Below are 43,983 nucleotides of genomic sequence, written 5' to 3'. Positions count from 1 at the left end.
AGGTCAGTCAGCAGCAATGCTGAATGTGCCGGCCCCTTCGTGAGCAAGCCCACTCCCACCCTTGATCGCGGCCAGCCCCCCAAATCCTTCATCCACCACAGTCCCCTGTGGCAGCGGGCTTGCTCGCGAAAGCGTCAGGTCAGTCAACAGCAGTGCTGAATGTGCCGGCCCCTTCGTGAGCAAGCCCACTCCCATCCTTGATCGCAACCAGCCACAAACCTGCCATCCATCGCCGATCCCACAGGTGAATGGTGTGATCCCTGGAACACGCGCAATAAAAAAGGCCTCGCATCTGCGAGGCCTTTCATTTTGGCTTCAATCGGTTCAACTCTGTGGCCTCATCCCTTGAGAAAGTCCGAACATGAACAGCAACAAATCATGGTCAGGTTTAGTGGCCACGGCGGCTTTCGCCACCCGTGGTACTGCGCAGTGAGCATCGCCTGTGGTAGCACCGATCACCTGCATGCGGGGCTGCTCCCAGGCCGCCACCGCCAATGAAGCAACTGCCAAGGCTCCAACCAAAAACAAACCTCGTGCAATTTCGAGTTTCATCGCTATAAACCTTTGATAGCGCTGCCAAACGCCGTCTCATAAAAGTAGACGAGTTTTTTCCAGTCCGTGTCGCTGAACGACGAATGGCGACGCAATTGCTTCATGTCATGGGAGGCCGCGCGATAAGCGGTCAGACGCTGACGGCATTTCTCCAGATCGATCAATGCCACTTCGACCTGAGCCGAATCACCTTCGCCGGTCACCCGTACAAAAACGTGTTTGATGTAGATACAGCTGTGCTGCCAACGGCCCTTGTGCATGCGCGCGAGGTTTTCGGCCAGGTCTTTGAGGACGCGCTCGTAAACCGCTTCGCCATATTGGGCACGGCCACCGGCGGCTTCCCACTTCTCGAGTTCGTCGAAACCGTCCAGCGACTTGGTCACCAGCAGCGCACGCCACTTGTGTTGCGGATCGGGCTGCGCACCGCAGAAGACGATTTGCGGGACGCGTACGCCGAGGCGGCTGACACCGGTCAGGGCATCCAGCTCTCGCAAGACTGTCGGCCGGCCGAAAGGATGCAGCCAACTGCGATAGATATGTCCGGTCTGGCGCTTGGCATACAGTAACTGGCCGTCACGGCCCACGACTCGTTGCACACCACTTTCCCCGCCACGGCGCACGTTGGGTTCTTCCACCCATTCACCGCGCTGGTTCCAGTAGTAGTCGAAGCGATCCTGGGGAGCGACTTCCGTTTCTGCTGCTGTTTGCACCGCCATCCTGTTACCTCTTGCGTAATACGTAAACCCGCCACATGGCATAGAGCGGAATGAAGTCCAGTTGTTCCTGAATGCGAAAACCTGCGTCTTCGAACTCTTTTTCTACTGTCACAGCCGGTAACACAAACCGGTTTTGGTAACCTTCCTGCCCACGGCGCTGTTCAGCGCGTTTGCGTTTCCAGGCCTTGAAATTACCGTCCACCCACAACGAAATGATTACGCTGTCACGGGTGACACGCTCGAATTCGCGCAAAATCGTCCGCCGATGTTCGGCTTCACCGATGTGATGCAGCAAACGCATGCAGAAAATGCTGTCGACGGCGTTATCCGGCAAGGCAATATCGAACGCTGACGTGTGCAAAGGTTGTACCCGTTTCACCACGTCAGCCGGCTGCGCCTGCATCGCGGTCTTGATCATAGACTCGGAATTGTCCGCGCCAATGATCACCCGATTGGGTTTTTCCGCCAGCAACGGCCAGAAACGCCCTGCACCACACGGCAGATCCAGAACCAGCCCCGGCTCGCCCGCCAGTGTCAGTGCCTTGCGGGCCAGTTGCTCGTCCCGCCAATGTGACAACCGACGACCGAGACCGTCCTGGTGCTTGCGCAAATATTTTTGTGCATGCTGGTCATCATACTTTTCGGAAAAATCGAGCTTGATCGGACTGCTCATTTCAGGACTCCTGAATAACTGATGCCCCTACCATAGGTAGTGGCATGTCAGCGTCAGGTCGTCCCTTTGTGAAAATTACGTCAGGTAAACCGGCAAACTATTACAGGGTTTTACAGGGAGAAAGCAATAGCGCGGGGCCATCAGCGACCGTCAGCACGGCCCAGCGTCACCTCAAAGCGGCAGCCATTGGGCTGCATGGTGCTCAATGTCACCTCCCAGCCCTGGTTTTCACAGATCCGCTGCACCAGCGACAAGCCCAGGCCCAGGCCTTCGCCGCGCTTCTCATTGCCGCGCACGAAGGGCTGGAACATGGCCTCGCGTTTTTCCTCGGGAATGCCGACGCCCGAGTCCTCGACGACGAATCCATTGTCGTTGAGCGTCAGGCGGATGAATCCGTGCTCGGTGTAGTGGCAGGCGTTGCGCAACAAATTGCCCATGACCGCGCTGAGCAGAGTCGCGTTGAAGCGAGTGTCCGGCGGATTGCCCGGCTCGAACATCAGCCGCAGCCCTTTCGATTCGATCGGTTCACGCCAGATACTCAACAAGCCATCGGCCACCTGACTGATGTTCTGCTGCGGCGCCGAACCGGCGTCTTCACGCTGGGCGCGGGCGAGCATCAGAAAGGTCTGCACCAGTTCACGCATTTCTTCGCTGGCGCGGGCGATGCGCTCGACCTGGGCACGACCGCGTTGATCCAGCCCCGGATTTTCCAGCAGCAGTTCACAGGAACTCGCCAGCACCATTAACGGTGTGCGCAGCTCGTGGCTGACGTCACTGGTGAACAGCCGCTCCCGAGTCAGTGCCTGACGCAGGCGCCCCAGCGTGGCATCGAACGCCACCGCCAGTTCGCCGACTTCGTCAGCCGCATAGTCCGGCGCCAGTGGCGGCGCCAGACCGAGCAACTGATCGCGATGCCGTACTTGCCGTGCCAGGCGCACCACCGGCGCCATGACCTTGCGCGCCAGCACCCAGCCGAGGAATACCGCCAGCGCCAGACTGAGCACAAAGCCCACCAGCACCACGGCGAACAGCACGCGTTCACGTTCTTCGAAATCGCTTTGATCCTGCAGCAGCACGTAGCGGCGACCGTCGACGATCTCGACCATCGCGTGATACGACAGCTGCTCGCGGAACACTTCGTGGAACCCCGCATCGAGGTGACGCAGATCCTTGGGCAGCTCGAAATCACCCGGTCCGCCGCTGAAATAGAACAACTGGTCCGGTTCCGGGCGATGGCTCCAGTCCGAGACGTTGTCCATCAGCAGCAGACGCTGCAGGTCGCCGCCCAGCCCCGCCGAAATCAGTTTCTCCTCCACCAGGTGCACGGTCGCCACGATGCCCATGGCGAAGGCCCCGGCCACCAGCGCACTCATCAGCGCAAAGGCGATGATGATCCGCTGGGAAAGGCTTTGCTTAAACTCCATCACGCCCCTCGGCCAGGCGGTAACCCACGCCGTGCACGGTTTGCAGCAACGGTTTGGCAAATGGCTTGTCGATCACCTGACGCAATTGGTGGACGTGGCTGCGCAGGCTGTCGCTGTCCGGGCAGTCATCGCCCCACAGCGCTTCTTCGAGAATTTCCCGGCGCAGGACATGCGGGCTCTTCTGCATCAAGACCGCCAGCAGCTTGAGGCCGACCGGGTTGAGCTTGAGCAGCTTGCCCTCGCGGGTCACTTCCAGCGTGTCGAGATCGTAGGTCAGGTCACCCACCTGCAGCGCACGGCGTCCGCCACCCTGAGTCCGGCGCATCACCGCCTCGACCCGAGCCGCCAGCTCGGACAGAGCAAACGGTTTGACCAGGTAATCATCAGCCCCGGACTTGAAGCCCTGCAGGCGGTCGTCCAGTTGATCGCGGGCGGTGAGCATGATCACCGGCGTGTCACGTCGGGCATCTTCACGCAGGCGCTTGCACAGGGTGTAGCCGTCGATCCCCGGCAGCATGATATCGAGCACGATCAGGTCGTAATGCTCGGTGGCAGCCAGATGCAGGCCCGACAAGCCGTCCTGGGCACAATCGACGGTATAGCCTTTGAGCCCCAGGTAATCGGCCAGGTTGGCCAGGATATCGCGGTTGTCTTCGACCAATAGAATTCGCATTGGCATCTCCTCCGTACACAGTGACGGCCGTCATGGCCCGCGCAGCTTAAGGCCAACGCCGTTTCAGGGCTAGGGCCGACAGGCGTGCAAATCAATTTGCCCAGGCAAATTAAATGTTTAACAAAGTTTTCACTATCGATTCACAACCTGACTACAGTGACGCCGCGAAACTCGCGCGCCATTGATATAAGGAAAACTAGACAATGGCCCCTCTCAAGACCGCGCCCGTGCGCTTTCTGCTGCTCATCACCAGCGCCTGGCTGGTCATCTTTCTTCTGACTCGAGCGGTACTGCTGCTGACTCACCTGGATGAGGCCGGCGGCTTCGCCCTGTCGGTGTTCGGCATCGGCGCGCTGTACGACCTCGGTTTCCTGGCCTATGCGGCATTGCCGATGGGCTTGTACCTGCTGCTCTGCCCGCCGGGGCTCTGGCGGCGTCGCGGACATCGCGGGTTTCTGCGCGCCCTGCTGACCATCAGCCTGTTCGCCATGCTGTTCGTGGCGGTGGCTGAATGGCTGTTCTGGGACGAGTTCGGCGTGCGCTTCAACTTCATCGCCGTCGATTACCTGGTGTACTCGGACGAAGTGCTGAACAACGTCCTCGAGTCGTACCCGATCGGCAAACTGCTGAGCCTCCTCGGCGTGCTGGCCGTGGTGATCAGCTTTGCCTTGGGCAAGCCGTTCAATGCTGCCATGAATGCCCCGCTGCCAGCGCTGCGCGGACGTCTGCTCAGTGCCTTGGGCCTGTTGATCGTCGCGGGTCTGAGCCTGCAACTGCTCAGCCAGGACGCCCCGCGTGCCCAGGGCGGCAACGCCTACCAGAACGAACTGGCCAGCAACGGCCCGTATCAGTTCTTCGCCGCGTTCCGTAACAATGAACTGGACTACACCCAGTTCTACAAGAGCCTGCCGGCGGAAAAAGTCGCCAGCCAGATCCGCGCCGAGCTGAGCGAAAGCGACGCGCGCTTCATTGGCAAGGATCCACAGGACATTCGCCGGGTGATCGACAACCCGGGCACCCCGCGCAAGCCAAACATTGTGCTGGTGACCATCGAAAGCCTCAGCGCCAAGTACCTGGGCAGCAATGGCGACGGTCGCAACCTGACGCCAAACCTCGACGCGTTGCGCAAGCAGAGCCTGTATTTCAATAACTTCTACGCCACCGGCACCCGCACCGATCGCGGTCTGGAAGCGATCACCCTGGCCATCCCGCCGACGCCGGGCCGCTCGATCGTCAAACGCATCGGCCGTGAAAGCGGTTTCGCCAGCCTTGGCCAGCAACTGAGCGCGGTGGGTTACGACAGCGTGTTCGTCTACGGCGGCCGCGGCTACTTCGACAACATGAACGCGTTCTTCAGCGGCAACGGCTATCGTGTCGTCGACCAAAGCAGCGTCGATGAAGCCGAGATCCACTTCAAGAACGCCTGGGGCATGGCCGACGAAGATCTGTATCGTCAGACCCTGAAACTGGCGGATGCCGACTACGCCAAACAGCAGCCGTTTCTGCTGCAACTAATGACCACCTCCAACCATCGCCCTTACACCTACCCCGACAACCGGATCGACATCAAATCCGGCAACGGCCGTGATGGTGCGGTGAAGTACACCGACTATGCGATTGGTCAGTTCCTGGAGCAGGCGCGGCAAAAGCCGTGGTTCGACAATACGATCTTCATCTTCGTCGCCGACCACACCGCGGGCAGCGCCGGTAAAGAAGACTTGCCGATCGCCAACTATCAGATCCCGCTGTTCATCTACGCGCCGAAAATGATCGAAGCCCGCGAGAGCGCGCAACTGGCCAGCCAGATCGACCTGGCGCCGACACTGCTGGGCTTGCTCAACCTGGATTACACCTCGACGTTCTTTGGTCGCAACCTGTTGCAGGACAACCCGCTGCCACCGCGCGTGGTGGTCGGCAACTATCAGCACCTGGGTCTGTTCGATGGCAAGGATCTGGCGATCCTCAGCCCGCGCCAGGGCTTGCGCCGGCATGACGATGCGTTGACCGAGAGCCGTGAATCGCGAGTTACCAGCGACGATCCGCTGGTCAGTCGGGCCATTGCGTATTACCAGGCGGCCAGTTATGGCTTCAAACAGCAGTTGTTGAGCTGGAAGCCGGCGAAGGACAGCACTGTCCAGGTCAGCGAACAGTAACCGTCAATAGAAACGCCCCGGGCTGATGCACCGGGGCTTTTTTTGCGCAACCGGTTATCACAGGAAATCCAGAACCCAATGTGGGAGCGAGCCTGCTCGCGAATGCTGTGCATGCGTAACAGCTGTAGTGACGGGGTGATTGCTTTCGCGAGCAGGCTCGCTCCCACAGGGGACGGTGTGAAGCTTGAAATCCGGGCAATAAAAAACCCCGCCTGCTCATCGCAGGCGGGGTTTTTCGTTACAGGGCTAAGGCTGGCTTACATCATGCCGCCCATGCCACCCATGCCGCCCATGTCTGGCATACCGCCGCCAGCCGAGCCTTCTTTCTTCGGTGCATCAGCAACAGCTGCTTCGGTGGTCAGGATCAGACCGCCGATCGAGGCTGCAGCTTGCAGAGCGGAACGGGTTACCTTGGTTGGGTCCAGGATGCCCATTTCGATCATGTCGCCGTATTCGCCCGAAGCAGCGTTGTAACCGAAGTTACCTTTGCCGTTCTTCACTTCGTTGACGACTACGCTTGGCTCGTCACCGGAGTTGGCAGCGATCTGGCGCAGCGGCGCTTCAACAGCACGACGCAGTACAGCGATACCGACGTTCTGGTCAGCGTTGTCGCCGGTCAGTTCGGTCAGGGCTTCCAGAGCACGGATCAGCGCAACGCCACCGCCAGGTACCACGCCTTCTTCAACGGCTGCACGGGTTGCGTGCAGGGCGTCTTCAACGCGGGCCTTCTTCTCTTTCATTTCAACTTCGGAACCAGCGCCAACCTTGATCACTGCAACGCCGCCGGACAGCTTGGCCAGACGCTCTTGCAGTTTTTCACGGTCGTAGTCCGAGGAAGTTTCGGCAACCTGGGCGCGGATCTGAGCGATACGGGCTTCGATGTCGCCTTGTACGCCAGCACCGTCAACGATGATGGTGTTTTCCTTGGACAGGGTCACGCGCTTGGCGTTACCCAGGTGCTCCAGGGTGGTGCTTTCCAGGCTCAGGCCGATCTCTTCGGAGATCACGGTACCGCCGGTCAGAACGGCGATGTCCTGCAGCATGGCCTTGCGACGGTCGCCGAAGCCTGGAGCCTTGACGGCTGCAACCTTGACGATGCCACGCATGTTGTTCACGACCAGAGTCGCCAGGGCTTCGCCTTCAACGTCTTCGGCAACGATCAGCAGTGGACGGCCGGCTTTGGCAACGGCTTCCAGCACTGGCAGCATTTCGCGGATGTTCGAGATCTTTTTGTCGACCAGCAGGATCAGCGGGCCGTCGAGCTCGGCAACCATGGTGTCCGGCTTGTTGACGAAGTACGGGGACAGGTAGCCACGGTCGAACTGCATGCCTTCTACAACCGACAGTTCGTTTTCCAGGCCCGAGCCTTCTTCAACGGTGATCACGCCTTCTTTACCGACTTTTTCCATGGCTTCGGCAATGATGTCGCCGATGGAGTTGTCGGAGTTGGCGGAGATGGTACCTACCTGAGCGATAGCCTTGGTGTCAGCGCATGGCTTGGACAGGGCTTTCAGCTCTTTGACGATCGCGATGGTCGCTTTGTCGATACCGCGCTTCAGGTCCATCGGGTTCATGCCGGCAGCGACGGCTTTCAGGCCTTCGTTGACGATCGACTGAGCCAGAACGGTCGCAGTGGTAGTACCGTCACCAGCGTCATCGTTGGCACGGGAGGCAACGTCTTTGACCAGCTGCGCGCCCATGTTTTCGAAGCGATCTTCGAGTTCGATTTCCTTGGCGACGGAAACGCCGTCCTTGGTGATGGTCGGAGCGCCGAAGCTCTTCTCGAGGATCACGTTACGGCCTTTCGGGCCCAGGGTCGCTTTTACCGCGTCAGCCAGAACGTTGACGCCTTTGAGCATCTTGGAGCGAGCGGCATCGCCGAACTTAACTTCTTTAGCAGCCATGATCGATATTCCTTAAATACTTTGTAGTAACGGGAAAATGAACGGGGGTATCAGCCTTCGATAACAGCGAGGATTTCGTTCTCGCTCATTACCAGCAGGTCTTCGCCGTCGACTTTCACAGTGTTGCTGCCGGAGTAAGGACCGAACACAACCTTGTCGCCTTCCTTCACGGACAGTGCACGCACTTCACCGTTTTCCAGAGCCTTGCCCGGGCCTACAGCGAGAATCACACCGTGGTTGGCTTTTTCAGCAGCCGAACCTGGCAGGACGATACCGCCAGCGGTTTTCTTTTCTTCTTCGCTGCGACGGATGACGACGCGGTCATGCAGAGGACGAAGCTTCATTGTCGATCTCTCCTAATTGTGGTTTTCATCGGCCGGTGTAGTCCCGGCGGGTTTAACAAATCCGGCCTGCGCCGGTTGCGGTTCGTCGAGCAAACCGCGGAAGTCTGTCCGGCTTGAATGCCGGAAACCTTTCGGTGACCGATACATAAGGGCGCATAAGCTTATTACAAGGGCGGGGGCAGAAAATTTTTCATCAATTGCCCCTTGAATGCCGCGCATAAACAAACGGCACCCGAAGGTGCCGTGTCGAAGCAGGGGTTACTTGCTGTCGCGATGTTCGAACTCGCCTTCGATCACATCACCCTCGCGGCCCAGAGGCTGCCGCGGTGCAGGACCGCCACGGGGTTGCAGGTCGTCGGCGAAGGCCCGCTGACGAATTGCCTGTTCTTCGGCGCGCTGGCGCATCTTGTTCGCCAGCAGGCGACGGGTAAACGGCAGCAGCATCACCAGACCGACCACGTCGCTGATGAAGCCCGGCAGGATCAACAGGCCACCGGCCAAGGCTAGCATCAAGCCTTCAAGCATGGTCTGTGCGGGCAACTCACCGCGATTCAGGCTTTCACGGGCACGCAGTGCCGTGGCCAGACCGGCGACGCGCAGTACGAACACACCGAACATCGAGCCGAGAATGATCAGCAGCAGGGCCGGGAAAAACCCGATCGCCCCTGCCACTTTGACGAATACGAACAGCTCCAACACCGGAAACAGCAGAAAGAGCAACAAAAAAGGGCGCATCAAAGATTCCTCAACGCAAGAAATGCCTTGCAGTAAGCCTTAGATGACGTCGCCCTTTCGTGAATTCAAGCGTCAGCCACCGCATTTTTTGGCCAGACCTCGGCGTGAGCCAGAGAAACCAAGGCTTCGCGCACTTGTATCGGCGTATGACAAGGCGCTGGAAACGGCAGCCAATACAGTGCCTGACCGATACGCAAGTGCATGCCTTCGCTGTCGATTCCGGCCAGTTGCGCCGGTACGGTTTTCGGCAACCCGCTGAGCTCCACGTAGTGGGCGATGGCTTTGGCGTGATCGCTGTTCATGTGCTCGACCATGCTGATTTCCGCCTTGCCGGCAAACGGGTTGGCCAGGGTTACTTGATCGACCCAGTGAATCGCACCGAAACCACCGATGTAGCGGTGACGCACCGGGTTGAGCACCCAGAAATCAAAGTCGTGGGCCTTGTGGTAGTTCTGCGAGTCGGGGAAATACCGGTAATAACGCTCGGCGGCGGCCTCGATGGCCGCCGGGTCTTCGAGCTTCTGCGCTTCGGCCAGATAGGTCAGGCGACCAACGGCCTGCACGTCGTCGGCTTCGCGCTCACCTACCAGCAGCGAACATTTCGGATCTTTCTGCAGGTTGTGGGTGTGCTGGGCGATGCGGCTGATCAGGATCAGCGGGCGGCCCTGCTCATCCAGGCAATACGGCACCACTGAGCCAAACGGGAAACCGGGCATCGATTTGGAGTGGGTGGACAATACGCCACGGTATTCCTTGAGAAGCAATTCTCGGGCATTCTTGGCCGCTTCAACGCTCAATTTATGACTCCTTATATAGAATCCGTCGAAAAAACGGACAGGCGCCTGGGGATAAGTCCCGGTCACGCCATCGGGCAATGCTCATGTGCAATCTGGCCATAACCGGTACGGATCGAGCGTCGCCAATAACAAAAAACACTCAGACCGGCTATCGGGGTATGCGAATGCAACTCAACGACAAAGTAATCATTATCACCGGCGGTTGCCAGGGTTTGGGCCGTTCCATGGCCGAGTATTTCGCCGGCAAAGGCGCGAAGCTCGCGCTGGTCGACCTCAATCAGGAAAAACTCGACGACGCAGTAGCAGCCTGCAAGGCCAAGGGCGTCGAGGCGCGCAGCTATCTGTGCAACGTGGCCATTGAAGAACAGGTTGAGCACATGGTCGCGCAGGTTGCCGAAGATTTCGGCGCGATCCATGGCCTGATCAACAACGCCGGGATCCTGCGTGACGGCCTGCTGCTCAAGGTCAAGGACGGCGAAATGACCAAGATGAGTCTGGCCCAGTGGCAGGCGGTAATCGACGTCAACCTGACCGGCGTGTTCCTGTGCACCCGTGAAGTGGCGGCGAAAATGGTCGAGCTGAAGAACAGCGGCGCGATCATCAATATTTCTTCGATCTCCCGTGCCGGTAACGTCGGCCAGACCAACTACTCTGCCGCCAAGGCTGGCGTGGCCGCAGCCACTGTGACCTGGGCCAAGGAGCTGGCGCGCTACGGCATTCGCGTGGCAGGCATTGCGCCGGGCTTCATCGAAACCGAGATGACCCTGGGCATGAAGCCGGAAGCGTTGGAGAAGATGACTTCGGGGATTCCGCTCAAGCGCATGGGCAAGCCGGAAGAGATCGCCCATTCGGCGGCGTACATCTTCGAGAACGACTACTACACCGGGCGGATTCTGGAGATGGATGGCGGCTTGCGGATCTGACTGCCAACACAAAACCAAATGTGGGAGCGAGCCTGCTCGCGAAAGCGGTGGATCAAACAACTCATCGGTTGAATGACACGCCGTATTCGCGAGCAGGCTCACTCCCACATTAGATTGTGTTTCTGCTTATCAATCGTCACTGATGCTGATATTAGGCATCGCCGGCGTTGCCGCTTCCTGCAACACAATGCGCGCGCCGACGTGGCGGGCCAGTTCCTGATAGACCATGGCAATCTGGCTGTCCGGTTCGGCGATCACCGTTGGCTTGCCGCCATCGGCCTGCTCGCGGATCAGCATCGACAGCGGCAGCGAGGCCAGCAGTTCGACGCCGTATTGGGTCGCCAGCTTTTCGCCACCGCCCTCACCGAACAGATGCTCGGCATGTCCGCAGTTCGAGCAGATGTGCACCGCCATGTTTTCCACCACACCCAGCACCGGAATGTTGACCTTGCGGAACATTTCCACGCCTTTGCGCGCGTCCAGCAACGCCAGATCCTGCGGGGTAGTGACGATCACCGCACCGGCCACCGGGACTTTTTGCGCCAGGGTCAGCTGGATGTCGCCGGTGCCTGGCGGCATGTCGATGACCAGATAATCCAGGTCGCCCCACGCGGTTTGCGTAACCAGTTGCAGCAGTGCGCCGGAGACCATCGGCCCGCGCCAGACCATCGGCGTGTTGTCGTCGGTCAGGAACGCCATCGACATGACTTCGACACCGTGGGCCTTGAGCGGCACGAACCACTTCTGATCCTTGACCTCGGGGCGGGTGCGCTCGGGGATGCCGAACATGATGCCCTGGCTCGGGCCATAGATGTCGGCGTCGAGAATCCCCACCTTGGCGCCTTCGCGGGCCAGCGCCAGCGCGAGGTTGGCCGCCGTGGTCGACTTGCCCACACCGCCCTTGCCCGAAGCCACGGCGACCACGTTCTTGACGTTGGCCAGCCCCGGGATCTGCGCCTGGGCCTTGTGCGCGGCAATCACGCTGTTGACCTCGACCTTGGCGATCGTCACGCCATCGAGGTTTTCGATGGCCAGCTGCAGCAACTGTGCCCAGCCGCTCTTGAACAGACCGGCGGCGTAGCCGATTTCCAGCTGCACATTGACGCGATCACCGACGATCTCGATGTGCTTCACGCAACCGGCGCTGACCGGGTCCTGGTTCAGGTAGGGGTCGGTGTATTGGCTGAGGACGGCTTCCACCGCTGCGCGAGTGACGGCACTCATGGGCAACTCCGATAACAAGACTGGGAAAAGATGGCGGGTATCGTACCCCGCAGATTGATTTGTGGTCAGGCGATTTATGCTTTGACTCGACTTTGTGGCGAGGGAGCTTGCTCCCGCTCGACTGCGCAGCAGGCGCAATCAGGCTTAGCAGGTCTATCCGACATTACCGGGATGGGGCGGCTTCGCCACCCAGCGGGAGCAAGCTCCCTCGCCACAATGTATTGCAGTCAGTCCATCCGGTTATTGCAGTGGCCGCATCCGGAAACAGGTGCACAGGGTGAAAAATATGCGCCAGCGCTTTATAGTGGCCGACCTCCGTTTCATCAAGTAGCGAAGCCCCACATGTCCGAACCACGCAAGATCCTCGTCACCAGCGCCCTGCCCTACGCCAACGGTTCGATCCACCTTGGCCATATGCTGGAATACATCCAGACCGATATGTGGGTGCGCTTCCAGAAGCATCGCGGCAATCAATGCATCTATGTCTGCGCCGACGACGCCCACGGTTCGGCGATCATGCTGCGCGCGGAAAAGGAAGGCATCACCCCGGAACAACTGATCGCCAACGTGCAGGCTGAACACAGCGCCGACTTTGCCGAGTTCCTGGTGGATTTCGACAATTTCCACTCCACTCACGCCGAAGAAAACCGTGAGCTGTCGAGCCAGATCTACCTGAAGCTGCGCGACGCAGGGCACATTGCCCAGCGCTCGATCACTCAGTATTTCGACCCGGAAAAGAAAATGTTCCTGGCCGACCGCTTCATCAAGGGCACCTGCCCGAAATGCGGCACCGAAGACCAGTACGGCGACAACTGCGAAAAATGCGGTGCGACCTACGCGCCGACCGATCTGAAAGATCCGAAGTCGGCGATCTCCGGCGCCACTCCGGTGCTCAAGGATTCCCAGCACTTCTTCTTCAAGCTGCCGGATTTCCAGCAGATGCTGCAGACCTGGACCCGCAGCGGCACCCTGCAGGACGCCGTCGCCAACAAGATCGCCGAGTGGCTGGACGCCGGTCTGCAGCAGTGGGACATCTCCCGCGATGCGCCGTACTTCGGTTTCGAGATCCCGGGCGAGCCGGGCAAGTACTTCTACGTGTGGCTGGACGCGCCGATCGGCTACATGGCCAGCTTCAAGAACCTGTGCAACCGCACGCCGGAACTGGACTTCGACGCGTTCTGGGGCATGGACTCGACCGCCGAGCTGTACCACTTCATCGGCAAGGACATCGTCAACTTCCACGCCCTGTTCTGGCCTGCCATGCTCGAAGGCGCCGGTTTCCGCAAGCCGACCGGGATCAATGTGCACGGCTACCTGACCGTCAACGGCCAGAAGATGTCCAAGTCCCGTGGCACTTTCATCAAGGCCCGTACCTACCTGGATCACCTGTCGCCGGAATACCTGCGTTACTACTACGCGGCCAAATTGGGCCGTGGTGTCGATGACCTCGATCTGAACCTCGAAGACTTCGTGCAGAAGGTCAACTCCGACCTGGTCGGCAAAGTGGTCAACATCGCCAGCCGTTGCGCCGGTTTCATCCACAAGGGCAACGGCGGCCTGCTGGTCGACAACAACGCTGCGCCAGAGCTGACCGAAGCGTTCCTCGCTGCGGCGCCAAGCATTGCCGACGCCTATGAAGCCCGCGACTTTGCCCGCGCCATGCGTGAAACCATGGCCCTGGCCGACCGCGCCAACGCCTGGATCGCCGACAAGGCCCCATGGTCGTTGAACAAGCAAGAAGGCAAGCAGGATGAAGTCCAGGCGATCTGCGCCACTGGCATCAACCTGTTCCGCCAACTGGTGATCTTCCTCAAACCGGTGCTGCCGCTGCTGGCCGCCGACGCCGAGGCATTCCTCAACGTCGCCCCGCTGACCTGGAACGACCACACCACGCTGCTGGCCAACCATCAGCTCAATGAATTCAAGCCGTTGATGACCCGCATCGACCCGGTGAAAGTGCAAGCCATGACCGACGCCTCGAAAGAAGACCTGACCGCCAGCCAGACCGACACTGGCGCTGCCGCGCCTGCGGGCAACGGCGAACTGGCCAAGGATCCGCTGTCGCCGGAAATCGACTTCGACACCTTTGCTGCTGTCGACCTGCGCGTGGCTTTGATCGTCAAGGCTGAACACGTGGAAGGTGCGGACAAGCTGCTGCGCCTGACGCTGGACATCGGTGACGAGCAGCGCAACGTGTTCTCCGGGATCAAGAGCGCTTACCCGGACCCGTCGAAACTCGACGGTCGCCTGACCATGATGATCGCCAACCTCAAGCCGCGGAAAATGAAGTTCGGCATCTCCGAAGGCATGGTGATGGCCGCCGGCCCTGGCGGTGAAGAAATCTACCTGCTGAGCCCGGACAGCGGCGCCAAGCCGGGTCAACGCATCAAGTAAGACCCAGCGCTGAAACGATCCCACAGGCATGTTCTGCAGGCCTGTGGGATTTTTCATATCTGGCCCACCCATCGCGGGTGCCGGATAATGCCTAACCTTAAGTGACACCCGCCCGTTGCTGCCGGCAGAACCATGACCGAACTTGCACTTACGCTGATCAGTGCCGCCCTGCTCAACAACTTCGTGTTGCACTGGCCGCTGGGTGTCGATCCGCTGCTGGCCGGCAGTCGGCGCCAAGTGCATGCGCTGGGGTTGGCGACGGCGTGCCTGATGCTGAGCGTCGGCTTCATCGGGTACGTGCTCTGGCACTGGCTGCTGGTGCCGCTGCAACTGCAGGCACTGCAGCTGTTTGTATTCTTGCCGCTCAGCGTGCTGCTGATCGCGCCGCTGCTGAAGCTGTTGGCTCGTGCGCTGCCAGACTGGCCGTTCGACGGACTGTGGCCGCTATTGCTGGGTAATGCCGGCGTACTGGGGCTGGCCTTGATCAACGCGCAAAATGATCGCGGCCTGCTGCAAGCAACAGCGCTGAGCATCGGCGCCGGGCTGGGTTTCTGGCTGGTGCTGAGCCTGTTCAGCGACTTGCGTGAACGCACGGCGGACAACGACATACCCCTGCCCTTTCGCGGCTTGCCGATCGACCTGATCGGCGCCGGACTGATCGCAGTGATTTTTCTCGGATTCAGTGGACTGATCAAAACATGAGTCTGATTCAACTCATCGATGCCCTCCTGCCGCAGACCCAATGCGGCAAATGCGGCCACCCCGGGTGCAAGCCCTATGCGCAAGGCATCGTCGATGGCGAACCGATCAACAAGTGCCCGCCCGGCGGTGACGAAACCGTCGCCGCCCTGGCTGAACTGTTGAACGTGCCGGTGCTGGAACTGGACGTCAGCCGTGGCTCGGCACCGCCACAAGTGGCGTACATCCGCGAGGCCGAGTGCATCGGCTGCACCAAGTGCATCCAGGCCTGCCCGATCGACGCCATCGTCGGCGCGGCGAAACTGATGCACACCGTACTGATTGACGAATGCACCGGTTGCGACCTGTGCGTGGCGCCGTGCCCGGTAGACTGCATCGAGATGCATCCACTGCCGCTCGGCACCTTGCCGGTGGTCGGTGGCCTGGCTTCCAGCCTTGAAGAACTGCGCGCACGCGCGGCCAAACGCGATCATGCGCGCCAGCGTTTTGAACGCCGCAATGCCCGCCTGCAGCGCGAAGAACAGCGGAAACAGGCTGAACGCGAAGCCCGGGCGCAGCGTGCAGCGCAACCGGCGGTGGTTACTCTCGATCCGGTGCAGGCGGCTCTGGAACGGGTGCGCGCGCAGAAAGCCGCAACCGCCGACGCGGCATTGAAGAAAGCCAAAATCGATGTCGCCATGAGTCGCGCGCAATTGCACAAATCGCTAAAAGCCTTCGGCCATCCACCGACCTTCGAACAGCAATCGCAACTGATCGTGTTGCAACAGCAGTTTGAAGCCGCCGAACAGGTGTTGGCGAAACTCGAAAGCTCTGCCCCCAGCGCTCCGATAATCCCCGCTCCGGCCCCGGCGAAAGACGCCGACCTGAAACGGGCGAAAATCCAGTTGGCCATGCGGCGCGCCGAATTGAAAAAGGCCCAGACCGCCGAAGCGCCAGCCGAGCAAATTGCCACGCTGGAACAGGCATTGCGTGACGCCGAGCAAGCCCTTCAAGCCGCCGAGACGGCGAGCGAGCAGCCTGCGCCTGACCTGATGCGGGTGGAAAAGCGCCCGATCGACAATCAGCTCCGCCAGTTGAAAACCGAACTGGCCTACGCCCGCGCCGACCTGAACAAACTCGAACGCCGCGCCGACACGCCGGGCGAAGTCCTCGACAAGGCCCGCGCTCGCCTGCAGGCCGCCGAGCGTCAGGTGCAAGATCATGTCGCCCCGTGAAGCACCGGATGATCGCCTGCAACAGGCGATGAAGCGGGTGCTGCTGGCCACGCTGCCGGGGCTGTTGGCGTTGTTCTGGTTCTACGGCTGGGGCGTGTTGATCAACCTGATCCTGGCGGCGAGCACCGCGCTGCTGATCGAGGCTGGCGTCGCCCGCCTGCGCCGACAACCACTGCAACCAACGTTCAGCGATGGCAGCGCACTGGTCAGCGCGACACTGCTGGCCGCCGCCATGCCACCTTATTGCCCATGGTGGCTGACAGTTACGGCGGTGGCTTCGGGCCTGCTGTTCGGCAAACATTTATACGGTGGCATCGGCAAGAATCCGTTCAATCCGGCCATGCTCGGTTTCGCCCTGGCGATGCTGCTGTTCCCGCAGCCAATGACCCACTGGCCGGCGCATGGCATGAGTCTGCAGGCCGCTTTTGCACAGGTCCTGAATCTGGGCCAGGCTCCGGATGCCTGGGTTCAGGCCACCGCGCTGGACAGCCTGCGCATCAACAAAAGTCTGACCATGGATGAATTGTTCGCGGCCAATCCGGCATTCGGCCGTTTCGGTGGACGCGGCGTGGAGTGGATCAATCTGGCGTTTCTCGCCGGTGGACTGTTTTTATTGCAGCGCCGGGTGATTGCCTGGCAAGCGCCAGTTGGCATGCTGGCCAGCCTGTTTTTCGTCAGCCTGCTCTGCTGGAACGGTTCGGGTTCGGATTCCCACGGCTCGCCGCTGTTTCATCTGCTGAGCGGCGCGACCATGCTCGGTGCGTTTTTCATCATTACCGAACCAGTATCCGGCGCCAAAAGTTCGCTGGCCCGACTGCTGTTCGGCGTGGGTGTCGGCTTGCTGACCTACCTGATCCGCACCTGGGGCGGCTACCCGGACGGTGTCGCGTTTGCCGTGTTGCTGATGAATCTGTGTGTACCGGCTCTGGAACGTTTTGCCGCTGCCCGCCAGACGCAGGTGCAATCATGAGCCGCGCAGCTGCTTTCGTGGCGCTTGTGCTGCTGGCCGGTGCCGGTCTCGGCCTGACCTATGTCGTGCAGCGCGCCAGTGCGCCGCAGATTGCCAGCGAGCAACGCCTGCTCGACAGCCGCAAATTGCTGGATCTGATCGCGCCCGATGCCTACGACAATCAGCCGCTGGAGCAGCCGCTGGCGCTGACTGATACAACGTTGAGCCACAGCACGCTGCTGGCAGGTTATCGCGCAAGCAAATCCGGTCAGCCGGTGGCAGTGTTGTTGCGCACCCAGACCGAGGGCTATGCCGGCGCTATCGAACTGCTGATCGCCATCGATGCCAACGGCAGACTGCTGGGGGTAAAAACCCTGCGGCACAACGAAACCCCGGCGCTCGGCGGACTTATCGGCGACTGGCCGAACCACTGGCTGGCGACATTTACCGGCAAGTCGCGCAACGCACCTGACGACGCAGGCTGGGCGCTGAAAAAAGATCAGGGACAGTTCGATCAACTGGCCGGGGCAACCGTCACTTCCCGGGCCACCGTCAATGCCATTCATGACGCCCTGCGTTACTTTGATGAGCACCGCGCAACCTTGCTGGGGAGCGGATCATGATCCGGCCAACGAATCTGACAAACACGTTGATGTTGATGCTGCTGCTTGGCACCAGTGCGACCTTGGCTGGCGCGCTGGGCATGCTGTTGATGTCGGGCGTTGTGGTGGTGGTTTACGGCGCATGCATCGGCCCGCTGCGCTCGCGGTTGTCTGGCAACAACCTGATGCTGGCCAGTCTGCTGCTGGCCGCCACCCTGACCAGTTGCGCCAATATCCTCGCGCAGCGCTGGGCGTTGCAGTGGCAACAGTCAATCGGAATCTATGCCGGGCTGATCGCCTTGCAATGCGTAGTGCTGGAATACAATGGATTCTTTCGTCAGGCATTTGGCCTGCGCCTGACGTTTTTTGGCCTGTCGAGCGGGCTGCTACTGGCGCTGGCGGTACTGCGTGAACTGTTCGGTCAGGGCCACATCGGCCGTGGCCTGTCGGAACACTGGCAAGGCCTGGTTCTGTTCAGCGACGGGCTGCACTTGCTCACCCTGGTTCCCGGCGCCTTTATCGTGCTCGGACTACTGCTCGCCGCCCGCCAGGCCTGGACCCGCTCGACCGCTCTCTCCAAGGAAACACATCACCCATGAATGCCGCCAAACGTCTGGAAATTTTCCGCAGACTTCATGAAGACAATCCCGAGCCGAAGACCGAGCTGGCCTATTCCTCACCGTTCGAGTTGTTGATCGCGGTCATTCTTTCGGCGCAGTCAACCGACGTCGGCGTCAACAAGGCTACGGCCAAACTGTTCCCGGTGGCCAATACCCCGGCGGCGATCCACGCGCTGGGCGTCGAAGGGCTGTCCGAATACATCAAGACCATCGGCCTCTATAACAGCAAAGCGAAAAACGTGATCGAGACCTGTCGCATGCTGGTCGAGTTGCACAATGGCGAAGTCCCGCAGACGCGTGAAGAACTGGAAGCGCTGCCCGGCGTCGGTCGCAAGACGGCCAACGTGGTCCTCAATACCGCTTTTCGCCAGTTGACCATGGCGGTCGACACGCACATTTTTCGCGTGAGCAACCGCACCGGCATTGCCCCGGGTAAAAATGTGGTTGAAGTGGAAAAGAAGCTGATGAAGTTTGTGCCAAAAGACTACCTGCTAGACTCCCACCACTGGCTGATTCTGCACGGTCGCTATGTGTGCCTGGCGCGCAAGCCACGCTGTGGCAGCTGCCGCATCGAAGATTTGTGTGAGTACAAACACAAAACCTCGGACGATTGATTGGCTATTGGAATAATTGATTCTTCGATTGAAAAAATCTTTTTTACCCGCAGCAGGAATATCGATATAAGGGGCGCCAAAGGCAGTCTTAGCCTGGAGTTCACCTTATGACTGACAGCAAAGAACAACTGGACGTAGATGAAGATTTTACCGTTGTGGATACCGACGACGCCGAACCGGTGGTCGAGGTCGCCAAGACCAATCTGAGTAAACGTCGCACCATCGATAACCTGCTTGAGGAGCGCCGACTGCAAAAGCAGTTGGCCGATTACGACTTTGATCTCTGACACTTGAAAGCCTCCCGAACCGGAGGCTTTTTACTTTCTGCTGAATCCGACACTGAGCGGCCCATGCCCCGTCGGTATTCCTGATCATCAGACCAGTCCGTTGCGTTGTGCCAATTCAATCAGATCCACCAGCGAGCGGGCATTGAGCTTCAATAACAGACGGGTCTTGTAAGTGCTGACCGTCTTGTTGCTGAGAAACATGCCGTCGGCGATTTCCTTGTTGGTCTTGCCACGCGCCAATTGCTGCAACACCATCATTTCCCGCCCGGAGAGGCGATCCACCATATCGGCCTCACTGGCATTACCAAGACTGGTACGCACGGTGTGCAGGGCCTGGTTTGGAAAATAGCTGTAGCCGGACAGTACCGCTTTGATCGCACTCAGCAACTCAGTCAAATCCTGTTGCTTACATACATACCCCGCAGCACCTGACTGCATGCAGCGCATTGAAAAATGACCCGGTGCCTGGGAGGTCAACACCAGTACTTTCAACGGCATGGGTGTCGAGTTCAGACGCGCAATAACTTCAAGACCATCGAGTTTCGGTATTCCAATATCCAGAATAACGATATCCGGCATCTGTTCACGCGCAAGTTGCAAAGCATCCACACCATTATCCGTTTCTGCAATGACTTCGTAGCCATGACGCTCCATCAGCATACGCACAGCAAGACGAATGACGGGATGATCATCCACGATCAGCACTTTATTCATGGGCAAGTCCAGTTTCGCTGTTCGAATTTTTAGAGCACGCACAATAGCCCAGTCACTTCTGACATGGCACAAGAGAGTTTCATTGCAATCCCAGCAAAAGACATTCCCTACAGCAAATAAAGATTATTCCTACAAAAAAACCCATACAGGCGATTTTCAAATGGGACGACGCATCTCCTGGCCTTCACATCGACGCGAAAAACATGACGTCCTGAACACCACGCGAACTGTTCTTTCGAGGCAGACGGCTCAGCGAGCGGCTGAAAAAACGCGATAATCCATTGACTGCACATCGCTACGCAGCGCCAGCCCCGGCAGCTTATAAGTTTAAATAAACAACGTGAAAACAATCAAAAACCCTTTGATAGATCAACATCTGAAACAAGATACTTCTATCCAAACGTTATCATTTAATATAAAAATTATCTCGACCAGCAAGTTGCAACACCCCATACAAAACAACTCAACATACGTATTGGAAACACACAATTAATGAGCACCTTCCATGATAAAAATCAGAAGAAAAATTACCAATCCCATGACTGTAATTGCGATATTTGCATTTATTTCCGAATCGTCGGCTGCCATTTCCTTACCCTTTCTTGATAACGCCGAAAGAGAAGTCTACATCTGGTTCCTGATCAGCTTTCCGTTTTACTTGCTATTGCTATTCTTTTTAACGCTGAACTTCAACTACCGTTCGCTCTATGCGCCCTCGGACTTCGATAAGGACGACAGTTTTCTAAAAAGTTTCGAGGAGTTGAAACAGCCCGAGCTCCACTCCTGTTCGCCTCCAGCAAGAGCGTCTGTGGTAGGCGAAGTATCAGCTGCCAACGGATTGGAGTGGACGTTGTCTGTACATAGCGTTGACCTCAGGCAACTCCCTCCTTGCAGCGCTGGCGAATCCTGCCCGGAGCGACCGTGGATTGAGCACAACATTCAGCTGCCTAAATCCATCGGCACATTGTGCGCCATAGACGTACGTCGGTTGAGTAGCGCACAGGCGTTCAATGCGCTGGCAGAACACTTTCCGCATCTTGGCAAACACTCAGCCAAGGCAGTGATATTTTTGACCGACTCTGCGTGCGACGTTTTGCTCAAGCAAATTATCCCGACTCTTATCAAACAGTCGAAAAAAAGCGGAGGCGCCAAACTTCTCGTTGCTTACAACGTAAGCACACAAACCACCACGGTTTTGAGAGGAGCATGAGCGTAGAGTAGATGCCTGAAGTGGACATTCAAGAAAATGCTGGAGTTGGCGGCAATGACCAAAGCTCTGGATTAACGTCAGACAAACACAGAAAAGAAAATGGCGGCATTGTCATTGAGACAAGCCGCCATTTTTACAACCCTGCAAGGCTTAGAACAGCTTGCGGCCTTTGTTGGCAGCAATGCGCATGCGCAGCGCGTTGAGCTTGATGAAGCCCGCCGCGTCCGCCTGGTTGTAGGCGCCGCCGTCTTCTTCGAAGGTCGCGATATTGGCGTCGAACAGCGAATCGTCGGACTTGCGGCCGGTAACGATCACGTTACCCTTGTACAGTTTCAGGCGAACCACACCGTTCACGTTGACCTGCGAAGCATCGATCATCTGTTGCAGCATCAGACGCTCCGGGCTCCACCAGTAACCGGTGTAGATCAGGCTGGCGTATTTCGGCATCAGCTCGTCTTTGAGGTGAGCGACTTCGCGGTCCAGGGTGATCGATTCAATGGCGCGGTGCGCGCGCAGCATGATCGTGCCGCCCGGGGTTTCGTAGCAGCCACGGGACTTCATGCCCACGTAACGGTTTTCAACGATGTCCAGACGACCGATACCGTGAGCGCCACCGATCTTGTTCAGCGTTGCCAGTACGGTGGCCGGAGTCATTTCGACGCCGTCCAGCGCGACGATGTCGCCGTTGCGGTAGGTCAGTTCCAGGTATTGCGGGGTGTCGGGAGCCTTCTCCGGGGAGACGGTCCAGCGCCACATGTCTTCTTCGTGCTCGGTCCAGGTGTCTTCCAGCACGCCGCCTTCATAGGAGATGTGCAGCAGGTTGGCGTCCATCGAGTACGGGGACTTCTTCTTGCCATGACGCTCGATCGGGATCGCGTGCTTCTCGGCGTAGTCCATCAGCTTCTCGCGGGACAGCAGGTCCCACTCGCGCCAAGGGGCAATCACTTTAACGCCAGGCTTGAGTGCGTAGGCACCCAGTTCGAAACGCACCTGGTCGTTGCCCTTGCCGGTGGCACCATGGGAAATGGCATCGGCGCCGGTTTCGTTGGCGATTTCGATCAGGCGTTTGGCGATCAGCGGACGTGCGATGGAAGTACCCAGCAGGTACTCGCCTTCGTAAACGGTGTTGGCGCGGAACATCGGGAACACGAAGTCACGCACGAATTCTTCGCGCAGGTCGTCGATGTAGATTTCTTTGACGCCCATGGCCTGAGCCTTGGCGCGAGCCGGCTCGACCTCTTCGCCCTGACCCAGGTCAGCGGTGAAGGTCACCACTTCACAGTTATAAGTATCCTGCAGCCACTTGAGGATCACCGAAGTGTCCAGGCCGCCGGAATACGCCAGAACGACCTTGTTTACGTCCGCCATGCCATCACTCCACGGGGTTCTACGGAAAGCCGAGGAGTCTACCGCTCAAATCCGATAATTTACAGAGGCGCGACAGCTTAAGACGACAAAGCGACAGAATCTGTCGACAGCGCGACGATGACCGACGGGTCAGGAAGTCGCCGCAGCGTTGGCAGGTGTGCTGGCTTGCGGTGCTGGCGCGGTAGTCGGCGCGACTCGCGCGAGCTTCACGCTGACGCGACGATTCTTCGCCCGGTTGGCCGCATTGTTGTTCGGCACCAGCGGGTATTGCTCGCCGTGGAAACGCACGGTGATCTGCGATTCGGCGATGCCGTTGGCCTTGAAAAAGTCGACCACCGCCAGCGCGCGACGACGCGACAGCTCACGATTGGTCAGACGATTACCGCTATTGTCGGAGTAGCCATCGAGTTCGATGTGATTGACCGTCGGATCGGCCTTCATGAACTCGAGCATCACCTGCAGCTTGGCTTTGGCGGCGGCATCCAGATCGGTGCCTTCGCCGGGGAAGCCGATCTGCGATTGCTTCACCTGATCGAAATTCTGCGGCAGCAATTTCGCCACACACGTCTGGTAATCATTGAACGCTTTGCTGAACTTCACCGGCAGCAGACGCACTTCCGAAACCCGGCCATCGCCGGACGCACGGCGCACCACCGGACTGCGACCGTCCAGCAAGCCACTGATCAGCCCCCCGGCCTGTGATTGCGAACTGTTGAACAGCACATTGCCGGTGCCGATCCTGACGCTGCCCAGATTAATGTCGTTGCGCCCCGGCTGCCATGGCGCTGCCGCCGCGAGCAAGGTCGCCGAACCGCCGCCGAGCATGGCGTTGTAGGCATTCAGGCGGAATATCGCCTGCTCGCCGGCTTTGCGCACGAACTGGCCCGAGCCGAAATCGGTGATCGGCTGGGTCAGGCGGCACTCGAACTTGTCGCCCTCGACCGTCCACTCAATGTTCTCCAGACGCGTCTGGTAGGTCAGCGCCATCGCGGGGAGGCTGGCGAACACACTGAGCAAGGCTAAATATCGCTGGCGCACGGGAGGCTCCATTGGCTTCTGTAACACAAAGACCGATTCACACTATGTTTACGGCATACCTACGGGATATCGGAAGGTTCCTGCAAAACTTGATAGCGGGTGCCTGCAAGAGTCTTTTCCGGTAGCATTCCCCTCAGTTTGACCCGCCTGGAATCCCCTCATGTCCGACCGCCTGACCCTGCTGCGTCCCGACGACTGGCACATTCATCTTCGCGATGGTGCCGTGTTGACCAATACCGTTGCCGATGTTGCGCGCACCTTTGGCCGCGCCATCATCATGCCCAACCTGGTACCACCGGTGCGCAACGCCGCTGAAGCCGACGGCTATCGCCAGCGGATTCTCGCTGCCCGCCCGGCCGGCAGTCGCTTCGAACCGCTGATGGTGCTGTACCTCACCGACCGCACCCAGCCTGAAGAAATTCGTGAGGCCAAGGCCAGCGGTTTCGTGCACGCCGCCAAACTGTACCCGGCCGGCGCCACCACCAACTCCGATTCCGGCGTGACCAGCATCGACAAGATCTTCCCGACGCTGGAAGCCATGGCCGAAGTCGGCATGCCGCTGCTGATCCATGGCGAAGTCACCCGTGGCGATGTCGACGTCTTCGACCGCGAAAAGATTTTCATCGATGAACACATGCGCCGTGTCGTCGAGCGTTTCCCGACGCTCAAAGTGGTGTTCGAACACATCACCACCGGCGACGCGGTGCAGTTCGTCAACGAGGCTTCGGCCAACGTCGGCGCCACCATCACCGCGCATCACCTGCTGTACAACCGCAACCACATGCTGGTGGGCGGGATTCGGCCGCACTTCTATTGCCTGCCGATCCTCAAGCGTAATACCCATCAGGAAGCCCTGCTCGACGCCGCCACCAGCGGCAGCGCGAAGTTCTTCCTCGGTACCGACTCGGCGCCGCACGCCCAGCACGCCAAGGAAGCCGCCTGCGGTTGCGCCGGCTGCTACACCGCGTACGCCGCCATCGAGCTGTATGCCGAAGCCTTCGAACAGCGCAACGCGCTGGACAAGCTCGAAGCGTTCGCCAGCCTCAACGGCCCGCGTTTCTACGGTCTGCCGACCAACACCGATCGCATCACCCTGGTTCGCGAAGAATGGACCGCCCCGACCAGCCTGCCATTTGGCGAGCTGAACGTTATCCCGCTGCGCGCCGGTGAAAAACTGCGCTGGCGCCTGCTGGAGGAACACGCGTGAGTGAAGACCATTTCGACGACGAACTGGACGGTCAAGGTGGCGGCGGCGGTTCCCGCCACCCAATGGCAGCGCGTTTTCGCGGTTACCTGCCGGTTGTCGTCGACGTAGAGACCGGTGGCTTCAATTCGGCCACCGACGCTCTGCTGGAGATTGCCGCGACCACCATCGCCATGGACGAAAAGGGTTTCGTTTACCCGGACCACACCTACTTCTTCCGCGTCGAACCTTTCGAAGGCGCCAACATCGAAGCGGCAGCGCTGGAGTTCACCGGGATCAAACTCGATCACCCGCTGCGCATGGCGGTCAGCGAAGAAACTGCGCTGACCGACATCTTCCGTGGCATCCGCAAGGCGCTGAAGGCCAACGGCTGCAAGCGCGCGATTCTGGTCGGGCATAACAGCAGCTTCGACCTTGGCTTCCTGAATGCTGCGGTTGCGCGTCTGGACATGAAGCGCAACCCGTTCCACCCGTTCTCCAGCTTCGATACCGCGACGCTGGCCGGTCTGGCTTACGGTCAAACCGTTCTGGCCAAGGCCTGTCAGGCAGCGGACATCGACTTCGACGGCCGCGAAGCGCATTCGGCGCGTTACGACACCGAGAAGACCGCCGAGCTGTTCTGCGGCATCGTCAACCGCTGGAAACAGATGGGCGGCTGGGAAGACTTCGACGACTGATCCTCGTTCGGGCGAATCCCGCGCATAAAAAAACCGGCCACATGGGCCGGTTTTTTTGTACCGCGACGTTGCGCCTTACAGGGCAGCAGCGTTCTCGGTCAGGTAAGCCGCAACGCCTTCTGGCGAAGCGTTCATGCCTTTGTCGCCTTTCTTCCAGTTCGCAGGGCAGACTTCGCCGTGCTCTTCGTGGAATTGCAGAGCGTCGACCAGACGGATCAGCTCTTCCATGTTACGGCCCAGCGGCAGGTCGTTGATGATCTGCGAGCGGACAACGCCCTTGTCGTCGACCAGGAACGCGCCACGGAAAGCCACGCCGCCTTCGGACTCAACGTCGTAGGCCTTGGCGATTTCGTGCTTCATGTCGGCAGCCATGGTGTATTTCACCTGGCCGATGCCGCCATTGTTGACCGGAGTGTTGCGCCAGGCGTTGTGGGTGAAGTGCGAGTCGATCGACACGGCAACCACTTCCACGTTGCGCGCCTTGAAGTCGGCCATGCGGTTGTCCAGAGCGATCAGCTCGGACGGGCAGACGAAGGTGAAGTCCAGTGGGTAGAAGAACACCAGGCCGTATTTGCCTTTGATGGCCGAGGACAGGGTGAAGCTGTCAACGATCTCGCCATTGCCGAGTACGGCCGGGACGGTGAAGTCTGGGGCTTGTTTGCCTACGAGTACGCTCATGGATATCTCCTGGTGAATAACTTGAAGTTCAGGGCCCGGGCCAGCCTGCCACCTTGAGGCGACAGCCCTGTGACACGAACCCTCTTCGCAAGGGCCGACCATCATACACTGCGTTTTTCGCCTGTCCTTAACGGTTTTTTGCCCGAGGCGGATAACGGACCAGCATTTTCGGGGCCAGGCAATTCGCCATTAATCACCGTTCGTCAGTGACCGGCTTTTCGATCGAAAACCATTCAGAAAGCACTTTGACAATCATTCTCGTTAACATTAAGATCCATCGCAATTGAGTCACAACCAGCGACGGTTCTCACTTATGTATGTTTGTCTCTGCACTGGCGTCACCGACGGACAAATCCGCGAAGCGATCTATGAAGGTTGCTGCAGCTACAAAGAAGTCCGCCAGGCCACCGGCGTCGCCAGCCAATGCGGCAAATGTGCGTGCCTTGCCAAGGAAGTGGTTCGCGAAACCCTGACCAAGCTGCAAACCGCTCAGGCTGCGATACCCTACCCCGTAGAATTTACCGCGGCATAATCCCCCTTATTTCAAAGAACCGGACATATGTCCGGTTTTTTTATGCCTGCAAATCAAGCGCTTAGGCGCTAGACGCGGAACACAAACATTCTTATTCAGATTTAATTTCATTTATTATTCAATAACTTAGGTTTGACACTTATAAGTACCAAGCTCAAACTCCGCCTTATATACAGCTAATACAGGGCAGGACTCCCATCATGAAAGGCGACATTACAGTCATCCAGCATCTCAACAAGATCCTTGCCAATGAACTGGTCGCGATCAATCAGTACTTCCTGCATGCACGCATGTATGAAGATTGGGGCCTGAACAAGCTGGGCAAGCACGAGTACCACGAATCCATCGACGAGATGAAACACGCGGACAAGCTGATCAAGCGCATTCTGTTCCTCGAAGGCCTGCCGAACGTGCAGGACCTGGGCAAGCTGCACATCGGCGAGCATACCCGGGAAATGCTGGAATGCGACCTGCGTATCGAGAAGACCGGCCACGCCGATCTGAAAGCCGCCATTGCCCATTGCGAATCGGTTGGCGACTTTGGCAGCCGTGAACTGCTCGAAGACATTCTCGAATCCGAAGAAGAGCATATCGACTGGCTGGAAACCCAACTGGGCCTGATCGATAAAATCGGTCTTGAGAACTATCTGCAATCGCAGATGGGTGAAGAGTAAATAAGCGCCCGCTGAATTCGCGAAACTAAAAAGCCCCGCCCTCTTTCGAGGTCCGGGGCTTTTTATTGGCAAATCCCGGATCAGATGCAGATCCCTGTGGGAGCGAGCTTGCTCGCTCCCACAAAAACCGGATCAGGCTTCGGACTTGGCCGCAGCAGCCTTGGCCGATGCTTCCTTGACCAGAGTCTGCAGCTCACCGTTGGCGAACATTTCAGCCATGATGTCGCTACCGCCGACCAGCTCACCGCCGACCCACAGTTGCGGGAAAGTCGGCCAGTTGGCGTACTTTGGCAGGTTGGCGCGGATTTCCGGGTTCTGCAGGATGTCGACGTAGGCGAACTTCTCGCCACAGCCCATTACAGCCTGCGCAGCTTTCGCGGAGAAGCCACACTGCGGGGCATTCGGCGAGCCTTTCATGTAAAGCAGAATGGTGTTGTTGGCAATCTGCTCTTTAATCGTTTCGATGATATCCATGGAGCACCTCGGCTGAACTTTCCGACTCATGGGTCGGCACGGTGACGCATTGTAACGGAATCCCGAGCGCCATGCTCGGTCTCCCCGACGGTCACGTTCAGGCCGCCGCCACCGTCACCGGTACGCCATTGAGCGCGGCGTTACCCGACAACTCGTCGAGCTGGCATTCATCGGTCAGGTCGTTGGCACTCGATCCCGGCTGCCCACTGGCGATTGCCATTTGCACGCCCGGCCGAGCATGTCCCCAACCGTGCGGCAGGCTGACCACGCCCTTCATCATGTCCAGACTGCCGAGCACCTCGACCTCGATCTGCCCTACCCGCGAGCTGACGCGAACTAACTGACCATCGTTGAGCCCACGGCTGGCGAGGTCATCCGGGTGCATCAGCAATTGATGCCGTGGCTTGCCCTTCACCAGACGATGGTAGTTATGCATCCACGAATTGTTGCTGCGCACATGGCGCCGGCCGATCATCAGCAGCTCATCGGCCGCCGGCGCCTGCAAGGCCGCAAAGCGTGCGAGATCGGCGAGAATTTCCGGCGGCGCAGCCTGCACCCGTTGATTCGGCGTCTTGAGGCGTGCAGCCAGATTAGGCTTCAACGCCCCAAGATCAATCCCGTGCGGATGATCGAACAATGTCGCCAATGACAGCTTTTGCTCGGACGCATCGCCATACAGGCCCATGCGCAGCCCCATGTCGATCATCTTCGCCGGCGGCATCGTCGGTTTCAGTTCCTTGCCAGTCTTCTCGGCAAACGCCTTGGCCAGGCCGACAAAGATCTCCCAGTCGTGTAATGCGCCGTCGGGCTTGGCGAGAATCGCGCGGTTGAAGCGGGTGACGTTGCGTACCGCGAACAGATTGAAAGTAGTGTCGTAATGATCGTTCTCCAGCGCCGAGGTCGACGGCAGGATCAGGTCGGCGTAACGCGTGGTCTCGTTGATGTACAGGTCGATGCTGAGCATGAACTCCAGGCCATCCAGCGCCTGTTCCAGTTGCCGGCCGTTTGGCGTCGACAACACCGGATTGCCGGCCACGGTGATCAGCGCGCGAATCTGCCCTTCACCTTCGGTGAGCATCTCTTCAGCCAGCGCCGACACCGGCAGCTCGCCGCCGTACTCGGGTCGCCCGGAGACCCGGCTTTGCCATTTGTTGAAATGCCCGCCCGAGGTCGATGCCACCAGATCCACCGCAGGCTCGGTGCACAACGCTCCGCCAACCCGGTCGAGGTTGCCGGTGACCAGATTGATCAACTGCACCAGCCAGTGGCACAACGTGCCGAACGCCTGAGTCGAAACGCCCATGCGCCCGTAGCACACCGCGCTCGGTGCCGCCGCGAAATCGCGCGCTAGTTGGCGGATCTGCTCGGCTGGCACGGCGCACAGCGGGCTCATGGCTTCGGCAGTGAACGTGGCGACGGCTGCGCGCACTTCATCAAGGCCATCAACCGGCAAGTGACTGTCACGGGTCAGGCCTTCGCTGAAAAGCGTATTGAGTAAGCCAAACAACAGCGCCGCGTCGCCACCCGGCCGCACAAACAAGTGCTGATCGGCGATAGCTGCCGTTTCGCTGCGCCGTGGATCGACCACCACCACTTTGCCGCCGCGGGCCTGAATCGCCTTCAGGCGTTTCTCGACATCCGGCACGGTCATGATGCTGCCGTTGGATGCCAGCGGGTTGCCGCCGAGGATCAGCATGAAATCGGTGTGATCGATGTCCGGGATCGGCAGCAGCAAGCCATGGCCGTACATCAGGTAACTGCTCAGGTGATGCGGCAACTGATCGACCGAAGTCGCCGAGAAGCGATTGCGCGTCTTCAGCAGGCCGAGAAAGTAGTTGCTGTGAGTCATCAGCCCATAGTTGTGCACGCTCGGGTTGCCCTGGTAGACCGCAACCGCATTCTGCCCGTGACGCTGCTGAATCGCCGCCAGACGCTCGGCCACCAGTGCGAAGGCTTCGTCCCACTCGATCGGCAGCCATTCGCTGCCGACCCGGCGCATCGGCTGGCGCAGGCGGTCGGGATCATTCTGGATGTCTTGCAGGGCCACGGCCTTGGGGCAGATGTGCCCACGACTGAACGTGTCGAGCGCGTCCCCCTTGATCGAGGTGATCGCGACGTTGCCATCGGTTTCGGTGGTCTCGATGGTCAGGCCGCAGATGGCTTCGCACAGGTGGCAGGCACGGTGATGGAGAGTCTTGGTCATGGCCAGTCTCTGTCTTGTTCTGGGCAGGCAATCAGGCCCGCGGGAACAAAACTATGGCCCCGGCGCAGATCCTGCGCCAGCGACGTTCGTCTTGTGAATCGACGGTTATCAGGCGAGCCGATACACCGCCATGTTCAGTTCGACGGCAGCTGCGGCGGCGCGGCCAACTGAATTTCCTGAATGGTTTCGATCTGCTCGTGGGCGACGTGCACGCCGGTGAGTTCGCCGATCAACCGCCAGTGCTCGTCGAGCCCGGCACTGATGGTCGCCATGCGATCGATCATGTGGCGGCCCGCGGTCTTGACCACTTCGTCCTCGCTGCGCAGCAGCTCGAAAGACATCGAAGTGACCGACGCGGTGAGATGGGTCAGTGAGCGAGCTGTGTGGCCCAGCAGTTCCATTAACAGTTTTTCTTTCGATTCCATGCGGAGGCTTCCTGCGTCGCTCGAAACTTATTTATAACCCAGCACTTTGCTTTAGCAAATGTTTCAGTCTGAGCATCCGACCAAGTGATGGCATGGCGCCACGGTCGCAAACCGACCTGATCCACATGATCCCCGCCACGCCGCATTGCCAAGCCCGGCGAGGCCGGTGTACAAAGAGGCTCGCTGCTGTCCTGAACCCGGCTTCAAATGCGCGGCTGTAACATCCAGTGCGCTCTCCGAATCCCGCAAAAACCGTAGCCTATTGGCGTAACGCGACATTTAGTGTCAATATCGCGCCTTCCCCTATTTCGTCGCCCCGTGCGGCTTACGCCGCAGGTCTCGCCCGTTGTTCCGTTAAACAAGGCTTTGAGCATCTGCGGTCTGTAGCAAAAAGGTAGTCAATGATGAGCGCAAGGCACTTTCTCTCCCTGATGGATTGCACGCCCGAAGAGCTGGTCAGCGTGATCCGTCGAGGCGTTGAGCTCAAGGACCTGCGTAACCGCGGCGTACTGTTCGAGCCGCTGAAAAACCGCGTCCTGGGGATGATCTTCGAGAAGTCCTCGACCCGTACCCGGATCTCCTTCGAGGCCGGCATGATCCAGCTCGGTGGCCAGGCGATCTTCCTCTCGCCACGCGACACCCAGCTGGGCCGTGGCGAGCCGATCGGCGACTGCGCCATCGTCATGTCGAGCATGCTCGACGCGGTGATGATCCGTACCTTTGCCCACAGCACCCTGACCGAATTCGCCGCCAACTCGCGCGTGCCGGTGATCAATGGCCTGTCCGATGACCTGCACCCGTGCCAGTTGCTGGCCGACATGCAGACCTTCCTTGAGCACCGTGGCTCGATCCAGGGCAAGACCGTGGCCTGGATCGGCGACGGCAACAACATGTGCAACAGCTATATAGAAGCGGCGATCCAGTTCGACTTCCAGTTGCGCGTTGCCTGCCCGCAGGGCTACGAGCCTAATCCGGAATTTGTTGCCCGCGCCGGCGATCGCGTGACCATCGTCCGTGATCCGCAGGATGCCGTGCGCGGTGCGCATCTGGTGAGCACCGATGTCTGGACTTCGATGGGTCAGGAAGAGGAAACTGCCAAGCGCCTGAAGTTGTTCGCTCCGTTTCAGGTGAACCGCGCCCTGCTCGATCTGGCGGCCGAAGATGTGCTGTTCATGCACTGCCTGCCGGCGCACCGCGGTGAAGAAATCAGCCTCGACCTGCTTGATGACCCGCGCTCCGTCGCCTGGGATCAGGCAGAAAACCGTCTCCACGCACAGAAGGCCCTGCTCGAGTTCCTCGTCGAACCGGCATATCACCACGCATGAGCCATGAATTACTGCTGAATCTGCGCAACCTTGCTTGCGGCTATCAAGATCAACGCGTGGTGCAGAACCTCAATCTGCACCTCAACGCCGGTGACATCGGCTGCCTGCTCGGCTCGTCCGGCTGCGGCAAGACCACCACCCTGCGCGCGATTGCCGGTTTCGAACCGGTGCACGAAGGGGAAATCACTCTGGGCGGCGAAACCATTTCCAGCGCCGGTTTCACCCTGGCGCCGGAGAAACGCCGGATCGGCATGGTGTTCCAGGACTACGCGCTGTTCCCGCACCTGAGCGTCGCAGACAACATCGCCTTCGGTATCCGCAAGCACCCGAACAAGGCGCGCGTCACCGAGGAGCTGCTGGAACTGGTCAATCTGAAGAATCTAGGCAAGCGCTTTCCCCACGAGTTATCGGGTGGCCAGCAACAGCGTGTCGCCCTCGCCCGGGCACTGGCGCCGGAGCCGCAATTGCTGCTGCTCGACGAGCCATTCTCCAACCTCGATGGCGAACTGCGGCGCAAGCTCAGCCACGAAGTGCGCGACATCCTCAAGGCCCGTGGCACCAGCGCGATTCTGGTGACTCACGATCAGGAAGAAGCCTTCGCCGTCAGCGATCATGTTGGTGTATTCAAGGAAGGTCGCCTGGAGCAGTGGGACACGCCCTATAACCTCTACCACGAGCCGGCGACGCCGTTTGTCGCCAGCTTCATCGGTCAGGGGTATTTCATTCGCGGCCAGCTCGGCAGCCCGGAATCGGTGCAGACCGAGCTCGGCGAACTGCGCGGCAACCGCGCCTACACCTGGCCGGTGGGCGGTGCGGTGGATGTATTGCTGCGTCCGGATGACATCGTTTATGCGCCGGACAGCGGGTTGAAAGCGCGGATCGTCGGCAAGACTTTCCTGGGTGCCTCGACCCTGTATCGCCTGCAACTGCCGACCGGTGCGCAGCTGGAATCGATCTTCCCGAGCCATGCCGACCATCAGGTGGGGGCGGAGGTGGGGATTCGCGTAGCGGCTGAACATCTGGTGTTGTTCCAGGCATCGGGCAGCACTGCCGCGCAAATCCCGGCTGCGGAAAACGGCGTCCGCCGCTACAGCACCGCCCTCTGATCCGCCCCGGATCAAAACTGTGGGAGCGGGCTTGCTCGCGAATGCGGTATATCAGCCACCATCATCGTTGACTGACACCCCGCATTCGCGAGCAAGCCCGCTCCCACAGTTGGTTTTGGGTTCAACCCAGGATCAGCGTGCCGCTGGCCACCAGTGTCGCATTCCCGCCGATCTTCACCCGCTCCCCCTCCAGCCGACAGAACAACTCTCCGCCCCGCGCCGAACGCTGGCACGCGGTCAAACTGGATTTGCCCAAACGTTTCGACCAGTACGGAATCAGGCTGCAATGCGTCGAACCCGTGACCGGATCTTCGTTGATGCCGATTGCCGGGGCGAAGTAGCGCGAAACGAAATCGTGCTGATTGCCGCGCGCCGTCACGATGGCGCCGAGCCACGGCAGTTTCGCCAGCGCTACCATGTCCGGCTTGCAGTCGAGCACTGCCTGCTCCGACTCCAGCACCACAAACAATTCATTGGAACCGAGCACATCCACCGCCTCGACGCCCAGCGCGCGCTCGACATCCAGCGTCACGCCAATTTCTGACGGCACAATCGACGGGAAGTCCAGCCATAGGCGATCGCCCTCGCGGCTGACGCTAAGCGGCCCGGACTTGCAGATGAAGTCCAGCCGCTCGGCATTTTCCTTGTAGACCTCGAACAACACATAGGCGCTGGCCAGTGTGGCATGCCCGCACAGCGGCACCTCGGTGGTCGGGGTGAACCAGCGGATGTGCCACGCCGCGCCTTCGCGCACCACGAACGCGGTTTCTGCCAGATTGTGTTCGGCAGCGATCTTCTGCATCAAATCGTCCGCGAGCCATGCATCGAGCCGATACACCATCGCCGGGTTGCCACTGAACGGCCGATCACTGAACGCATCAACCTGATGAAATTCGAGCTGCATAACCTTCTCCCTGAGTGAGTCGGCAGAGCATGCAGCCACGCTGCGCTCAGCGCCAGTGACAGAACCGGGCAATTTTCTTCATACAGAACGCAAGTTCATGCACGACCGATGTCGGCAAATTTGGCCTGGGTGTGTTCAGCCAGAACCGCCGGCGCCAATTCGACTTCCAGACCACGTCGGCCGGCACTGACATAAATAGTCGCAAAGCCTTGGGCCGAGTTATCGATGAAGGTGCGCAGACGCTTCTTCTGCCCCAGCGGACTGATGCCGCCCAACAGGTAACCGGTGGAACGCTGTGCCGCAGCCGGGTCAGCCATTTCGACTTTCTTGACGCCCGCCGCGTGTGCCAGACCTTTGAGATCAAGACTTCCGACGACCGGCACCACCGCCACCAACAATTCACCTTTTTCGCTGGCAGCGAGCAGCGTCTTGAACACCTGCGCCGGCTCCAGCGCCAGTTTCTCGGCGGCCTCCAGCCCATAGGACGCGGCCTTGGGGTCATGTTCGTAACTGTGCACGCGATGTTCGGCACGAACTTTTTTCAACAAGTCCAACGCAGGGGTCATGGCAGCTCCAGGTTCGGCATCAACAGAAAAATCCTGCGCCGGATTCTAGGCCATCACCTCGCAAAAGGCTCTAGCGCAAGCCCCGTTTTCCGGGCTTTGCAGGCAAATCGCCGGGCTACCGCCTCCTTCCTCCGCAGGATCATTCAGCAGGCTGATAGTTTAATTGTGACCGACGGTTCACTTTCGACCTTTGACAGGTTTGTTTCTTGTCTATATTTTTTCGAATCTGAATAATGTAAGAATTATCATCACCGCAGCACCCAGCAGTAAACCGGGAACAGGATGGGGATCCTGCCCCGGGGAAAATCGCGCCTTGCCCTGACGGCAAACGCGCCAGACAACAACAAAAATCGAGGTTTTCAATGACAACTGCTTTACAGCAACCATCGCTTTCCGGCCAATGCCTGGCCGAGTTTCTGGGGACTGCACTTCTGATCTTTTTCGGCACCGGCTGTGTCGCTGCGCTCAAAGTCGCGGGCGCCAGCTTCGGCCTGTGGGAAATCAGCATCATCTGGGGCGTCGGCGTGAGCATGGCGATCTACTTGACCGCCGGGGTTTCCGGCGCGCACCTGAACCCCGCCGTGAGCATTGCCCTGAGCATTTTCGCCGACTTCGAAAAGCGCAAACTGCCGTTCTATATCCTGTCGCAGATCGCCGGCGCGTTTTGCGGTGCGCTGTTGGTGTACACGCTGTACAGCAATCTATTCTTCGATTACGAACAAACTCACCACATGGTGCGTGGCACCGCCGCCAGCCTTGAGTTGGCCTCGGTGTTCTCGACCTTCCCCAATCCGGTACTGTCCACCGCCCAGGCATTCCTGGTCGAGATGATCATCACCGCGATCCTGATGGGCGTGATCATGGCCCTGACCGATGACAACAACGGTCTGCCTAAAGGCCCGATGGCTCCGCTGCTGATCGGTTTGCTGATTGCCGTCATTGGCAGCTCGATGGGCCCGCTGACCGGTTTTGCGATGAATCCGGCGCGTGACTTCGGTCCGAAACTGATGACTTTCTTCGCCGGCTGGGGTGAAATTTCCTTCACTGGCGGCCGCGATATTCCGTACTTCCTGATTCCGATTTTTGCACCGATTGTCGGTACCTGCCTCGGCGCTGCCGGGTATCGCGGGCTCATCGCCCGTCACCTGACCGGCGCCACACCTGCTACAAAGGATGCAGAACCGGCCATTGACGGCAAACCAAGAACTTCTTGAAACAGTCGGCGCGGGCTCCTGCCCATTTCGAACCCGCGCCCCGGCCCACTCTCCCTTATTTCGTCCAAGGCAATCGACATGACCGACATTCAGAATAAGAACTACATCATTGCCCTCGATCAGGGTACGACCAGCTCCCGCGCGATCATTTTCGACCGCGATGCGAACGTGGTCTGCACCGCCCAGCGCGAATTCGCCCAGCACTACCCGCAAGCCGGTTGGGTCGAGCACGATCCAATGGAAATCTTTGCGACCCAGAGCGCGGTGATGGTTGAAGCACTGGCCCAGGCCGGTCTGCATCACGATCAGGTCGCCGCCATCGGTATCACCAACCAGCGTGAAACTACGGTGGTCTGGGACAAGACCACCGGTCGTCCGGTGTACAACGCCATCGTCTGGCAGTGCCGCCGCAGCACCGAGATCTGCCAGCAGCTCAAGCGCGATGGCCACGAAGAGTACATCCGCGACAACACTGGTCTGGTCACCGACCCGTACTTCTCCGGCACCAAACTGAAGTGGATTCTCGACAACGTCGAAGGCAGCCGCGAGCGTGCGCGCAACGGCGAACTGCTGTTCGGCACCATCGATAGCTGGCTGATCTGGAAATTCACCGGCGGCAAAGTGCACGTCACCGACTACACCAACGCCTCGCGCACCATGCTCTTCAACATCCACTCGCTGGAGTGGGATTCGAAGATGCTGGAAATCCTCGACATCCCGCGCGAGATGCTCCCGGAGGTCAAAGCCTCTTCGGAAATCTATGGTCGCACCAAGAGCGGCATCGCCATCGGCGGTATCGCCGGTGATCAGCAAGCGGCACTGTTCGGCCAGATGTGCGTCGAGCCGGGCCAGGCGAAAAACACCTACGGCACCGGCTGCTTCCTGCTGATGAACACCGGCGACAAAGCGGTGAAATCGCAACACGGCATGCTCACCACCATCGCTTGCGGCCCGCGTGGCGAAGTGGCTTACGCCCTGGAAGGCGCGGTGTTCAACGGCGGTTCGACCGTGCAGTGGCTGCGCGATGAACTGAAGATCGTCAACGACGCTCACGACACCGAATACTTCGCCAATAAAGTGAAGGACAGCAACGGTGTGTACCTGGTACCGGCCTTCACCGGTCTGGGCGCTCCGTACTGGGACCCGTATGCCCGCGGTGCACTGTTCGGTCTGACGCGCGGCGTGCGCGTGGATCACATCATCCGCGCCGCGCTGGAATCGATCGCCTACCAGACCCGCGACGTACTCGACGCCATGCAACAGGACTCCGGCGAACGCCTCAAGGCCCTGCGCGTGGACGGCGGCGCGGTAGCCAACAACTTCCTCATGCAGTTCCAGGCCGACATCCTCGGCACCCAGGTCGAGCGTCCGCAAATGCGTGAAACCACTGCACTCGGCGCGGCGTACCTGGCCGGTCTGGCGTGCGGTTTCTGGGGCAGCCTCGACGAACTGCGCGGCAAGGCCGTGATCGAGCGTGAGTTCGAACCGAGCCTGGAAGAAGTCGAGAAAGAGAAACTGTACAAAGGCTGGAAAAAAGCCGTCAGCCGCACCCGTGACTGGGCGCGTGAAGACGCTGAATAAGCCAGTCTGAAGACTGACTTAAGCTGTCCAAACAGCGTGAAAGCTTAGCGAGCGAAGGCAAGACAAGGCAAAAACAGGCGAGGACGCGGAGTTTACGGGTTTGTAAATGAGCAGTCCGAGCCTGTTTTTAACGCAGGATTGCCGAGCGCAGTAGCTTTCACGTTGTTTGGAAACTGGTCGGGAGGAGATTCCTGCGTCATCATGGGCAAATTTTGCACGGCAGCCCAAAGGAAGCCCCATGAATCTGCCTCCCCGTCAGCAGCAAATCCTCGAGCTGGTCCGCGAACGCGGCTATGTGAGCATCGAGGAAATGGCTACGCTGTTCGTTGTTACACCGCAAACCATCCGCCGCGATATCAATCAGCTCGCGGAAGCCAATCTGTTGCGTCGCTACCATGGCGGCGCGGCCTATGATTCCAGCGTCGAAAACACCGCCTACGCGATGCGCGCCGACCAGATGCGCGACGAAAAACAACGCATCGGCGAAGCCATCGCCGCGCAGATCCCCGATCACGCCTCGCTGTTCATCAACATCGGCACCACCACCGAATCGATTGCCCGCGCCCTGCTCAATCACAACCATCTGAAGATCATCACCAACAACCTGCACGTCGCCTCGATGCTCAGTGCCAAGGATGATTTCGATGTGCTGCTGACCGGCGGCAACGTGCGCCGTGACGGCGGTGTGGTGGGTCAGGCGAGCGTGGACTTCATCAACCAGTTCAAGGTCGATTTCGCACTGGTGGGTATCAGCGGCATCGACGAAGACGGCAGCCTGCTCGACTTCGATTATCAGGAAGTGCGCGTGTCGCAGGCGATCATTGCCAATGCGCGGCAGGTGATTCTGGCGGCGGACTCGAGCAAGTTCGGGCGCAATGCGATGATTCGATTGGGTCCGATCAGCCTGATCGACTGCCTGGTGACCGATCAGCAGCCGGTGCCGGCACTGGCGCAACTGCTGAGCCAGCACAAGATTCGTCTGGAAGTCGTTTAAACCTTTTGCCCTTCAGTGTTCGTAAAGGCCTCTTCGCGAGCAAGCCCGATCCCACAGGGATGTGAGTCAACCACGAGATTTGTGAGCCCCCTCACCCCACTGTGGGAGCGGGCTTGCTCGCGAAGGGGCAGTTACAAACAACACATCTCCAGCGCTCTTGCGCACATCTCATGTTCGAAAATTTTCTTTTAGCCGCCCTTCGATGAGTTTTTTCAATCGAACGCGACTGGCTGCGCGCGTCTTTATGGGCTACCATTTTCGCAAATGAACATTTATGTTCGATTTCCAAGACAGAAAATCAAAAGAGCCCGAGGCCAGCCGATGTCCACATCTACCTTGCGTACGCCCCCTATCTCCGAGATCTACGACGTTGCCGTGATTGGCGGCGGGATCAATGGCGTAGGGATCGCAGCGGATGCCGCCGGTCGCGGTCTCTCGGTGTTCCTTTGCGAAAAGGATGACCTGGCCAGCCACACCTCGTCGGCCAGCAGCAAGCTGATCCACGGTGGCCTGCGCTATCTCGAACATTACGAATTCCGTCTGGTGCGTGAAGCGCTGGCCGAGCGCGAAGTGCTGCTGGCCAAGGCGCCGCACATCGTCAAGCCGATGCGTTTTGTGCTGCCGCACCGCCCGCACCTGCGTCCGGCGTGGATGATCCGCGCCGGTCTGTTCCTTTATGACAACCTCGGCAAGCGTGAAAAGCTGCCAGGTTCGAAAAGCCTGAAGTTCGGTGCCGACAGCGCATTGAAAAGCGAAATCACCAAAGGCTTCGAATACTCCGATTGCTGGGTCGATGACGCCCGCCTCGTCGTTCTGAACGCCATGGCCGCCCGGGAAAAAGGCGCCCACGTGCACACCCAGACCCGTTGCGTCAGCGCCCGCCGCGCCAAGGGCCTGTGGCACCTGAATCTGGAACGCGCCGACGGCAGCCTGTTTTCGATCACTGCCAAAGCCTTGGTGAATGCGGCCGGCCCGTGGGTCGCCAAGTTCATTCGTGACGACCTGAAAATGGAATCGCCGTACGGCATCCGCCTGATTCAGGGCAGCCACATCATCGTGCCGAAGCTGTACGAAGGCGATCACGCGCACATCCTGCAAAACGAAGATCAGCGCATCGTCTTCACCATTCCGTACCTGAACCACTTCACCCTCATCGGTACCACCGACCGCGAATACACCGGTGACCCGGCGAAAGTGGCAATCACCGACGGCGAAACCGATTACCTGCTGAAAGTGGTCAACGCGCACTTCAAGCAGCAGATCAGCCGCGACGACATCCAGCACAGCTACTCGGGCGTGCGTCCACTGTGCAACGACGAATCCGACAACCCGTCCGCCGTGACCCGCGATTACACCCTGGCATTGTCTGGCGGTGGCGAAGAAGCACCGCTGCTGTCGGTGTTCGGCGGCAAACTGACCACCTACCGCAAACTCGCCGAGTCAGCGATGGCCCAGTTGATGCCGTACTTCACCCAGATGCGCCCGAGCTGGACCGCCACCGCGACCCTGCCCGGCGGCGAAGACATGACCACCCCGCAAGCCTTGAGCGCGCAGATCCGCGACAAGTTCGACTTCGTCCCGACCGAGATCGCCCGCCGCTGGGCCACCACCTACGGCAGCCGCACCTGGCGCATGCTCGAAGGCGTGGAAACCCTCGCCGACATGGGCGAACACATTGGTGGCGGGCTCTACACTCGGGAGGTCGATTACCTGTGCAGCGAAGAATGGGCTTCCACGGCGCACGACATCCTGTGGCGCCGCAGCAAACTGGGCCTGTTCACCACCCCGGCCGAGCAAGAGAAACTGGCGGCTTACCTGGGCAAGGTCGAGCAGAACCGCAAGACTGAAGCGGCCTGACGTTTACAGCGCTTGAAACGAAGCCCCTGAATCTCACGATTCAGGGGCTTTTTTGTTTATCCGGGCTGGCCACTTTACCTGTGGCGAGGGAGCTTGCTCCCGCTGGGTCGCGTAGCGGCCCCATTTATAAAAGCGGGCCTGCTGCGCAGTCCAGCGGGAGCAAGCTCCCTCGCCACAAAGGTCGCGCTGCCGAAAACAACCGACGACAGATCGTTCGGATTTCCGAACGCGACCTCCCGGTCGATTCGGATAACCGGATCAGTTTCATCGAAAAACACCGACACAAAACTTTAATCACCTTATAAATCAAGCCATTAGCCACTATCGACTGCTCTGGCACGACTCATGCTCTACACTCTCTCGACGAATGCCTGCCGTGCCAACACTTCAGGAGCCGTCAGGCATTCGAAGCACAAAAGGGCCGACGAACTGGCTCCATAAAAAAAACAATTCGAGGAAAATTTGATGCGCATCGTTCCCCATATCCTGGGCGCAGCCATTGCGGCCGCTCTGATCAGCACTCCAGTTTTCGCCGCCGAACTCACCGGCACCCTGAAGAAAATCAACGATTCCGGCACCATCACCCTCGCTCACCGCGACAGCTCCATCCCGTTTTCCTACATTGCGGATGCTTCCGGCAAGCCAGTGGGCTACTCCCACGACATTCAAGTGGCCATCGTTGAAGCCCTGAAAAAAGACCTGAACAAGCCAGACCTGCAGGTCAAATACAACCTGGTGACCTCGCAAACCCGTATCCCGCTGATCCAGAACGGCACCGCGGATATCGAGTGCGGTTCCACCACCAATAACGCCGAACGCGCCCAGCAAGTCGACTTCACCGTCAACATCTTCGAAATCGGCACCCGTCTGCTGGTCAAGAAAGACAAGGATGGCAACCCGTCCTACAAAGACTTTGCCGACCTCAAAGGCAAAAACGTCGTGACCACCGCCGGCACCACGTCCGAGCGCATCATCAAAGCGATGAACGCCGACAAGCAGATGGGCATGAACATCATCTCCGCCAAGGACCACGGTGAATCCTTCAACATGCTGGAAAGCGGCCGCGCCGTTGCCTTCATGATGGACGACGCCCTGCTGGCCGGCGAAGAAGCCAAGGCCAAGAAGCCGGACGACTGGGTCATCACCGGTACTCCGCAATCGTTCGAAGCCTACGCGTGCATGGTTCGCAAAGACGACCCGGCCTTCAAGAAGGCTGTGGATGACGCCATCGTCGGCCTGTACAAATCCGGCAAGATCAACGAGATCTACAAGAAGTGGTTCGAAACCGCGATTCCGCCAAAGGGCCTGAACCTCAACTTCCCGATGAGCGACAAGGTCAAGGAACTGATCGCCAACCCGAGCGACAAGCCGGCGCCTGACGTAAAAATCTGATTCCTGACTAACCTTATCCCCTGAGGGAGCCACCCTCCCTCAGGCGTCTGTTACCTGCTGGTTTTACAGTGGAACACTCGACCTGGCGGTTTTCGAGCCGATCGCGTGTGCCCGGCGTTCAACGTCGGACGGGAAAGGATCTTCCCCAAGCGGGTGCTTGTACATCGATCGATTTCGAGGGGAGACCCTAATGAATTACAACTGGGACTGGGGCGTGTTCTTCAAGTCCACCGGCGTGGGCAGCGAGACTTATCTCGACTGGTACATCGCCGGCCTGGGCTGGACCATTGCCATCGCCATCGTGGCATGGATCATCGCCTTGCTGCTGGGCTCCATTCTGGGGGTCATGCGCACGGTGCCGAACCGCCTCGTATCGGGCATCGCGACCTGCTACGTCGAACTGTTTCGCAACGTGCCGCTGCTGGTGCAGCTGTTCATCTGGTACTTCCTGGTGCCCGATCTGCTGCCGCAAAACCTGCAGGACTGGTACAAGCAGGATCTGAACCCGACCACCTCGGCCTACCTGAGCGTGGTCGTGTGCCTGGGTCTGTTCACCGCCGCCCGGGTCTGCGAGCAAGTGCGCACCGGCATCCAGGCGTTGCCACGCGGCCAGGAATCCGCCGCCCGCGCCATGGGTTTCAAGCTGCCGCAGATCTACTGGAACGTGCTGCTGCCCCAGGCCTACCGCATCATCATTCCACCGCTGACCTCGGAATTCCTCAACGTGTTCAAGAACTCCTCCGTGGCGTCCTTGATCGGCCTGATGGAACTGCTGGCGCAAACCAAACAGACCGCCGAGTTCTCGGCCAACCTGTTTGAAGCCTTCACCCTGGCCACGCTGATCTACTTCACCCTGAACATGAGCCTGATGTTGCTGATGCGCATGGTCGAGAAGAAAGTCGCAGTGCCCGGCCTGATCTCCGTGGGGGGTAAATAATGGACTTCGATTTCAGCGGCATCATCCCCGCGATCCCCGGCCTGTGGAACGGCATGGTCATGACCTTGCAACTGATGGTCATGGGCGTGATCGGCGGCATCGTGCTGGGGACGATCCTCGCACTGATGCGCCTGTCGTCCAGCAAACTGCTGTCGCGCGTCGCCGGCGCCTACGTGAACTACTTCCGCTCGATCCCGCTGCTGCTGGTGATCACCTGGTTCTACCTGGCGGTGCCGTTCGTGCTGCGCTGGATCACCGGCGAAGACACCCCGATCGGCGCGTTCACCTCCTGCGTCGTGGCCTTCATGATGTTCGAAGCCGCGTACTTCTGTGAGATCGTCCGGGCTGGCGTGCAGTCGATCCCCAAAGGCCAGATGGCCGCGGCCCAGGCGATGGGCATGACCTATGGCCAGACCATGCGTCTGATCATCCTGCCCCAGGCGTTCCGCAAGATGACCCCGTTGCTGCTGCAACAGTCGATCATCCTGTTCCAGGACACCTCGCTGGTCTACACCGTGGGCCTGGTGGACTTCCTCAACTCCGCCCGCTCCAGCGGCGACATCATCGGTCGTTCCAACGAGTTCCTGATCTTTGCCGGTGTCGTCTACTTCATCATCAGCTTTTCCGCCTCGCTGCTGGTCAAGCGTCTGCAAAAAAGGTTTGCCGTATGATCTCCATCAAGAACATCAACAAGTGGTATGGCGACTTCCAGGTGCTGACTGATTGCAGCACCGAGGTCAAGAAAGGCGAAGTGATCGTGGTCTGCGGTCCGTCGGGTTCGGGCAAGTCGACCCTGATCAAGTGCGTCAACGCGCTGGAGCCGTTCCAGAAAGGCGACATCGTCGTCGACGGCACTTCGATTGCCGACTCCAAGACCAACCTGCCGAAACTGCGTTCGCGCGTCGGTATGGTGTTCCAGCACTTCGAGCTGTTCCCGCACCTGACCATCACCGAGAACCTGACCATCGCGCAGATCAAGGTGCTGGGCCGCAGCAAGGAAGAGGCGACCAAGAAAGGTCTGCAACTGCTCGAGCGCGTTGGCTTGTCGGCGCATGCGCACAAGCACCCGGGGCAACTGTCCGGCGGTCAGCAGCAGCGTGTGGCGATTGCCCGTGCACTGGCCATGGACCCGATCGTCATGCTGTTCGACGAACCGACCTCGGCGCTCGACCCGGAAATGGTCAACGAAGTGCTCGACGTGATGGTGCAACTGGCCCACGAAGGCATGACCATGATGTGCGTGACCCACGAAATGGGCTTCGCGCGCAAAGTGGCTGATCGCGTGATCTTCATGGACGCCGGCAAGATCATCGAAGACTGCCCTAAAGAGGAGTTCTTCGGCGACATCAGCGCCCGCTCCGAACGTGCGCAGCACTTCCTCGAGAAAATCCTGCAGCACTAAAAAACCACACA

The 43,983-nt window shown here is 59.3% G+C and carries 44 protein-coding genes; 25 read left to right on the top strand and 19 right to left on the bottom strand.

The genetic code is table 11. The features are described from left to right. Positions 1 to 324 precede the first annotated feature (324 nt). The 5 genes from V3W27_RS26940 to V3W27_RS26920 form a co-directional block, all read right to left on the bottom strand. Complete coding sequence (locus tag V3W27_RS26940) at positions 325 to 552, bottom strand: hypothetical protein (protein WP_330207969.1); 228 nt, start codon at positions 550 to 552, stop codon at positions 325 to 327. A 2-nt stretch (positions 553 to 554) separates the two neighbouring features. Further along, the gene (locus V3W27_RS26935) at positions 555 to 1,268 is read right to left on the bottom strand and encodes a lipopolysaccharide kinase InaA family protein (RefSeq protein ID WP_330207968.1); all 714 of its coding nucleotides are present in this window, start codon (positions 1,266 to 1,268) and stop codon (positions 555 to 557) included. A gap of 4 nt (positions 1,269 to 1,272) precedes the next feature. Next, the gene (locus V3W27_RS26930; protein ID WP_027612050.1) at positions 1,273 to 1,941 is read right to left on the bottom strand and encodes a class I SAM-dependent methyltransferase; all 669 of its coding nucleotides are present in this window, start codon (positions 1,939 to 1,941) and stop codon (positions 1,273 to 1,275) included. Positions 1,942 to 2,081: 140 nt separating this feature from the next. Next, a complete protein-coding gene (locus V3W27_RS26925) occupies positions 2,082 to 3,365 on the bottom strand; it encodes a sensor histidine kinase (protein ID WP_247268015.1) in 1,284 nt (427 codons plus the stop codon). Beyond that, positions 3,355 to 4,038, bottom strand: coding sequence for a response regulator transcription factor (locus V3W27_RS26920; RefSeq protein ID WP_025111688.1), 684 nt, complete (start codon positions 4,036 to 4,038; stop codon positions 3,355 to 3,357). Before V3W27_RS26920 ends, V3W27_RS26925 begins: the two co-directional genes overlap by 11 nt. A 203-nt stretch (positions 4,039 to 4,241) precedes the next feature. Between V3W27_RS26920 and V3W27_RS26915 the strand changes: the two genes are divergently transcribed. Next, a complete protein-coding gene (locus V3W27_RS26915) occupies positions 4,242 to 6,191 on the top strand; it encodes an LTA synthase family protein (protein WP_330207967.1) in 1,950 nt (649 codons plus the stop codon). 257 nt (positions 6,192 to 6,448) lie between these two features. Here the strand turns inward: V3W27_RS26915 and groL are convergent, their stop codons facing one another. The 4 genes from groL to V3W27_RS26895 all read right to left on the bottom strand — a co-directional run bounded on the left by groL (position 6,449) and on the right by V3W27_RS26895 (position 9,971). Next, the gene (gene groL / locus V3W27_RS26910; RefSeq protein ID WP_007964008.1) at positions 6,449 to 8,095 is read right to left on the bottom strand and encodes a chaperonin GroEL; all 1,647 of its coding nucleotides are present in this window, start codon (positions 8,093 to 8,095) and stop codon (positions 6,449 to 6,451) included. 50 nt (positions 8,096 to 8,145) lie between these two features. After that, positions 8,146 to 8,439, bottom strand: coding sequence for a co-chaperone GroES (locus V3W27_RS26905; RefSeq protein WP_007916610.1), 294 nt, complete (start codon positions 8,437 to 8,439; stop codon positions 8,146 to 8,148). 258 nt (positions 8,440 to 8,697) lie between these two features. Continuing rightward, positions 8,698 to 9,174: an FxsA family protein gene (locus tag V3W27_RS26900; RefSeq protein ID WP_096795133.1), complete on the bottom strand. Its 477-nt coding sequence runs from the start codon at positions 9,172 to 9,174 to the stop codon at positions 8,698 to 8,700. A gap of 65 nt (positions 9,175 to 9,239) precedes the next feature. Continuing rightward, entirely contained in the window at positions 9,240 to 9,971 is a 732-nt protein-coding gene (locus V3W27_RS26895) for a HugZ family pyridoxamine 5'-phosphate oxidase (protein ID WP_096795134.1), read from the bottom strand. Positions 9,972 to 10,135: 164 nt separating this feature from the next. Between V3W27_RS26895 and V3W27_RS26890 the strand changes: the two genes are divergently transcribed. Then, positions 10,136 to 10,894, top strand: a complete 759-nt coding sequence (locus V3W27_RS26890) for an SDR family oxidoreductase (RefSeq protein ID WP_136492797.1) — start codon at positions 10,136 to 10,138, stop codon at positions 10,892 to 10,894. Between the two features lie 129 nt (positions 10,895 to 11,023). Here V3W27_RS26890 and apbC read toward each other — a convergent pair whose 3' ends face one another. Beyond that, positions 11,024 to 12,118 carry an iron-sulfur cluster carrier protein ApbC gene (gene apbC / locus V3W27_RS26885; RefSeq protein ID WP_027612056.1) on the bottom strand — a complete coding sequence of 365 codons (1,095 nt, stop codon included), beginning with the start codon at positions 12,116 to 12,118 and terminating at the stop codon, positions 11,024 to 11,026. Between the two features lie 342 nt (positions 12,119 to 12,460). Here apbC and metG point away from each other — a divergent pair, with 342 nt between their 5' ends. The 8 genes from metG (at position 12,461) to V3W27_RS26845 (ending at position 19,497) form a co-directional block, all read left to right on the top strand. Continuing rightward, positions 12,461 to 14,512, top strand: a complete 2,052-nt coding sequence (metG, locus tag V3W27_RS26880; protein WP_330207966.1) for a methionine--tRNA ligase — start codon at positions 12,461 to 12,463, stop codon at positions 14,510 to 14,512. Between the two features lie 132 nt (positions 14,513 to 14,644). Next, entirely contained in the window at positions 14,645 to 15,214 is a 570-nt protein-coding gene (locus V3W27_RS26875; RefSeq protein ID WP_103367379.1) for an electron transport complex protein RnfA, read from the top strand. After that, positions 15,211 to 16,425, top strand: a complete 1,215-nt coding sequence (gene rsxB / locus V3W27_RS26870) for an electron transport complex subunit RsxB (protein ID WP_330207965.1) — start codon at positions 15,211 to 15,213, stop codon at positions 16,423 to 16,425. Before V3W27_RS26875 ends, rsxB begins: the two co-directional genes overlap by 4 nt. Continuing rightward, positions 16,412 to 17,395, top strand: coding sequence for an RnfABCDGE type electron transport complex subunit D (locus V3W27_RS26865; RefSeq protein ID WP_097086040.1), 984 nt, complete (start codon positions 16,412 to 16,414; stop codon positions 17,393 to 17,395). The genes rsxB and V3W27_RS26865 overlap by 14 nt, the downstream gene beginning before the upstream one ends. Beyond that, positions 17,392 to 17,997 carry an RnfABCDGE type electron transport complex subunit G gene (locus V3W27_RS26860; protein WP_103367376.1) on the top strand — a complete coding sequence of 202 codons (606 nt, stop codon included), beginning with the start codon at positions 17,392 to 17,394 and terminating at the stop codon, positions 17,995 to 17,997. Before V3W27_RS26865 ends, V3W27_RS26860 begins: the two co-directional genes overlap by 4 nt. Continuing rightward, positions 17,994 to 18,575 (top strand): Rnf-Nqr domain containing protein, encoded by a 582-nt coding sequence (locus V3W27_RS26855; RefSeq protein WP_097086044.1) that lies wholly within the window; start codon positions 17,994 to 17,996, stop codon positions 18,573 to 18,575. Before V3W27_RS26860 ends, V3W27_RS26855 begins: the two co-directional genes overlap by 4 nt. Continuing rightward, positions 18,572 to 19,210, top strand: a complete 639-nt coding sequence (gene nth / locus V3W27_RS26850) for an endonuclease III (protein ID WP_003227707.1) — start codon at positions 18,572 to 18,574, stop codon at positions 19,208 to 19,210. The genes V3W27_RS26855 and nth overlap by 4 nt, the downstream gene beginning before the upstream one ends. 107 nt (positions 19,211 to 19,317) lie before the next feature. Beyond that, positions 19,318 to 19,497 carry a PA3496 family putative envelope integrity protein gene (locus V3W27_RS26845; protein WP_027612063.1) on the top strand — a complete coding sequence of 60 codons (180 nt, stop codon included), beginning with the start codon at positions 19,318 to 19,320 and terminating at the stop codon, positions 19,495 to 19,497. Between the two features lie 87 nt (positions 19,498 to 19,584). On the opposite strand, the gene V3W27_RS26840 is transcribed toward V3W27_RS26845, so the two are convergent. Next, complete coding sequence (locus V3W27_RS26840) at positions 19,585 to 20,211, bottom strand: response regulator transcription factor (RefSeq protein WP_003227711.1); 627 nt, start codon at positions 20,209 to 20,211, stop codon at positions 19,585 to 19,587. 505 nt (positions 20,212 to 20,716) lie between these two features. Here V3W27_RS26840 and V3W27_RS26835 point away from each other — a divergent pair. Beyond that, positions 20,717 to 21,421, top strand: a complete 705-nt coding sequence (locus tag V3W27_RS26835; protein WP_330207964.1) for a hypothetical protein — start codon at positions 20,717 to 20,719, stop codon at positions 21,419 to 21,421. A gap of 150 nt (positions 21,422 to 21,571) precedes the next feature. Here the strand turns inward: V3W27_RS26835 and V3W27_RS26830 are convergent, their stop codons facing one another. Both V3W27_RS26830 and V3W27_RS26825 read right to left on the bottom strand, forming a co-directional pair. Next, entirely contained in the window at positions 21,572 to 22,789 is a 1,218-nt protein-coding gene (locus tag V3W27_RS26830; RefSeq protein WP_027612065.1) for an argininosuccinate synthase, read from the bottom strand. A 129-nt stretch (positions 22,790 to 22,918) separates the two neighbouring features. Further along, on the bottom strand, positions 22,919 to 23,827 hold the full coding sequence (locus V3W27_RS26825; protein WP_096795143.1) for a flagellar protein MotY: 909 nt from the start codon (positions 23,825 to 23,827) through the stop codon (positions 22,919 to 22,921). Between the two features lie 160 nt (positions 23,828 to 23,987). Between V3W27_RS26825 and pyrC the strand changes: the two genes are divergently transcribed. Further along, on the top strand, positions 23,988 to 25,034 hold the full coding sequence (pyrC, locus tag V3W27_RS26820) for a dihydroorotase (RefSeq protein ID WP_330207963.1): 1,047 nt from the start codon (positions 23,988 to 23,990) through the stop codon (positions 25,032 to 25,034). Then, on the top strand, positions 25,031 to 25,708 hold the full coding sequence (gene rnt, locus V3W27_RS26815; protein WP_007963973.1) for a ribonuclease T: 678 nt from the start codon (positions 25,031 to 25,033) through the stop codon (positions 25,706 to 25,708). The genes pyrC and rnt overlap by 4 nt, the downstream gene beginning before the upstream one ends. A gap of 75 nt (positions 25,709 to 25,783) precedes the next feature. Here the strand turns inward: rnt and V3W27_RS26810 are convergent, their stop codons facing one another. After that, entirely contained in the window at positions 25,784 to 26,386 is a 603-nt protein-coding gene (locus V3W27_RS26810; RefSeq protein ID WP_330207962.1) for a peroxiredoxin, read from the bottom strand. 313 nt (positions 26,387 to 26,699) lie between these two features. Between V3W27_RS26810 and V3W27_RS26805 the strand changes: the two genes are divergently transcribed. Together V3W27_RS26805 and bfr are read left to right on the top strand one after the other, a co-directional pair. After that, complete coding sequence (locus V3W27_RS26805) at positions 26,700 to 26,918, top strand: bacterioferritin-associated ferredoxin (RefSeq protein ID WP_003227725.1); 219 nt, start codon at positions 26,700 to 26,702, stop codon at positions 26,916 to 26,918. Positions 26,919 to 27,118: 200 nt separating this feature from the next. Next, positions 27,119 to 27,592, top strand: a complete 474-nt coding sequence (gene bfr / locus V3W27_RS26800) for a bacterioferritin (RefSeq protein WP_207964909.1) — start codon at positions 27,119 to 27,121, stop codon at positions 27,590 to 27,592. Between the two features lie 132 nt (positions 27,593 to 27,724). Here bfr and grxD read toward each other — a convergent pair whose 3' ends face one another. The 3 genes from grxD to V3W27_RS26785 all read right to left on the bottom strand — a co-directional run bounded on the left by grxD (position 27,725) and on the right by V3W27_RS26785 (position 30,694). After that, complete coding sequence (gene grxD / locus V3W27_RS26795) at positions 27,725 to 28,066, bottom strand: Grx4 family monothiol glutaredoxin (RefSeq protein ID WP_003227729.1); 342 nt, start codon at positions 28,064 to 28,066, stop codon at positions 27,725 to 27,727. Between the two features lie 97 nt (positions 28,067 to 28,163). Further along, positions 28,164 to 30,269, bottom strand: a complete 2,106-nt coding sequence (locus tag V3W27_RS26790; RefSeq protein WP_330207961.1) for a molybdopterin oxidoreductase family protein — start codon at positions 30,267 to 30,269, stop codon at positions 28,164 to 28,166. A 134-nt stretch (positions 30,270 to 30,403) separates the two neighbouring features. Continuing rightward, the gene (locus V3W27_RS26785) at positions 30,404 to 30,694 is read right to left on the bottom strand and encodes a hypothetical protein (protein WP_027612069.1); all 291 of its coding nucleotides are present in this window, start codon (positions 30,692 to 30,694) and stop codon (positions 30,404 to 30,406) included. A gap of 404 nt (positions 30,695 to 31,098) precedes the next feature. Between V3W27_RS26785 and argF the strand changes: the two genes are divergently transcribed. Continuing rightward, a complete protein-coding gene (gene argF / locus V3W27_RS26780; RefSeq protein WP_095136949.1) occupies positions 31,099 to 32,019 on the top strand; it encodes an ornithine carbamoyltransferase in 921 nt (306 codons plus the stop codon). Continuing rightward, positions 32,016 to 33,125 carry an ABC transporter ATP-binding protein gene (locus V3W27_RS26775; protein WP_330207960.1) on the top strand — a complete coding sequence of 370 codons (1,110 nt, stop codon included), beginning with the start codon at positions 32,016 to 32,018 and terminating at the stop codon, positions 33,123 to 33,125. Before argF ends, V3W27_RS26775 begins: the two co-directional genes overlap by 4 nt. Before the next feature lie 121 nt (positions 33,126 to 33,246). On the opposite strand, the gene V3W27_RS26770 is transcribed toward V3W27_RS26775, so the two are convergent. Continuing rightward, a complete protein-coding gene (locus V3W27_RS26770) occupies positions 33,247 to 34,029 on the bottom strand; it encodes a PhzF family phenazine biosynthesis protein (RefSeq protein ID WP_123588589.1) in 783 nt (260 codons plus the stop codon). 95 nt (positions 34,030 to 34,124) lie between these two features. Further along, on the bottom strand, positions 34,125 to 34,595 hold the full coding sequence (gene ybaK, locus V3W27_RS26765; protein WP_003227741.1) for a Cys-tRNA(Pro) deacylase: 471 nt from the start codon (positions 34,593 to 34,595) through the stop codon (positions 34,125 to 34,127). 362 nt (positions 34,596 to 34,957) lie between these two features. Between ybaK and V3W27_RS26760 the strand changes: the two genes are divergently transcribed. From V3W27_RS26760 to V3W27_RS26725, 8 genes are all read left to right on the top strand, one after another. Then, positions 34,958 to 35,809 (top strand): MIP/aquaporin family protein, encoded by an 852-nt coding sequence (locus tag V3W27_RS26760; RefSeq protein WP_330207959.1) that lies wholly within the window; start codon positions 34,958 to 34,960, stop codon positions 35,807 to 35,809. Between the two features lie 78 nt (positions 35,810 to 35,887). Continuing rightward, positions 35,888 to 37,390, top strand: a complete 1,503-nt coding sequence (gene glpK / locus V3W27_RS26755) for a glycerol kinase GlpK (RefSeq protein ID WP_202368930.1) — start codon at positions 35,888 to 35,890, stop codon at positions 37,388 to 37,390. A 238-nt stretch (positions 37,391 to 37,628) separates the two neighbouring features. Next, entirely contained in the window at positions 37,629 to 38,384 is a 756-nt protein-coding gene (locus V3W27_RS26750; RefSeq protein WP_007916700.1) for a DeoR/GlpR family transcriptional regulator, read from the top strand. 321 nt (positions 38,385 to 38,705) lie between these two features. Next, complete coding sequence (glpD, locus tag V3W27_RS26745) at positions 38,706 to 40,241, top strand: glycerol-3-phosphate dehydrogenase (protein ID WP_330207958.1); 1,536 nt, start codon at positions 38,706 to 38,708, stop codon at positions 40,239 to 40,241. A 465-nt stretch (positions 40,242 to 40,706) separates the two neighbouring features. Further along, the gene (locus tag V3W27_RS26740) at positions 40,707 to 41,633 is read left to right on the top strand and encodes a glutamate/aspartate ABC transporter substrate-binding protein (RefSeq protein ID WP_027612076.1); all 927 of its coding nucleotides are present in this window, start codon (positions 40,707 to 40,709) and stop codon (positions 41,631 to 41,633) included. Between the two features lie 190 nt (positions 41,634 to 41,823). Further along, the gene (locus V3W27_RS26735) at positions 41,824 to 42,570 is read left to right on the top strand and encodes an amino acid ABC transporter permease (protein WP_027612077.1); all 747 of its coding nucleotides are present in this window, start codon (positions 41,824 to 41,826) and stop codon (positions 42,568 to 42,570) included. Continuing rightward, positions 42,570 to 43,241: an amino acid ABC transporter permease gene (locus V3W27_RS26730; RefSeq protein ID WP_007963949.1), complete on the top strand. Its 672-nt coding sequence runs from the start codon at positions 42,570 to 42,572 to the stop codon at positions 43,239 to 43,241. The genes V3W27_RS26735 and V3W27_RS26730 overlap by 1 nt, the downstream gene beginning before the upstream one ends. Then, positions 43,238 to 43,972 (top strand): amino acid ABC transporter ATP-binding protein, encoded by a 735-nt coding sequence (locus tag V3W27_RS26725; RefSeq protein WP_007963947.1) that lies wholly within the window; start codon positions 43,238 to 43,240, stop codon positions 43,970 to 43,972. Before V3W27_RS26730 ends, V3W27_RS26725 begins: the two co-directional genes overlap by 4 nt. The last annotated feature ends 11 nt before the right edge of the window (positions 43,973 to 43,983 follow it).

The sequence above is a fragment of the Pseudomonas sp. AM14(2022) genome (assembly GCF_036346455.1).
In the GTDB taxonomy this organism is placed as follows: Bacteria; Pseudomonadota; Gammaproteobacteria; order Pseudomonadales; family Pseudomonadaceae; genus Aquipseudomonas; species Aquipseudomonas putida_A.
Note: the sequence above shows the minus strand (reverse complement) of the source record. Positions and strands in the feature narration are given on the sequence as shown.

What these genes read in the sequence shown, in the direction of transcription:
- V3W27_RS26940 (WP_330207969.1), bottom strand. Translation starts at nt 552, where the DNA reads ATGAAACTCGAAATTGCACGAGGTTTGTTTTTGGTTGGAGCCTTGGCA.
- V3W27_RS26935 (WP_330207968.1), bottom strand. Translation starts at nt 1,268, where the DNA reads ATGGCGGTGCAAACAGCAGCAGAAACGGAAGTCGCTCCCCAGGATCGC.
- V3W27_RS26930 (WP_027612050.1), bottom strand. Translation starts at nt 1,941, where the DNA reads ATGAGCAGTCCGATCAAGCTCGATTTTTCCGAAAAGTATGATGACCAG.
- V3W27_RS26925 (WP_247268015.1), bottom strand. Translation starts at nt 3,365, where the DNA reads ATGGAGTTTAAGCAAAGCCTTTCCCAGCGGATCATCATCGCCTTTGCG.
- V3W27_RS26920 (WP_025111688.1), bottom strand. Translation starts at nt 4,038, where the DNA reads ATGCGAATTCTATTGGTCGAAGACAACCGCGATATCCTGGCCAACCTG.
- V3W27_RS26915 (WP_330207967.1), top strand. Translation starts at nt 4,242, where the DNA reads ATGGCCCCTCTCAAGACCGCGCCCGTGCGCTTTCTGCTGCTCATCACC.
- groL (WP_007964008.1), bottom strand. Translation starts at nt 8,095, where the DNA reads ATGGCTGCTAAAGAAGTTAAGTTCGGCGATGCCGCTCGCTCCAAGATG.
- V3W27_RS26905 (WP_007916610.1), bottom strand. Translation starts at nt 8,439, where the DNA reads ATGAAGCTTCGTCCTCTGCATGACCGCGTCGTCATCCGTCGCAGCGAA.
- V3W27_RS26900 (WP_096795133.1), bottom strand. Translation starts at nt 9,174, where the DNA reads ATGCGCCCTTTTTTGTTGCTCTTTCTGCTGTTTCCGGTGTTGGAGCTG.
- V3W27_RS26890 (WP_136492797.1), top strand. Translation starts at nt 10,136, where the DNA reads ATGCAACTCAACGACAAAGTAATCATTATCACCGGCGGTTGCCAGGGT.
- apbC (WP_027612056.1), bottom strand. Translation starts at nt 12,118, where the DNA reads ATGAGTGCCGTCACTCGCGCAGCGGTGGAAGCCGTCCTCAGCCAATAC.
- metG (WP_330207966.1), top strand. Translation starts at nt 12,461, where the DNA reads ATGTCCGAACCACGCAAGATCCTCGTCACCAGCGCCCTGCCCTACGCC.
- V3W27_RS26875 (WP_103367379.1), top strand. Translation starts at nt 14,645, where the DNA reads ATGACCGAACTTGCACTTACGCTGATCAGTGCCGCCCTGCTCAACAAC.
- rsxB (WP_330207965.1), top strand. Translation starts at nt 15,211, where the DNA reads ATGAGTCTGATTCAACTCATCGATGCCCTCCTGCCGCAGACCCAATGC.
- V3W27_RS26865 (WP_097086040.1), top strand. Translation starts at nt 16,412, where the DNA reads ATGTCGCCCCGTGAAGCACCGGATGATCGCCTGCAACAGGCGATGAAG.
- V3W27_RS26860 (WP_103367376.1), top strand. Translation starts at nt 17,392, where the DNA reads ATGAGCCGCGCAGCTGCTTTCGTGGCGCTTGTGCTGCTGGCCGGTGCC.
- V3W27_RS26855 (WP_097086044.1), top strand. Translation starts at nt 17,994, where the DNA reads ATGATCCGGCCAACGAATCTGACAAACACGTTGATGTTGATGCTGCTG.
- nth (WP_003227707.1), top strand. Translation starts at nt 18,572, where the DNA reads ATGAATGCCGCCAAACGTCTGGAAATTTTCCGCAGACTTCATGAAGAC.
- V3W27_RS26845 (WP_027612063.1), top strand. Translation starts at nt 19,318, where the DNA reads ATGACTGACAGCAAAGAACAACTGGACGTAGATGAAGATTTTACCGTT.
- V3W27_RS26840 (WP_003227711.1), bottom strand. Translation starts at nt 20,211, where the DNA reads ATGAATAAAGTGCTGATCGTGGATGATCATCCCGTCATTCGTCTTGCT.
- V3W27_RS26835 (WP_330207964.1), top strand. Translation starts at nt 20,717, where the DNA reads ATGATAAAAATCAGAAGAAAAATTACCAATCCCATGACTGTAATTGCG.
- V3W27_RS26830 (WP_027612065.1), bottom strand. Translation starts at nt 22,789, where the DNA reads ATGGCGGACGTAAACAAGGTCGTTCTGGCGTATTCCGGCGGCCTGGAC.
- pyrC (WP_330207963.1), top strand. Translation starts at nt 23,988, where the DNA reads ATGTCCGACCGCCTGACCCTGCTGCGTCCCGACGACTGGCACATTCAT.
- V3W27_RS26810 (WP_330207962.1), bottom strand. Translation starts at nt 26,386, where the DNA reads ATGAGCGTACTCGTAGGCAAACAAGCCCCAGACTTCACCGTCCCGGCC.
- V3W27_RS26805 (WP_003227725.1), top strand. Translation starts at nt 26,700, where the DNA reads ATGTATGTTTGTCTCTGCACTGGCGTCACCGACGGACAAATCCGCGAA.
- bfr (WP_207964909.1), top strand. Translation starts at nt 27,119, where the DNA reads ATGAAAGGCGACATTACAGTCATCCAGCATCTCAACAAGATCCTTGCC.
- grxD (WP_003227729.1), bottom strand. Translation starts at nt 28,066, where the DNA reads ATGGATATCATCGAAACGATTAAAGAGCAGATTGCCAACAACACCATT.
- V3W27_RS26790 (WP_330207961.1), bottom strand. Translation starts at nt 30,269, where the DNA reads ATGACCAAGACTCTCCATCACCGTGCCTGCCACCTGTGCGAAGCCATC.
- V3W27_RS26785 (WP_027612069.1), bottom strand. Translation starts at nt 30,694, where the DNA reads ATGGAATCGAAAGAAAAACTGTTAATGGAACTGCTGGGCCACACAGCT.
- argF (WP_095136949.1), top strand. Translation starts at nt 31,099, where the DNA reads ATGAGCGCAAGGCACTTTCTCTCCCTGATGGATTGCACGCCCGAAGAG.
- V3W27_RS26775 (WP_330207960.1), top strand. Translation starts at nt 32,016, where the DNA reads ATGAGCCATGAATTACTGCTGAATCTGCGCAACCTTGCTTGCGGCTAT.
- V3W27_RS26770 (WP_123588589.1), bottom strand. Translation starts at nt 34,029, where the DNA reads ATGCAGCTCGAATTTCATCAGGTTGATGCGTTCAGTGATCGGCCGTTC.
- ybaK (WP_003227741.1), bottom strand. Translation starts at nt 34,595, where the DNA reads ATGACCCCTGCGTTGGACTTGTTGAAAAAAGTTCGTGCCGAACATCGC.
- V3W27_RS26760 (WP_330207959.1), top strand. Translation starts at nt 34,958, where the DNA reads ATGACAACTGCTTTACAGCAACCATCGCTTTCCGGCCAATGCCTGGCC.
- glpK (WP_202368930.1), top strand. Translation starts at nt 35,888, where the DNA reads ATGACCGACATTCAGAATAAGAACTACATCATTGCCCTCGATCAGGGT.
- V3W27_RS26750 (WP_007916700.1), top strand. Translation starts at nt 37,629, where the DNA reads ATGAATCTGCCTCCCCGTCAGCAGCAAATCCTCGAGCTGGTCCGCGAA.
- glpD (WP_330207958.1), top strand. Translation starts at nt 38,706, where the DNA reads ATGTCCACATCTACCTTGCGTACGCCCCCTATCTCCGAGATCTACGAC.
- V3W27_RS26740 (WP_027612076.1), top strand. Translation starts at nt 40,707, where the DNA reads ATGCGCATCGTTCCCCATATCCTGGGCGCAGCCATTGCGGCCGCTCTG.
- V3W27_RS26735 (WP_027612077.1), top strand. Translation starts at nt 41,824, where the DNA reads ATGAATTACAACTGGGACTGGGGCGTGTTCTTCAAGTCCACCGGCGTG.
- V3W27_RS26730 (WP_007963949.1), top strand. Translation starts at nt 42,570, where the DNA reads ATGGACTTCGATTTCAGCGGCATCATCCCCGCGATCCCCGGCCTGTGG.
- V3W27_RS26725 (WP_007963947.1), top strand. Translation starts at nt 43,238, where the DNA reads ATGATCTCCATCAAGAACATCAACAAGTGGTATGGCGACTTCCAGGTG.